This is a genomic window from Mucilaginibacter lappiensis (assembly GCF_050433765.1).
In the GTDB taxonomy this organism is placed as follows: domain Bacteria; phylum Bacteroidota; class Bacteroidia; order Sphingobacteriales; family Sphingobacteriaceae; genus Mucilaginibacter; species Mucilaginibacter lappiensis_A.
Genome location: NZ_JBNPWP010000019.1, coordinates 1 through 42,602, shown reverse-complemented (window position 1 = coordinate 42,602; position 42,602 = coordinate 1). Strand labels below are relative to the sequence as shown.

The window sequence follows — 42,602 nt, the reverse complement described above, 5'->3', positions numbered from 1 at the left end:
TTAGTGATGATGGAGCTTTGACTGCTCTTTTACACCTTACATCACTGGTCCCTTTTGCAGCGGAATGGTGGTCCCTATTCGGCGGAATATTCACAAACTATTGGACGATGTATCTGTCCGGCTGAAAAAGCTTAGCTATTCGGGTGATGGTAAGGTCGAATCCGATAGACATCCAACAAGTACTACCATTCATCCATTGTCCTTCCCTTGTATGACGACTAATTTCGCCCTAATTAATATCACCTAATATATTCTTTATGACAACCGGAAAAACAATTCTAATTGCATCCATCCTGTCGTTCAATTTCGCATTGAATGGTCATGCACAACAAGGAAGAGCTACCCTCGAAAAAATACATGAAGCGATCGTCCAATCAAACCGATTATACAGCCAGGGATTTGAGAAACATCAGGCTGCGCTTGTTGTAGAACGGTACAGTACCGATGGGGCGATCATGGCTCCCAACACCCAAGCCATCACCAGCCGCGAGGGTTTTCTGGCTTTTTTCAATGGTGGCTATGAACATGGAATCCGAAAGGTATATTTTCAAACCATCAAAGTATTTGGCTTTTCAGGCGACTTTGTGAATGAAGAGGGCCTTTACGAGCTGAAGGATGAGAAGGGACAAACTATAGACCGGGGTAAATATATAGTAGTCTGGAAAAAAACGAAACCAGGCTGGAAAATGTACCGGGATATTTTCAATACCGACGTTAAGGCTTCAAAAATAGGCCACGGCTTGAAACATTAAAATCGTCTGCTTACCTTTGGAGATATTACCAAAGGCATTTTAGCTTTTTTGAAATCGTAAGCAAATGAGCATGGCGACCTCAACTTCATAACTCAGTATCTGGCAATTGTTGTTGCTTGCTTAATCGGTATTGCTGTGGAGATAAGCCCTGGGTCTTTGAAAAAATTCTTGAGAAATAAGCTTGATCCGGGTAGCCTAATTCATGTGCAATATCTTTTACGGGGTTTAAAGTAGAAGACAACAATACTCTTGCTTCATTCATAATCATTTTTTGAATCCAATAGCTTACAGTGAACCCTGTTGAAGATTTGATGACCTGATTCAAATAGGGAACAGACAAGCTCAATGCATCTGCGTATTTGCCCGGTTTTCTTATCTTTTTGAAATTGTTTAACAGTAATTCCTTGAACTCGCGGGTTATTTCAGAAAAACGGCTGTGTTCACCTTGCAGCACTGAAGTTGCTATTGCATATTCTTCTGTGATCATACCCGAAATAACATCGGTCAACCCTTTCCTTACTGCGGTTTTGCAAAGTTTATAAATAGGATTCAAAAGCTCTTCGGCAAGAAAAGACATACATTGCGTAAATCGTTCTGCCTTTTTTTTCGATATGGATACCGCTTGATTCCCATAGTAATGTTCATTAAGTTTTAAGCGAAGAGCTTCTTGTAATAAGGAAGCGTTCACTGCCAATACCCAGGTATCTGTTTTCGACTCAACATGATAGCGTAACTGTCCCGGTAAAATAAAGAACACTGATCGGTCTTTCATTTCGATTAGTTTATCATCAACCATCAGGCTGAGATATCCCATTTTTTGAAATAAGAAAACATAGTCTGCATCACGGTGTGGCAAATTTACCGGATCAGCAGCTTCAACGTTCGTAAAATGACTTATATCTATTTCCGGCATTAGCATTTCTTCTAACACATTGCCTGGATTAAAACTTCTAACTTTCATGACTTGATATCTTTTTCGAGCTATTCCGACGGTGGCGGTAGGAGGCCATTAAAATTCCTTTAGTATTGCTGTCAAGAATGTGGACTGCAAAAATCACACTATTACTTTCCAGACAGCGGTTGTCTACGATTACAAGCTTTTCGGTGGTCTCAAAGCCCTCCGATTGTTAAAGACTTGTCCTGCACACACGCGATAGAATCGCCGTTCAGGACAAAATCGAAATCATAACCCCTTTCCTGGAGATTGATAATCAAATATTCAAATGCAGTACCATAAGATAATTAATTGAATATCAGTAAATTGAGTAATAAGTTATCTTTAAAACCTGCGAAATTCCGTTGAAATGATTTCGAAATTATTGATATGTAATCAATTATGTTGCGGATTTGGTGTAAAATTGGCGTAAGATGTAGCGTAGGATCCCGAACCTTTTAGTAAATTTTGATTTATCTTAACCTAATTAAAACATAATTGAAAAAGTTTAAAAATCAAAAAAAATGCTATATTTGGCTTAACAATTAGAGTAAACTTGCTATTTGCGTCATTCGTAGAGTAAGGATCTTTTTAAAATGTAAATTACTGATAATTAATATATTAGAGCGATGGTTCTGAACCCTAGCTCTCCGCTGAAAATACAAAGCCCTGTAAATCAAGTATTTACAGGGCTTTTTTAATTATATGTGTTGATATCGAACCTAGTTTTGAGAAAACGAAAACCCTCTAATTTCGCTAATTAGAGGGTTTTCGTTTTTAAAGTTTGTTAGAAAATAACAAAACTCGTATAAAATCGCAAAACTCATAAGCGTCTTTTGGAGCGTTTTTTAGCCCTAAAAATGACTCACCAAGTTCTGTTTTACAAAGCAAAAACTGATTAATAAAGTGTTCCTCATATCTCAATTAATACCCCTGAATTGAGATCTAAGGAATGTAAAATACCTGTTGTTTTAATTCAATATAACCTTTGACAGCTTTGCCGACATTTAAAAAGAACACATGTTAGAAAAAAGCTTCGGTTTGCTTTACTATTTAAAGCAAACCAAAAATCAAAAAAATGAAAACAGATATATTTATCTACGTATCACGGTAGACGGAGAGCGTCGGGAAATATCAACCAAAAGACAATGGATACCCGAACAGTGGAACACGCAATTAGGCAGGACAACTGGTATCAGCGAAGAAGCGAAAGAATTGAATTCTTATTTAGATTTGATTTCTGTTAAGGTTTATCGGGCGAAAACCAAACTACTGGAAAGTAATCAACCATTAACTGCCGACAACATTAAAGATGTATTGACTGGAAATAATGAAAAAAAGTATTTCATTGTAGAAGCCTTCATGCGCCATAATAAGCAAATGAAAGCTTTGGTAGGCAGAGAGATTGCTCCCGCCACATTAACCCGATACAGAACAGCCTGCGACCATGTACAAAACTTCATCAAATGGAAGTATAAAAAAGAAGACCTGGAGCTTAGGAGCTTAGGAGCTTAGATTACGAGTTTATCTCCCAATTTCTATTCTGGCTTAAAACGGAAAGAAATTGTGTAAATAACACTGCTGTCAAATACCTGGGGAATTTCAAAAAAATAGTCTTAGAGTGTAAACAAAAAGGGTTGCTAACCAAAGACCCGTTTTTGGGTTTTAGAACAAAACGAAATGAGGTGGTACCGATAGTCTTGACCGGGGATGAGCTGACCAGAATAAGGAATAAACAATTCGACACAAAAAGGCTAAACCATGTCCGGGACATATTTCTTTTTAGTTGCTATACCGGCTTAGCATATAGTGATGTTTACAAACTTCGCATTACTGATATAACGATTGGTATAGATGGCGATAAATGGATTATCACGACCAGGCAAAAAACTAATTCAAGCACAAGACTCCCATTGCTTCCAAATGCTCTCGCTATCCTTGATAAATACAAGGACTATCCCAAATGTTTAACCACAGGTACTCTCCTGCCCACCCTGAGTAATCAGAAAATGAATTCCTATTTAAAGGAGATTGCCGATGTGGCTGGTATAAATAAAAAGCTAACTTTTCATACCGCAAGACATACTTTTGCCACTACTATTACGCTTACTAATGGCGTACCAATGGAAACAGTGTCAAAAATGCTGGGACATAAGTCACTTAAACAAACACAGCACTATGCGAAAGTCCTTGACGTGAAAATCAGTAAGGATATGAAATTATTAAGAAGACGTCTGGAGCAGGTGTTAGCAGATTAAAACTTAGTAATGATTCGTTTAGTAAAAAAGGAAAGCGCAATCATGCACTTTCCTTTTTTACTCTCAACTGATCCAAACAGATGATTCAACTGTTACCTGTATCATACACTTGGAATTAATTTATTACCGCCTCTCCGAACCTCTACCCATAAACGCCTTACATATGTATGCAGCATCGTTGATATGGCTTTTGGAAATTATCTATGTTCGTAAACCTGCTTTTTGCGTCAATAGTAGAGTAATGAACACTAACAATTTAACTAACTGATTGTTAAATAAAAATACCGTAGTTTAGAACTCTCCCTCTCCTCTATCAATACACATCTACGATAATTGTATTTCAAAAAGGAAGTTCACCATCCTTAACTACATTGCAATAAATATCTACTAAGCCGCTCGAAATTAGCCGAGATTTGTCATTGAATTTAATATGATATTAAACAAATAACAATGGCAAAAACAATTTTTATAACCGGGGCATCCCGCGGCTTGAAATTAGGGGGTTTTTCATTTTTTAGATCCTTTAAAAACACGAAAAAACGCCCGAAATCGCAAAACTCTACAGCGTCATTCGTAGCGTCTTTTGCCCTGAAAAAAGACTCACCAAGCCCAGTTAGTCAAATTGAAATTACTGTTTGTTATCAGCTCAAGCCCGGAATTGGTGCAAATACCGAAATTGAAATTCTCTAAAATCTGAGACTGAACTTTATAAAGATCAAATTTGACGTTCGGATATAATATTTGGTTAAAAACCAAATCCATTTGGCCTATATATAATTTAGCGATGATTAATGGATCTAATTCAGATCGGATATATCCCTCTGCGATTCCTTTGATCAGAAGGTTTTCCAAACAACTGGTTAAAAATTCCGACTTAAAGCGCTGAACGACCAACCAGGAATCTGTGTAATATCTTTCAAGATCTTGAATCAGTATCGGGTTGATCTTTGCGAATATCTCCAGGGTAAGTCTCTCCATAGCGATCAGTTGATCAATCATATTTTTTGATCGGGAAATATGTAGATCCAATTGCTGTTGCTCGGCTAATATCCTCCCATAAACCCAGGTGTAAATGAGTTTTTCTTTAACGGAATAGTGCTGGTAGATGGTTTTTTTAGAGATTCCAAGATGTTTGGCGATATCGTCCATTGTAACGGCCCTGATACCTGCTTTCAGGAAAAGGTCCTCACAACCATCTATGATGCGTTCTTTAGAGATCATTGATTCATATTGATTTAAGTGGTTACAAACCCTGTCCAAAGCTGCCGAGCATCCTAAAAACAGCTGCTGTTAAAAACACCACTACCCAAAATCCAGACTGAAGGTCAGCTCCCTGTCCAAAAAAACATGAATCTTTCCCCATGATCGTTTCAAATGTTTAAGCATTGCACTATCGAAAGAAACTTTGGTTGACGTGATTAGATTATTTCGTTTTTATGCCGGCAAAATCTCCCCCCTGATCGATAAAGTTATGCCATTGATTGCCTCATAAAGGATTTCATGGTCAATAGCGGAACTTGCTCCTCTATGAATGATATGAAGCGCTATCAACCCATGAATGACAGACCAATAGGTGTAAAACTTCATCCGGACTTCTTCTTCGGGGACCGAAACTTTGGGGTATAAACTTCGGATGACCGGCGTCATCAGCTTTTGAACCAGGTCAGATTCCGGTATATTATCAGTTCCAGGGCAGCAGTTTACATTGATACCATACATGAGCTGATAAATGGACTGATTGGAAAAAGCAAATTCCCAGTAAGCTTTCCACATGGCAGCGATCTGGCTTTGCGCATCTTCCTGTATTAGTCCCGCATGCTCCATCAGCTGTGCCAGTTTTAGATAACCTTTACGGGCAAGTTCCTGAAAAATGGCCTCCTTCTTATTGAAATATTCATATATCATTGGCGGGGTATAATCTATCTGTTCTGCCAGCTTGCGCATGGTCAAAGCATCACAGCCCTCACTCTGTATAATGCACGTCGCCTTATCTAAAATATTGCGCCTGGTATTTTCTTTCAGGCGCAATATCCGTTCTTTACTTCCCATATGAGTTAACATCCGGTTTTGTATTCTGCCGGAAATCCCCATCTAATTTCCTTAAAATATACTTCCGGTTACATGGCACAATTGCGCTGAAATATGTCCAAATTGCTTGGGGCTACCACCTTACTGCTTCCATCCGCCGCCTAATGCCCGATAAAGGTTGACGATGGCCTGCAGTTCCTGCAAGCGGTCATTTACACTGCTTAACTGGGCCGCTAACAAACTTTGTTCAGAGGTTAATACGTCTGTATAGTTGGTGGCTGAGCTATACCGCAATAACTCTTTGGTATATTCGACGGATTTCTCTAAAGCCTGCAACTGTTGCGTGCGGGAACTTTGCTTTTCCACGGCATTTTGGTAGGAATACAAGGCGTTTGACACTTCCTGCCCTGCGGTTAACAGGGATTGCTGTAAGCCATAATAGGCTTCCCGTTGCTGTGCTTGTGCCGTTCTTAACCGGGATTTATTTTGCCCTTTATTGAAGATGGGTTGGGTGATCCCGCCAATGAAATTATAGAAAATGGAATTGTCAAAAAAGTTCTTTAACTGCAGCGTTGATAATCCGCCCTGTGCAGTTATCGTTAATTGAGGGTAAAAGTAGGTACGTGCCAGGTTGGTATTTTCAAAGGCGCTTCTGAAAGCGAATTCTGCCTGTTGTACATCCGGCCGGTTTTTTAATAGCTGTGACGGGACGCCGATCCTAAGGTCGTTTATGGCTTTTTGATCGGTCAACGATGTGCGTTTAATATTTCCCGGTGCCCTGGCCAGTAAAATACTCATGGCGTTCTCCGTTTCCCGTATACTTTGTTTCAGATCTGGTATAGTCACTTCGGCAGCATAACGGTTAGCTTCGCTTTGTACCACTGCCGCGCCATTCACTATTGCGCCTTCTTTTAAGGCTTTTACTGTTTCCACATCCTTGATCCTGATCTCTAAAGTTTGCCTGGTAATGGCTAATTGTTGATCCAGTGCCAACAGGTTATAATAGGTATTGGCAATATTTGCGATAAGCTGTGTTTGTACCGCTCTTTTTGCTGCATCGCTTTGTAACAGGTTGGCTAATGCTGATCGTTTAGCACTACTCAGTTTGCCCCATACATCTGCCTCCCAGCTGGTACTTAATGCTCCCTGGTAAGTAGTGGTTTTTAAGTTAAACGAATTCACAAATTCCGGCGGGAAGTTTAAGCTGGCAGCCGAGGTTTTCGAACGGGTAGCGGTAAGGCTTCCGTCCAGGCTGGGCAAAAATGCCGCTTTGGTTTGGCCAAGGGTTGCCCGCGCTTCGTTAATGCGCTGCACAGCGGTTTTTAGATCCAGGTTTTCCTGAATCCCTTCATTGATAAGATTAACCAGCACTGTGTCAGAAAATAAAGTCTGCACAGGCAGGTTAGCCAGCGATGTGGTGTCCGTTATGGTAGAATCACGGTATAGTTTGTCGGTGCTTAACGCAGGCGGTTGGTACTTTTTAGTCACACAGGCCGCAAATAGCACTGTAGTAACCAGCGCCAGGCAAACTTGCTTTTTATGAGTATGGATCATTTTATGCTGATTTGTCAAATTTTAAATTTTGTGTCGATATGATTAGGCTTGCTGAGACATTACAGGTTCATCTATTGCCGGCTTGCCGGATACCCTTTCTTGTAAGGATTGAAAAATGATGAACAGGATAGGAATTACGAAAACCCCGAATATGGTACCGATGAGCATACCGCCTACAGCGCCTGTACCGATCGATTTATTACCGGATGCGCCTGCGCCGGATGCCAGCATTAGCGGCATCAGTCCAAATATGAAGGCGAAAGAGGTCATTAATATCGGACGCAAACGTGCTACTGATCCGTCAATTGCCGCCTGTAGGATGGTTTCGCCCTGTCGTCTGCGCATTACGGCAAACTCCACGATCAGAATTGCGTTTTTAGCTAATAAGCCGATTAACATGATCAGCGTGATCTGCAGGTAGATGTTGTTTTCTATTCCGAAGATCTTGGCGAAGATGAATGCTCCTGCAAGGCCTATTGGCAAAGATAAAAGTACCGCGAATGGTAGAATATAGCTTTCGTATTGTGCGCTTAGCAAGAAATAAACGAATACCAGACAAAGTATAAAGATGAAAATAGTCTGGCTGCCGCTGGCCAACTCTTCACGCGAGAGGCCGGAGAATTCATATCCGTAACCGGCAGGTAAGGTTTGTGCAGCTACTTCCTTAATCGCTTTCAGCGCATCACCGGAACTGAAACCTGGTTTAGGTGCACCCGTCACAGTAATAGAAGTAAACAAGTTGAAACGACTGATCGATTCAGGCCCGTACACTTTTTTGAGCGTTACGAACTCTGATATTGGCGCCATGGTGTTGTTGGCATTGCGCACATATATATTGTTCAGGCTTTGTGTGGTTCCGCGGTAAGCTGTGTCTGCCTGGATCATTACCCGGTATTGTTTACCAAACTCATTAAAGTTCGAAGCGTATAAACCACCGTAGTATCCCTGGAGGGTACCCAATACCGAATTGACCGTGATACCGGCATCCTTACATTTGGCCACATTTACATCTACCAGGTACTGCGGAAAATTGGTATTGAAAAAGGTGGAAGCATACTGGATTTCCGGGCGCTTACTTAAAGCAGCCAGGAACTTGGTATTCACATCAGAAAATTTGCTGATATCACCGCCGGTGTGGTCCTGTACCTGGAACTCGAAGCCTCCGCTATTACCGAAACCCTGTAAGGTAGGCGGGGCAAAGAACAAGATCGTAGCACCCTTAATAGCCCCGGTACTTCCGAATAATTTACCAATTACCCCGGTCACATCCGATCCTTTGGCGGATCGTTTATCCCATGGTTTTAATTTGATCAGCACCAATCCATATGAGCCGCCGGCACCGCTAAGGATACCTTGTCCTGCTACCCTTACCACCGATTCTACTTCGGGCATTGAACGCACGATGCCGGTTACCTGATCTACAATGGCAGTGGTGCGTTCTAAAGATGATGCGGGTGGCAGCGATATATCTCCAATTATAAAGCCTTGATCCTCATTAGGTACGAAGGCGGATGGGGTGGTTTTGATCAGGAACCAAAATACCAAAGCAAAAATGGCAATGCCTGCTACCGCGATCCATTTCTTGGCGGCTAAGAACCCTACGGACTTTTTATACTTCCCGGTTACGGCGTCAAATCCGGTATTAAAAGCCATATAAAACCGTTGTACAAACCCGGTCTTATGGTGTTCGCCTTCCGGATGTGGCTTTAATAGCAATGCACACAAGGCCGGGCTCAGGGTTAATGCGTTCACTGCGGATATTAAAATTGCGATGGCCAATGTTAAACCGAATTGTTTATAAAACACCCCGGTGGAGCCGGTAATGAAAGATACCGGTATGAAAACAGCTGCCATTACGAGGGTGATCGAGATGATTGCTCCGCTGATATCATTCATGGCGCTGATGGTCGCTTCTTTACCGGATTTAGCTCCCCCATCAAGTTTAGCGTGTACAGCTTCTACGACCACAATGGCATCATCTACCACGATACCGATAGCCAGCACCATTGCAAAGAGCGTTAACAGGTTGATCGTGAACCCAAACAACTGCAAAAAGAAGAAAGTACCGATGATGGCTACGGGAACAGCAATTGCCGGGATTAACGTAGACCGGAAATCCTGTAAGAAAATGAATACCACAATAAATACAAGCACAAAGGCTTCTATTAAGGTATGGATCACCTTGGCGATAGATTCGTCTAAGAAGTCGTTGGCACTAAATATTGTGGTGTTGGTTATGCCTGAGGGATAGGTCTTGGCCGCAGCTGCTAAAGTTTCTTCAACGTTCTTGATCAACTCATGCGCATTAGAGCCGGCAGATTGATAAATAGCGATACCAATAGCCGGTTTGCCGTTCATCAGCGAAGTGCTGGCATAACTTTGGGCACCTAACTCAATACGCGCAATATCTTTTAAACGTAAAAGCTGCCCTTTATCAGCCGAGCGTACCACGATGTTTTCAAACTCTGCCTGGCTTTTTAAGCGTCCTTTGTATTTTAACACATATTGAAAGGATTGCCCGCTGTTTTCGCCTATTTTACCCGGAGCGGCTTCTATGTTTTGTTCGGCAAGCGCATTGTTTACGTCGTCAGGTATCAGGCCGTAAGTAGCCATCACATCCGGCTTTAGCCAGATGCGCATGGAGTAATCGTTCAAACCAAAAGCTGTAGCCTCACCAACACCGTTGATACGCTTGACCTGAGGGATCAGGTTGATGTTGGCATAGTTCTGCAAAAAGGTCTGATCGTAGGCTTTATTATCGCTGGCGAGGGTGAATACCATCACCATACTGCTTTGCTGCTTACTGGTGGTTACTCCTGCCCTGGTCACTTCGGCGGGTAATAAACTATTGGCTTTTGACGCGCGGTTCTGCACATTTACTGCGGCAAGATCCGGGTCTGTTCCTTGTTTAAAATAAACGGTGATGGCTGCTGTACCATCATTACTGGCTTTAGAAGTCATGTAGGTCATGTTCTCTACACCGTTGATCTGCTCTTCCAGGGGCACGATCACACTATTCATCACCACTTCGGCATTAGCGCCCTGATAAGAAGCCGAAACCATCACAGTAGGCGGTGCAATATCAGGGTATTGCGAGATAGGTAAGCTGGTTAACCCCAGTACCCCGAGAATAACGATAATCACCGATATAACAGTAGAGAGTACCGGCTTTTCAATAAATGTACGTAACATAGTTTTTATGTTGAACCCAGCCCAGAAATCAAATTTCCCGGTCGGTGTTTGTTGTGAAAATTATTTAAGGTCCTTGTAAATGGTTTCGCTGCTTTGCGCTTCGGCTTTGATCACTGCGCCATCCCGCAGGCTTGATGCCCCATCCAGTACGATCGTATCACCATTTTTCAGGCCGTCGGTTACGACGTAAAACTGACCGGTAGCCATGTCCATGATCTGGATCTCTGTATTTTTCACCGCCCCTTTCTCACCCACCACATATACAAAATGTTTACCCTGTAATTCATAACTGGCTTTTTGAGGGATCAAAACTGCATCTTTAACGGACTGCGGTATCCGTACAGTCGCGCTTCCACCACTGCGGATCAGCCCTACAGGATTTGGGAATGTGGCCCTATAACTTGCCGAGCCGGTTTCGGTGTTGATGAGACCGCTTATTGTTTCAACTCGACCTTTTTCCAGGTAGGCGCTACCGTCTGACAGGATCAGCGAAACCGGCGGTGTATTTTTTAATTTCTGTTCAAGGGTAGCGCCCTTAACGGTACGGGAGAAATCCAGCAATTGCTTTTCGTTAAGCGCAAAGTAGGCATATACCTGACCGATATTGGATACGGTGGTCAGCGGCTGCGCAGTGGTCGCCGTGATCAGGCTTCCTAATTTATAGGGTATGGTGCCAACAACACCATTCACAGGGCTCGTGATAGTAGTATAACCCAGGTTGGTTTTAGCGTTTGCCAGGCTGGCCCGTGCTTGTGCTAGCACCGCCTTGCGGGCTTTAAGCGTATTTTGAGCAGACTCCAGTTCGTAATGGCTGATGATATCTTTTTCAACCAATGGCCGGGTCTTGTTGACCTGCAATTCCGCGGTACTCACATCTGCTTCTGCGCTGCTGATGGCAGCTGCGGAGTTGTTCACTTCCTGGGCATATTGCGGTGCACTTAACCGAAACAGCAACTGTCCTTTTTTGACCACGCTGCCTTCATCGATATAGATGTGATCGATATATCCATCAATTTTTGGCCGGATCTCGATATTTTGTTGCCCCTGCAAAGTGGCCGGATAGTCACTGTTCAGCGTTGCGCTTTGCGGCGTAATTTTGAAAACCGGATAGCTTTGCGCGGGCGGCGGAGCTCCTGCCGCTGCAGCGGCATCTTTATCTTTTTGACCGCCACAAGCGGATAACAGCACGACGGCCGTAAATGCGGTAAGTTGGAATAGTGTTTTTTTCATAAAAATGGATGGACGATTATTGGAAAGGATATGAAGGATTGGTATCATTACTGGTTCTTTTGTTTGACGTTTTTGTTAAGGGTATTTCAAATTTTTAGCGCAAAATGAGCTTACAGATCATCATTTTTCGCTCCAGTATCAAGGCGTTGAAGCTTTCAATACTGAGATCAAAGATTTTTTTATAAAGGGGGCCCATAACCAATGGGTAGGCCATTAGCGAAAAAAGATTCATCATGAAATGGATCGGATTCATAGGTTCTATCCGTCCGGCATCCATTTCAGCTTTGATCTGCAATAGGAATTTTTCTATTTTTTTTGAATTGTTTTCGAAGCTCAGCTTACAGGTATGACAATTTATTTCTGTAATCAGAAATGTCTCCTGGTAAGGGAAAGCGGTGGTTTCTGTCAGGAACACATCTATAAAATTTTCAATCTTTTTGTTAAAAGGCAGATCGGAATCCATTACAACATCCAGGCGATGGGTTAAACCTTGTATAGCCTCCTGGAATACTTTATCTATCAATATATCTTTTGAGCGGAAATAATAATTCAGGAGCGTACGGCTTACCCCGGCAGCATCGGCGATGTCCTGGGTTCCTGCATGAAGTTTTCCTTCGGCGAAAAATATGTGTTTTGCAGTATCTTTGATCAATTGTTCAGCACCGGTATCCCTGGCAGCCATAAACGAGCTTTTATGATCACGATACCTTATTGTATCATGATGCTGCAAAGTTGCCTTACCAAAGCGTCAAACAACATGTATAAAGGAGGCTGCGATATGTCTAAAAGGAGTATAATTCAGTAATTTGGTAACGGAAAAGTCACTTATTTAAATTATTAGCAACTATTAACCCGAATTAACTTCAATTTCATAACTATCAGTTATTCTTCTGGAAGGTCAAACGCCCCGTCTCTGGGACTTATAGAAGTTAAATAACGGTCTATAGACAAGGGCCCGGATCCGATCACAACAAAAAGCATGAGTAAAGACAGTACCAGCACGGATAGCCAGAGTTCAGAATTAAAGTAAGCGTTGAGGATATTAACGAAGAACACGGCACCAAACACGATCGGGATCTGGATTAAAGCCGCTACGCGTGTAACCAATCCGAGAAAAATAAACAAACCGCCGATCATGTGTGCCAGCGTTACGTAATAGATCAATATCGTGATCATCTCATCCGACAGATTAATGGCACGTGTCCGAACGATGACGTCCCTTAAAAATGGGAAGTGGTATAGAAAAACTATACCCTTGATCAATAAGAATATGCCTAATAACATTCTGATCAGATCGAGAATTTTAGGATGGTGAGCATCACCCCAGCTTTGAAATTTTTGAAAGGTTTTCATAACAATACGATTAAAGAGGCTACCGGAAAGCATGCCCATCCATTGGATAGCTTCCGGTAATGAAATTTAATCAAACGTAAGGCTGATTGTTTCTGGCAGGAATGCCATTAAGGAGACATAATATGTCTATTTTGCCTCTTTGAGTGCTAACTCAGGAAGTTTTCCGGTATTGGCTCGGACTCTTACCGGATTGCATTTTGAAATATTTGCTAAAAAAGAACTGATCGCTGAAATGAAGCTCTTCAGCAATTTGTGCAATGGTCAACTCCAGGTTATCAAGTAATATTTTGGCTTCCAGTATAACCATTTCATGAATAAAATCTCCGGCCGTCTTGCCGCTAACTTCTTTGACTGTCTTTGATAAGTATTTAGGAGAAATGTTAAGCATTGCGGCATAGCTGTGCACGCTCCGGTATACCTTGAAATGCTTCGGCAACAAGCGTAAGAAACGAAAGGTCAGATCTTCTTGCCGGGTTCCTCTAACTTCTTTGATTGATTCCTGCTTTTTATAAAGGGAGCTTATTTCATAAATGAAGCCGGTAAAGATGTGCAGTAACACATCCTCCTGATAAGCCTGTCCGTTAGGTTGGTCTAATTTCAGGTTTAATAAATTTAACAGGTCCAGCAGGATTGCCATTTCATTATTATTCGTATTTAACAGCGGATTGACCATAGAAGACAGGAATTCAAAAGCATCGACGTTCTTATTTTGAATACTGGAACCTAAGAGGTATTCCGAAGTGAACATAATAGATGTTACAGAACAGCCGGGAGGTACCTTAATGAACTGCCGAACTACATGAGGTTGCAGCATGAGCACATTGCCTTGCCTCGCCGTATATTCAATGACATTGAGTTTAACCTTAAATTCCCCTTCGGTTATGATCAGAAATGAAAAATGATCGGACCTGAATGGATATAAAATTGAAAATTCTGCCTGATTCCATACGGTCGAGATCACATGTAAGCCCTGATGCGAATTGACTGCGCCAAGCTGCGCAAGTACTTGTTCAATGGTATGGATTTGGACTGGTGATAGCATCATTTAAATTATATAAATAGATTTTACATTTAGCGATCTTTCATTTAATGATCAATAACCATCAAACGTTTGCTAAATAATCTGTCCAGAAAGGCTGTGAATACACTAAGCATAGTCATAGTTCATTATAAAAATGAATAGCTATTCTCATTTTAGTCATTCATAAAGTACTCTATGCGCTTGTCACAAAGTTACCTACAAAAAACTTTCTTTGGCATAGTGCTTTTCAAAAAGAAAGTGGAATCACTAACTACCTGTTAAATGGTTGCTATAACGAACATAAAGAAATTCTATAGCGGTCAACCAAGTTTGAGCATCCAACAAAATTCAATTAAACCTGACTATTGACTATAATCGTCTATACTTTATTGATCTCCATCATGACTTTGTTTAGATCTTCCCGGATTATCTTCTTTGTTGGATCATGCATTTTCTTGGCGTAGGTCCGCTGTAAATTTTCTAATAAACGACAGTGGATGTTTTTAGTTATTGGTAACAATTAAATCTACTTCTATATTGCCACGGGTTGCATTGGAATATGGACACACCTGATGGGCTTTTTCTACCAGCTCTTTTGCCTGTTCTATGTCCAATCGAGGGATATTCACGGCCAATGTTACTGCCAGGACAAATCCGCCATCATCATTTGGTCCAATACTAACTTTTGCCGTTACGGTTGTTTCTCCCGTTTTAGTTCCGGACTGTTTCACGACAAGGTTCAATGCGCTATCAAAACAGGCAGCATAGCCGGCTGCAAACAATTGTTCGGGATTGGTGTAGTCATCGTTTGCTCCACCCATCGCTTTTGGTAGCCTTACTTCAATATCCAATACGCCGTTATCACTTTTTACGTGTCCGTTACGACCACCTGTTACAGTTACTTCTGTACTATACAATGCTTTCATTTTTTTTAAATTTATTGATTATTTACTTGACTAGAATTTTATTGACTATTTTTTTTAGATGAAGCAATCGCCTTCCGAAAACCCACGGCTTACTACTATTAAGTTTGTTGCAAAATGTGGGTTATAACTAACAGTTTGAATTATAATTTATGGCAAATCGAAACATAAAAAAACTCAACCCATAGCAAAAGCCCAGCTTGTGGCTTATTGTTCAAGCTGGGCTTTTGCCAAAAAAACATTTGAAACGTGTCCTGTATTAACGGGTGATATATCCACCATCTATAACCAACTCTTCTCCGGTTACAAATTTTGACTCATCCGATGCTAGATAAAGTACTCCATATGCTATGTCCTCAGGAGTGCCTATATGTGGAGGAAGAGGTACGCCGCCCCCAAAGGTTGCCAGAGCAGTATTGAAATCAAAGCCTGCCTTTTCCATAATAGGTGTGAAAATCGGACCGGGATGGACGGTGTTTACACGGATGTTGTCAGCTGCAAATTTTTGAGCAGCGTGTTTAGATATTGACCGCACCGCACCTTTGGAGGCACTGTATCCTGCTGCTCCCCCATCAGCCCCATCTCCGCCAAGAAATGCAGCAATGGAAGATATATTTACAATAGAGCCCAGACCATTATTGAGCATATGTGGAATTACTTTCTGCATCCCCAAAAAGACACCGGTTGCATTAACCGTCATAACCTTGTTCCATTGGTCCAGACTTGTGTCAAGGATACCACGTGGTATGTTGATTCCGGCATTGTTTACTAATATATCTATCTTGCCGAATTTTGCTATCGTCTGCTCTACAACACTGTTCCACTCATCTTCTGAACCTACGTTTAGTAATAACGGTAGCAAATTTTCGCTAGCGTTGAATTGCCCCATCTCCTTTTCAAGTAGATCCTTTTGAATATCAGTGGCTACCACCTTGGCACCTTCTACAAGGAACAATTTCACAGTGGAAAGCCCCATACCTCCGGCAGCACCAGTTACAATAGCTACCTTGTCTTTTAATCGTCCCATATAATTTATATTTTTAAAATTAGGGTAAAATTAGCGCAAGCAAATCTATGCTTGCTTATCCGTCACTTGAAACTAATTGTCCATTTATGGAATTTGCACAGATGAAATGGTAATTCTGAAAAGAGAGGGAGATTTTCCCGTTTGTTTTTTAAAATATTTACTAAACGATTGGATACTGCCAAATGCCATCATTTCTGCGATTTCGCCTATGGTATTATCCGAGTAAGATAACAGGGCTTTGCACTCCGACAGGACTTTGTTGTTAATAATTTCAAAAGGGGTTTGGTTGCACAACTTTTTAATTATTTTATGAAGATAATTACGGCTTACGTTCAGTTTTTCAGCATAAAATTCAAGTCCTCTCTGATTAGCATAATTTAAAACCACAAGCTTTTTAAACTCGTTATTGATCTGTACTTCCCTGGCAGTTGATTCATACACAACTGGTTTGTATTTGTCTAAAAGAAAATCGGATTCATTAATTAGCGCCAGAAGAATATTTTTAGCAGAATACATCCAACGATCTGTTTTTGTTTCAGAAGCATCTAAAAATTCGATGGTTTTGCCAAAGAGCGAGCTCATTTTAGCATGGTCAGAATCAGATAAGGTAATGTGAGAGCCAAATTGACTTCTGAGAAAAGAATGTGGCACAATTGATAAAAAACTCTCAGAAAGAGAATCAACAAATTTTCTTGTAAAAAGCACAAACGCTCCTTTTGTTTCAGGGGCTATTTCCAATATTTTCAAGGTCTGATCTGGCCGATAAACAAGCAGGGAACTTGAATTTATATGAAACTTATTGTTGTCAATTTCAATCTGCATACCGCCCGAATCGAGAAGTCCATAAGAATAATAGTCTGGCTTCATTATAAAAGGCTCAAACACTTCTGATATATCCGTAGTATATAAAAAGTCTTCGGAAATATCCCAATCTAGCTTTCTAAACGTTATGATGTTTTTGATGGAATAACTGTTCATAATTTTAATGTTCAAAAAATTAAATATTTTTGCGTAACTCCCAATTTACAGTATAACCTATCCATCCACTATTGCTAATACCTCGAACCTTTATCTGTTGTGGTATTATCCATCTGTTCTTTCATAATCTAATTTTTTCACCATATCTTCTATCAAAAAATCCATCCAATTTATCACATCAAAATGGTAATGTCAGTATCTGCGTTCAATTGAAACTCAAAATGCTAACCACAGCTTCCTTAAATTAATTACACATCGAATCACTCAATTAAAAGACTGTTTAAATTCTAGCGGTGTCATCAATGTTTTCTTTTTGAATAGCTTATTGAAAGACTGCGGATATTCAAAACCCAATTGGTAGGCAATTTCATTTACCGATAAGTTGGTTGCAGTAAGCAGTTCTTTTGCCTGTTCAATAAGATAATTATGCAGGTGTTGCTGTGTGGTCTGCCCAGTAAGATTTTTAAGCATATCGTTCAGATAATTGGCAGATACAAAAAGATGGTCAGCAAAATACTGAACCGTCGGCAGTCCTGCTGTTTCAGTTTTGTCTTCGTTAAAATATTCTTTTAGAATTGCTTCAAATCTTATCAGTAAATCTCCGGATACTTTTTTTCTGGTATTAAATTGACGGGCATAAAACCGGTTACAGTAGCTAAGTAAGAGGTCTATGTGCCCAATTAAAACATCCTGGGTGTGGCTATCTATTCTTTCTACAATTTCCCTTTGTAGATTTTGCATTATACCTGCAATAATTTCGTCTTCGGCTTCTGAAAGATGCAAAGCTTCATTGGTAGCATAGTCGAAAAAACCGTATTCATTTATTTTTTTTGCCAATGGATAACCGTGAAGAAAATCGGGATGAATAACCAACATCCAACCTTCTACTTTTACCGAACTGGTTTCTTCTATCGAAAATTGTTGTTTAGGTGCATAAAAACTCATCGTACCATTATCAAAATCATAATACTGTTGTCCATATTTTACCTTTGCATCAAAATTCTTTTTCAAATTAATCGTGTAGAAATTATAGACAATCGTCATCATTTCTTCGGCGACAAAAGAATTAATATCATCAAGATTTACCACACTTACCAAAGGGTGTGTTGGTTTTTTGATATTCAGGAAGTGATGAAGTTCTGAAACAGAGTTTAGAAAATATGGGTTGCTATTTTTCATTATATATAATTATAAAAAACAGCGGATATTCGATGAACTCATCCGCTGTTTTGAATGTTACAAATTAACGCCTTTCATCATTTGTTCATCATATCGGTTTCCTGTATCTGTTCCTAATGGAATGATTTCTTCCAGACGGCTCATATCTTTTGCCGAAAGTTCAATATCTGTAGCTGCTATGTTTTGCTCCACATATTTTACACGTTTTGTACCTGGGATGGGTAGATGGCCTTTAGCAATAACCCAAGCTAAAGCTAATTGGGAAGGTGTTATTTCCTTTTCTTTAGCTATTTTTTCAATTTCATTAAGTAGTTCCAAATTCTTCTGAAATTGCTCACCTTGAAAACGTGGATAATACCTTCTGTTATCATCCGCTGGCATATCATCGAGGCTTTTAATCTCTCCTGTAATAAATCCTCTGCCTAGTGGTGAGTATGCAACTAAACCAATTCCCAATTCGTTCAAGGTATCCACAATCCCCAATTCTTCAATTTGTCTTTCAAATAACGAGTACTCAGACTGCACAGCCGTAAGTGGGTGAATTTCATGTGCTTTTCTGATGGTTTCAGAACCTACTTCCGAAAGACCTATATATTTTACTTTTCCTTCTTTTACTAATTCGCCCATTGCATCTACGGTCTCTTCAATTGGTGTGTTGATGTCCAATCGATGCAGATAATACAAGTCAATATAATCTGTGCCAAGGTTTTTTAATGAACGTTCTACAGCTTTTTTTACATAATTTTTACTGCCATTAAATGCTCCAGTTGCTTGGTCGTTATCGTCAATTTCAAAACCGAATTTTGTGGCTATTATGTATTTTTCCCTGTTTCCCCGAATGGCTTTTTCAATTAGTTGTTCGTTTAGGAAAGAGCCATAGATGTCTGCCGTGTCTAAAAAATTGCCGCCCAATTCTAATGAACGATGAATGGTAGCAATTGCTTCATTTTCGTCTGCTTTTCCGTAGACATCTCCTCTGAAACCTGTTGTCATACCCATACAACCAAGACCTAATGCAGGAACGATTAATCCCTGACTTCCTAATTTTACTTTTTTGATATTGCTCATAATTTTTTTGTCTTAATTTATAACAAAGTGACATCGAGCTATTTTTACATTTCCTTTTAAAATCTAAAAAGAACTTTACCAATCTTCTTTGCCTCTGTTATTGTTTTAATGGGCTCCTTATTATCCTCAAGTGGATAAGTAGCCGCCACTTCCATTTTAAATTCAGGTGCACCAATAATTCTATAAGTGATCGAATCATTTCCTGCCTTTGCCCCGGCGTTTTTACTGTTTAAATAATCCCTTAATCCAAACCCAGTAATAGTCAAGCTTTTGTAAAGTACATCGCCATTATGAAACTGTACGGGGTCGGCACTTAATTTGCTGTAAATTACAAGCTTTCCCCAATGTTACAGGCACTTTAAACTTCCGTACCTATTTTACCGCCTACGGCATCCAATGCTGCATTTACGTCCTTGCCAACAGTCAATTGCATTACGCTTTCTACTAAATATCTGTAGCCAAATTGATTACTTTGGCACCATAAGTAGTTAAGGTTTCGATGCCTTTTGCATCCCTTACTGTAGCTATTACATTGATGTTGCGTAGCTTTTAAAATTGTATCAATAGTTTTGAAACGATGGAATTTCCCGCTGTAAGTAGCAGCCAATCGCCTGCTTTTACATCTGCACGTTCAAGAAGGCCCCACGCAGTAATAGGGCTTACGGCAACCTGACTTGCCTTGTCAAACGCCCCCCCCCGAGGCAACACAATTACATCTTCCTGAGGTATAGATGCGTATTCAGCCCAGGCATTTTTGCTAAAAAAAGCAACCATAGTACCAATCTCCAAGTCATTAATGTTTCAGTGAAGTGTATAGCATAAACCATATCGTTATTTTTATATTATTGGTCAATGATTTTTAGGTTTACGCCTTTCATACTTTCTGCATCATATCTTGCGCAACTCCACTCTTCGGTTCCGAACCAGAAACGGTCGATGCGCTCGACGTAGACAGTGTCACCGTCCCCTTTTATCCAACCTCGTCATAGCCTTCGGTTATGTCACATGGAGTCCATCGCCATCATGAAGCGTGTGGTGCTTGATGCCAGCCTAAGCGGTAGGGCTTTCTGATAAGTCTCTGATGCCACAAACGCCTCGTAATCTTCTCTCGATTTGAACTTGAACAACATCAGATGGTCGGCGGGCTGTGTGCCTTCGTAGATCTTGGGGTGGCCATCTACCGAGAGGGCCTCAAGCTCGAAGCCCGCGTCCGTGAATTCCTGCATTGCCTTCCCCGCGAGTTCCGCATACTTTCCGTAGCCGACGTGATCGTGAATTTCGACAGCACCGACAATATAAATACCAAGACCGATTGCAGGAACTACTAATCCCTGACTTCCCAATTTTACTTTTTTGATATTGTTCATATATGCATTTATTTTAATTTATAACAAAGTTATGTTGGGTAAACTGATTAAAAGTGTCCAAATCACTTGATGTTGTATCCAAATGAGAGTTGTACTTCTCTATATTGAATTGGCAAAGCATAATCAAGAGGACGGAACGGCAAAATTCATCCACCGCAGCTGCAGATTGTTGTAGAAACCATTTCTATATTCCGATTTCCGTTTGCTCGTTTGAAACATTCATTTTTAGTTATTTTTTAAAAAATAAGGACGTGCCATTTCATCAGCGGTCGCAAGATTTTCTGCACGTTTGCTGATGTCTGCTTTTTGCAATGCGGCTTTTAATGTTTCTTTATCTACATCTTGAGCATAAGATGCTTCGCCCGCTTGTTGTCGCCACGATTCTGAAAGCGAACCACCATCGATGGCATCGAAGCCAATTTCATCAATGAGTTTCATCACAACTTCTTTTTGTTCATCATCATTTCCTGCCACTGATAATGCAATTCTATTTGAATTTCCTGCTGATAAAGCTTTTTCGGCCAAACTCTGTGCACCGATATGATTAAAGGCTTTTATCACAGAATGACCAATCACTTTCGTAGTCCATTCACTGTCCGTCAATCCGTTTTCTATCTCTGTAATTTTTCCGTCACGGGAAGGATAATAATTTCCTGTATCCAAAATAATGGCTTTCGAAATAGACAAAATATCTCTCGGTAATTTTGCCAATGCGTTTTGTGGAATTGAAATGACGACAAGGTCTTTTGCACTTGCAGCAGCTTCAACAGATACTGGATTCGCACCGGTTTTTGTCGCAATTTCGATTAATGTATCTGGTCCTCGTGAGTTTGCGATGGCAACTTGATGACTTAATTTTGTTAAATATCCGGCAAGCGTGCTTCCAATATTTCCGGTTCCAATTATTCCTATTTCCATAATGTAATTTTTTAAAAAAATTTTGAAAAGAATTAGACTGGCCAAGCATATTAAAAGTGTACAGATGTTGTATCCATTATTAAAGCGTAGCCATATCTATAACAAAGCGGTAAAGAACGTCACCTTTTTCCATACGAACGAAGGCTTCGTTAATGTCTTTAATGTCTATCAATTCTATTTCCGCAACAATATTATTTTCGGCACAGAAATCAAGCATTTCTTGTATCTCTGCAGGCCCACCTGTACCAGAACCGGTTATGGATTTATTCCCTACCACCACAGCGAAAGAGGATATTACCCAAGGTTTTGGTGGCAAGCCAACATTGATATAAGTACCATTTGTTCTTAGTGCTGCCAGATAAGGGTTGATGTCATGATCCTGGGCAACGGTGTCCAAAATAAAATCGAACGTGTGGAATATGGATTTCATCTGGTCTTCATCTTTTGACACCACAAAATGGTGCGCACCTAATTTTTTTGCAGCTTCTTCCTTGTTCGGGGACGTGCTGATTACGGTAACTTCCGCACCTAGCGCGACAGCAAATTTCACACCCATATGGCCTAAACCGCCCAATCCTACAACTGCCAGCTTGTGTCCTTTGCCTACTTTCCATTTACGCAGTGGCGACCACGTGGTAATACCGGCACACAGTAATGGTGCTACACCGGGTAAGTCCAGTTTTTCGGAAACGTGGAAAGTGAAATCTTCATTTACAACAATCGTATCAGAATAGCCTCCATAAGTCGGTTTGCCATCTTTGCCCACGCTGTTATAAGTGTAAACCGGCTCTACCTGACAAAACTGTTCATGTCCGGTTTTGCAATCTTCGCAGGTTCTGCAACAATCAACCATAGTGCCTACTGCTGCCAAATCGCCAACTTTGAATTTTTTGACGTGGCTTCCCACGCCAATTATTTTACCGGCAATTTCGTGTCCGGGTACAAGTGGGAAAATCGCATCGCCCCAATGACCGGTAATCTGGTGCAGGTCGGAATGGCAAACGCCAGTGTACAATATCTGAACCTGCACATCATGAGTTCCTAATTCCCGTCTTTCAAATTCCCAAGGTGCTAATTTTTCATTCGCACGTTGTGCGGCATATCCTTTTGCTGGTATCATATTTTATTTGTCGAAGATTTATACGTTTACGCCTTTCATACTTTGCGCATCATATCTTGCGCCTGTCTCTGTTCCCAAAGGGATAATACGTTCTAAGCGGCTCAGGTCTTCTTGTGTTAGAGAAATGCCTGCCGCTGCTATATTCTCTTGCACATATTTCACGCGTTTTGTCCCCGGAATTGGCGTGTGTCCTTTGGCAATAACCCAGGCAATAGCCAATTGTGCAGAAGTGATATTTTTTTCGACTGCTACTTTTTTAATTTCATTTACCAACTCTACATTCTTGTAAAATTGCTCACCTTGATATTTGGGTATAAATTTTCGGAAATCATTTTCGTTAAAATCTTCAGGCTTTTGTATTTCGCCATTCAAAAACCCTCTCCCTACTGGTGAATAGGCAATTAGACTGATGCCTAACTCTTTCAGCGTATCCAAAATGCCCAATTCTTCAATTTCCCTCTCAAACAAGGAGTATTCGGATTGTACTGCCGTAAGCGGGTGAACTTGGTGTGCTTTTCTGATGGTTTCAGAACCTACTTCCGAAAGACCTATATATTTTATTTTTCCTTCTTTTACCAATTCGCCCATCGCTTCTACGGTCTCTTCAATTGGCGTATTGGTGTCCAATCGATGCAGGTAATACAAGTCAATATAATCCGTGCCAAGGTTTTTCAATGAACGCTCTACGGCTTTTTTTACATAATTTTTACTGCCATTGAATGCGCCAGTTGCTTGTCCATTATCGTCAATTTCAAACCCGAATTTTGTGGCTATAATGTATTTCTCTCTATTGCCTTTGATGGCTTTTGCAATTAGTCGTTCGTTTAGAAAAGGACCATATATATCTGCCGTGTCCAAAAAACTACCGCCCAATTCCAATGAGCGATGAATGGTAGCAATCGCTTCTTGTTCATCTGCTTTTCCATATATATCTCCACCGAACCCCGTGGTCATACCCATACAGCCCAGACCAATCGTTGGTACAGTAAGTCCCTGACTGCCCAAATTCACTTCTTTAATGTTGCTCATAGATTCGTTATTTTTATTTATAACAAAGCTATGTCATGCACCCTGATTAAAAGTATCCAAATCACATAAGGTTGTATCCAAAAAATCTTTTTCTTTCGGTGGGTTAATCGTCCTTTTTAAGCCATTAACGAACGATATCCAAGTTGTGCATACCTCTGTTTACCCGTACGGAATTCCTCGTTTCTACGAGAAAAAAATAGCTGGGTAGGCAATAAGGTTTTGAACTCCGGTTCTAACGCCTGGTTTCCGATGATTTTTTTTGGACTGGCGTTTTCATCGTGAAGGGCTTTGAGTTCCGGATCTACCTTGTGATACTGGGGCTTCGAAGATCAATTCCTCTCTGATTGATTGCCGCTGTGCAAGGCTATTTTTACAAAGCGTCGGCATGACAACAGTCTGTTCAGCTTCCTGGATGATTCGAAGTTTCTGTTCAACTGAAAAACTCCTTCTTGATTTTGCCATGACTTAAATTTCCATGACTAAATTGAATTTATAATTTAGTCCAGATCTTTAGGGGGCTATATCACTACCACCAACTGAAAACAACAGGTGAATAGCATTCAACCTATTGATGTGGTGAAATGAATTGATTTATCGATGTAAGTTGTGTTGATGTAATTAGCCATTCATTATTTTTCCGCACAAAAACATATGTTATAAGTTATAGTTTCTGTCACCCTTCTTGTATTGTCGCCCCGCATTTGTGTAATCTTCCTCCACAGTAAATTGTTCCTGTATATTTGCTATAGCTACATCGTTTGTGATAAACCTTAATTCTTTTATTTCATTCTTGATAGAAGTATGTTTAAAGACATCTGCATTAATTCTGCTAAGATTTTGAATTATTTCCGCTTTGCTTTTCCAAAACATTCCCGAAAAATTAATAAGAGTGGCATCCTCTGCGAAATACGCAATACCTATTTCAACAAGCTTACTTTGATTCCATGCGTCTTCCTGTTTTTGTACAATGGTTTTGATAGCTCTTGCATCAGCAGTATTCTGTTGTGCGGACAAGCTATAAACACTAAGCAAAAAGTAGATTATTAATAAAAGATTTTTCATTTTTCAGTTTTATTGATTATAAATATTTAAGAAAGGAGAGGATGCAGATATTTTACAAAATGACAAGTGCTTTTTGCAGGCAGGACATTGCTAATTGTCCAACCCGGAACTGAAGCCTCATAAAGAAATAAAAGTACAAGGTAACAGCAACAGTATATAAAATAACCTTGAACGTGTGGAATACAGATTTCATCTGTTGTTCCTCTCTGGACACTACAAAATGGTGCGCACCCAATTCTTTTGTAGCTTTTCTTGTTCAGCGAAGTGCTGATAACAGTTACTTCCGTAGCTAGCACCACAGCAAATTTTACACCCATATGCCCTGCCGACTTTTCAGATTAGATATTAATCAGTTTCTCAAAAATATCTGTAGAATCGCCTTTTAAATTTAACTGATCAAAGTAATTAAACCATCCTTCACTTACCATCAGCTTTTGAACTGCATCTGCAAGATCGTCAGTTGGAATTGTCCAGATGACAAAGAAATTATAACCGGCACGATGAAGGGTGTCCTGGTCATTTTCGCTCATGCTAACTATAACTACACCTTGATCCATCAGTCCCTTCGAAGAGTCGTTTACGTGAGTAAGGTAAGCGGCTCTTTCTTCTTTGCTTAGATCGAGCCAGGCTTGTGTGGGTGTAAAAAGTTCGATAAAATACTTCATAATGCTATTGTTTAATAATTTTGTTAAATGATACTGATCTAAGTAATTTCAATCTTAATAGTTGGATACTTGATTAGCTGCTGACAAAGGTATAGGCAGTCAAAATAGTATGAGCTAGACAAATCGTGCCATTAATGTCACTATTGGTGCTTTTGTATTGATCGATCAAGATGTTTGATACCGGTCAAATATCCTGGGTGCTGCTCACTGTCATAAATTATGAGTGAGAATTGCTAAAAAATCTGTTTATCTTAATCGTTATGAAATCAATAGTTCAGTATAATTTTGTCAATGAAAAATATGGTAAAACTTTACTGATAGATATTGTTCCGATTTCTGAAATCAATAGGTACATAGAAAAAGAGCCCATCCACAGGCTTACTTATTATGATATGACTTTTATAACCAGTGGAAATGAGAAAGTTTTTATTAATCAAACTGAATTGCATGTCAGATCAGGGGATGTGATCTGTTCTATTCCTGGTGAGATCTGGAGTTGGCCGAACCATACCGCAATGCAAGGCTATGTGTTGCTATTTGAAGAAGAATTTCTGTTTTCATTCTTCAACGACAAACAGTTTATCAACAAATTCAGGTATCTGAAACATGGTCGTACTTCTCCGTTGTTGCGGCTTAACAAAAAACTCTTTAAAACCGTTGTAGCTCATTTGAAGCAAATAAACAATGAAATCCAACTGGGCGTTAGCAGCAGTGAGCATGTTCTCAGGGCATTGGTCTATCTGATCCTGGCGCTGCTTGAACGGGCAGAGCCTGTACCTGTTAAGACGATCGATACAGTCACGAAAGAAGAACAGGCCAACAGGCATATCCAGGCCTTCGTAAAGCTGGTAGATGAGCACTATTTACAATCACATGATGTTCGGTTCTTTGCTGATAAGCTTTTCATAACGGCTAATTACTTAAACAGGATGACGAAAGAGTATTTAGGGTCTACGTCCAAATCGTTTATACTTAGCAGGGTTATTCAAGAAGCGAAAAACTTACTCAGCTATACCAGTTTATCAGTTGCGGAGATCAGCAATCAATTAAAATTTGAAACGCCGAACTACTTTGTACGTCTATTCAGAAAGTATGTGGGGATGACACCAAAGCAATACCGTGATAAACAATCTTGATAACATTGCCTCAGGGACTTCGTTCAACGGCGAAACCCTGGTGTCGAGGAAACTCCAGCACCCGAAAGGATTTCCAATAAAGTTCTAAGAAACCCGAGATAGCTTTCGATGAACACTAACGCTTTTGTAAGAAACTCAGGTGAAAGCTGGCTTTATTCTCGATGGACTGGAACTGACTGGTTTTGCAAAGATGATAGATTGGTAATCAGTGTAAAAATCGTACTTAACACCCATATTATTAAGGCATCCAGCGATTACTGGGTTCGGGAATATGATTAAAAAATCCATTAGGCAGTTAATCCAACTGTGTAGCCTGTTTTATAAGTGTCCAAATAACCTTTAATCGATTGTGCGGTTCGAAATTTTCAGTAATTTGCGGTAATTCTCTATTCAATTTTCAAATGACATTTGAAGTGCTTTTTAGAATTTCGTCGGTTCTTTCGCTCAAAACTAACAATCAGATTATAAGATTGTATTTACAGATCCTAAAACAAGATCTTTTATATTAAAGAATATGACCAGAATTATCATTATAGCGATAATTGTTTTACTGCCACGTCTGTTAGCTGCGCAAGCTCAAACTGATGTCAATGTTAAGAGCAATGGATATTATTTGAATCCGATTTTTGCAGGCGATTATCCTGACCCGAGTATATTGCGTGATGGTAAAGACTATTATATAGTGCATTCATCGTTCGAATCCTATCCGGGATTATTAATTTGGCATTCAAGTGATTTGATTAACTGGACGCCGGTAACGCACGCCTTAAAAAAATATGTAGGGTCTGTTTGGGCACCAGACCTGATTAAATACAAGAACAAATATTATATCTATTTCCCTGCGAATAATACAAATTACGTGGTAACGGCCAACTCAATTGCAGGACCATGGAGCGACCCTGTAGAACTCAAAATAAATTATATCGATCCAGGTCATTTCATTGATGCCCGGGGCAAACGTTATTTGTATTTTAACAATGGCGGGTATGTTCCCTTGTCGGATGATGGACTTTCTGTTGCCGGCGAGATCAAGCATGTGTATGATGGATGGAAAATACCCACTGAATGGTCAATCGAATGTTTCTGTATGGAAGGTCCGAAAATGGCTAAACGCGGTGATTATTATTATTTAACGGTGGCTGAAGGGGGAACAGCCGGACCTGCCACGAGCCATATGGTGGTTTCGGCACGTTCTAAGTCGCCTTTTGGACCATGGGAGAATTCTCCTTATAATCCTATCATCAGGACAAAGGGAAGTTCGGAAAAGTGGTGGTCAAAAGGGCACGGCACTTTGTTTGAAGATGCCAATAGGAAATGGTGGATGGTTTTTCATGCCTACGAAAAGGGGTTTTATAATATGGGTAGGCAAACATTGTTGGAACCAGTTGAATGGACCGCCGATGGCTGGTATAAAATACCTGATGATGTCAAAACTGACCGGCCAATTAAAAACCCTTTAAAAGCTAATTCAACCAGCTCTTTGTCATTAAATGATAATTTTGACGGCAATACTTTGAAACCACAGTGGGGTTTTTTTGGCGGCTACGACACCAGTCGGTTTAGTGTGGCAGATAAACGTCTAAGCGTCAACGCGAAAGGCAATTCGGTTGCCGATTGTTCGCCGTTACTGCTCGTCCCTTCCAGCCATTCTTATGTCGCACAAGTAGAACTGCAAATGGAAGGCGAGGCAATAGGTGGCCTTGTATTGTTTTATAACGGCAACACCTATTCGGGTATATTGGCAGATAAGGAAAATATACTAGCTAATCTTAAGGGCTGGCAGTTCCCAACCGTACGGTCAGTCATAAAAAGACATGTATTTCTTCGCCTTAAAAACATCAATAGCACCGTGGATATGTTTTACAGCGTTGATGGAAAAAAATGGGTTAAGATAGAGAATTCGGTCGAAGTGTCTAGCTATAACCATAATGTCCTCGGTGGTTTTGTGAGCTTAAAACTTGGGCTCTGTTCTATAGGTAACGGAGCAGTTACATTTAAGAATTTTATTTACAAACCCATTAAATAGGAATAGCATCTATTTCAATAACAATTCAACAATAAATTAGATTGTCATCAAAACATATAATGTGTCGCAAAAGGATCACAAATTATCCCAGCGGGATCACGCTTGTTTTCCTTCAATAGTTACCCTCTCTCCTACCATTGTTGGAATATGTTTTCTATTTGAAAAAAATAAGGTTTGTGACCATAGCGCTATTCGTAGAGTTTAAAATTAGATCTTTCATTGACACACTGATAATTAATCTCAAAAGGAAGCCCTGGAAAAATGGCAGCGCTTGAAAAAAAACAGGTAAACGGGAAATGGTGTTAACTAAAAAGCTGACACCATTTTTCATGCCAACACCTTCATATTTGCAGTTATCGGTTCTTCCCAATTTCGTTTATTCTGATGTCATTGAGTGAATGCGGAATCTTCAGACAAATGTCTACTTACTAAGATAAAGAGTCAAAGGGGGTATTATTTTTGCAGGAGCTGACGTTTAACGCGGCTTAGGGTATCCTTTGTGATACCAAGGTAAGACGCGATGATATGCTGAGGAAAACGTTCTAACAGTTCGGGATAACAGGCGATAAAATCAGTATAGCGTTTTTCTGCAGTGGAGCTTATAGATGAAGTCAGCCTTCTTTGATTTGCAATATTATTTCTCTCATCAAGCTGGTGTATCATTTCACAAAATGCAGGAACTTTCTTTATTAGTTGGAGGGTATTATCCCTGTTGATCAAAAGCATTTCGGTATGCTCCAGGGCATCGATATTATAAAGGCTCGGAGAAAGCATCGCCCAGCTTTCACGGTCACCCATCCACCAGCCTTCCACACCCAACCTCACGATATGTTCATTACCTTTATCATCCACCGTATATTGTCGCATGGCTCCTTTTACGATAAACGCAAAATATTTGGACTGATCACCCGCCTGCAGCAAATATTGCCTTTTTCTTAATTTGGATGGAATGAAGGCTTGTTTGAGCAGCACCTTTTCATCTTCTGAAAGGGGTTCAGAATCATATTTTTTAAGGTAGTCAAAAAAAGCCTCGTACATAATAACCTCGCGGATCTTTATAATATTAAATATGTTTTTAATATTCAGTGTTTGTTTAAACAAATATATGATTTATTACGCATTTCGCCCGGTACAACCCTCTATACGACACCGCAACTGAATGGATGACATTAAAAATATACGTCAACAATTTCCGGTTGATGTCCCACAATGATCGGTTGTGGTACGCCTCATCAACTATTGAAGATAGAAAAACAGCTCCCTTTTCCGGAACTCAGGACCTGCAAATTGCGGGTGCATAAAATAAACAAATGCTGGTATTCACGATCCGCCTCCGCGTCCGGAAGCAGCCTTTACCGATCACAACATTGGACGACCCGGTAATGGGAGCATCCACAGGATCAATAAGATACCCGAAATCTGAAATACGCCTCCCCCGAAACCCATAGACATTTGTCTACTTTTTTTTTCGTCATATATCATCTTTCTCTTTTTCACTTTGGCGGAACTTTGCTTTTGTCTATCTAAAAACAAAGTATCATGCAAAGAGGATCGGGGAAATTTTCGAATACATCTTTTATAAATCACCTAACTGCTTTTCAAAACTTCAGGAAGACCGCCCGCCTAACGGACGGCCAGGAGCGGAATTTTGATCGCGGATCGGCCTCCTTTGATACCCGCCCATTTCATTTCAATAAATAATCATATAAAATCAACAACATGTCAAAAATTGCAAAAACAGGCCTTGAAGCCCTGTTGACTCCGGAAAACAGTATCTTAGTATTGATCGATCACCAGCCTTTCCAGTTCACAAACCTGAACAGCCACGAGCCCACGATGGTCATCAACGCTGTGACAGGTCTTTCCAAAGCAGCGAAAATTTTTAATGTACCGACCATTCTGACCACAGTTATAGAAGAACGCGGTGGTTTGATCATTAAACAGATCCAGGAAGTCTTCCCTGAACAGAAACCCATCAACCGTACTTTCATTAATACCTGGCAGGACCCTGCTGTTACCGACATTGTAGCAGCAAGCGGCCGCAAACAACTGATCATAGCAGGTCTGTGGACAGAAGTTTGTGTGGCTATGCCAGCGATCCAGGCAGCAGGTGAAGGATACGATGTATTCGTGGTAACAGATGCCTCCGGGTCGGTCTCAAAAGAAGCTCACGATATGGCCGTACGCCGTATGGAAGCGCATGGCATAACGCCGATCAATTGGCTGGCTGTTGCCTCTGAATGGCAACGCGACTGGGCCCGTACCGAGACCGCAGGCCAAGCGGCTGGTCTCATGATGGAGCATGCCGGCGCAAGCGGGGTAGCATATGCCTGGGAACTGCAGCTATTGGCTACACCTGTACCAGCAGCGCAATAACAAATGGAAAAGCAACATCCTGAACTATCCGGGGTGTTGCTTTTTTTATCCGATCACACAATCACAGCTACTATTAAAATATGACCGACGAAGCAGCCATCATGATGGAAGATAACCTTAACCAGGTTTGGAATGAAAGAGATCCTGCCTCAGGTTGAAGGCCATCGAAAGAATTTACAGCACGACCGCAAATCTTTACCACGTAGGAGATCAGGTTACAGGTTTTGATGCGATCAATATCAGCGTATCGGCCACACAAAAGATCCTGCCCTCAAATTTTGTATTCACCAAACTCAAACCGGTGATCATCAATAACAGTATCGGCAGGCTGATCTGGGGAGCGGGTCCTGAAGGTCAGTCCCCCGTTGCAACGGGAATGGACATCGCCCATTTTGAGAATGGCAAGATCAAGTCGCTTTATGTCTTTCTTGATAATTAAGAAAACAATTGCATCACTAGATCAAAGAGAATAATATTAAATATAAAGAGCACAAAATATATAACCTATAAAAATGACGAATAAAGAAATTGTATTAAAGGCAATGAAAGAATTTTTCGTTGACCGGGATATCAATGCGATTGGACGTTACTGGCACGAATCATATGTACAGCACAATCCAGCGATGATCAACGGTCATCAGGGATTAAAGGATATTCTTCTGCACATTGAACCGGGCTTCGAGTGGGTTCCAGGCATCTTCATAGAATCAAATGACCTTGTATTAGCGCACAGCCAAGTGCATGGTTGGGGCCCGGTGCCATTGATCGTAGTAGATATCTTCAGGTTCGAAAACGGGAAAATAGCAGAGCACTGGGACGTCGTTCAGGAAGAAGTGCCTGCCGAAAAAACGGCGAGCGGTAACCCGATGACATCATTCAATTTGATCAACTCCGGAAAATGAAAAATAATTTAACAGGCAACAGGTTTCTGGCTGATCTGGGAGCGTTCAAGGCTGAGCTATTTTTCGAGTCGGATGATTCATTAACCTTCAAAATTGTGGAAGGTGGCGGGCCAGGAGAACCAGGGCATACCGAGAAAGTACAAATCGCGATTGCTGAGATACGTCCGCAGGTCTATATGGTAGCCTGGAATGAGGCTACAGGTGCGACCGTAACACATATTGAAGACCATGAAAATGGGATCCTTTATAGCAATGCAACATTGCCGGACGGTAGCTTTTATACGATGAAGGGAACGATAAGCCCTATATAAGATCAAAAGTCATAACACAGATCTTAAAATTGTTCGGTCGCAGATCTTACAGTTGTTATAAATAAAAAATTTAAAGCAAAAAAGATTGGAATTAATAGAAGCATTGCAATGGCGGTATGCCACAAATTAATACGGCGACAAAAAGGTATCTGATTGGATATTCTGAGTAGCTATACCATCCGATTCCGTGCGCCTCAGAGCATTGAGTTGTGTTTGTAATATGGAATTTCGCAATTAACAGTCAATGAATTAATTTGATCTAAGTGTTACGGTACTACCTGTTTGCAGTTTTCGGAATAAGGTGGTCAAGCCTCCCGGAATGTCCAATTTCTCTATTAAAATGGGATAATTATTAGAGATTTTGCTCATTACGTCAATCGTAGAGTAAGGCGCTTTTTAAAACCTAAGTTTTTGATAACAAATACTTTAGAATGATGGTTCTGAATTCTCCCTCTCCTAACAACAAACTTCAGCGATAACTTCTTCTCGAGAAATGCCCCAAAAACGGTCATGCCCATACAACCCAACCCAATGATGGGGACAACCAAACCTTGGCTGCCCCATGCAATTTGTTTTATTTCCATAACTCAAAGGTCGCTCAACCCTTTTTGGCGGATGTATGCAACCCCCTGAAGATTGTAAGCAAATCAGGGACGATGGCATACCGGATGTAATAATATATTTCGTAGGTGAACTTTCCAAACGAAGGTATATTTCTCCTAAAGCGTTTAAAATCACTAAATCTCATAGTATCGCTCCAGTATCTCTAATTCGTTTATTTTTCTCAATTGGTCAATCAAGCAGTTCGAATTCTACCCAGTCTGGGAATCCTCCATCCTCAGGGTTTTAAAACTGCTTTCCCGCCATTTTCCGATACGTAGCTGATCGCTTCATTGATCTCTTCTAACTTGAATCGTTCCCCGATTTTGGTTTTAAAATGAGGTTGATGAATCAGTTGGCCAATTTCTTTCAACGCCTCCGCTAATTTATTTGAGTTTTTAACGGTCTCAGTACTGGTATTGGCAAAAGGCCGAATACTGACATTTTTTACAGCTAATAAGCTGGTGTGAAAACTAAAGGGCACGCTATCGCAGATAAATCCGTAAGAATAGATCACCGAACCTCTTGGAATTAAAGGTAGTAACTTGTTTAAGATCTGCCCGCCCACACCATCAAAAATGGCCGTCGTCGAAAGTTCAGCTGCAAGGGCTGTAAGCTGCTGATCGAAATCAGCATCACTTTGAACCACGATATTTTTAGCACCAAGGGCCAGTAATTCATTCTTTCCGTTTTCATTTCTTACAACAGAAATGAGTGGAAAATCATAAGCCAGGCAAAAGCCTAATAGTGCGATACCTGTTGCCGAATTGCCCGCAGTGCTGATAATACCTTTATGCCCCTCAGCTGTAACCTGCTTTAAAAAGGCGTAAGGAGTTATTACGTTCACTACAGAACCTGAATAGGCTTCGGTTACGGCATTTTCAGGCAAAATCACACAGTCCAGATAATGTACCTGTGCAAATTCCGACCATGCGCCCACTATGTTTTCGCTGTATTTCAACTGCCGGTAAAATGCTACATTCTTCCCCTGAAATTCCCCAGGTACGTCATCCCCGGCATTTAACACTGCACCCGCGCCGGATACGCCCCTGATATCATAAAGACTTTTGACAGTTCCTGCAGGTGTAGGATATTTCAGAAAAAACTTATCGCCCGAATTGATTGTGGATGCTTCTATCTTAACGATCACGTGACCTGGTTCGGCCTTTTGGGGTTTGGGTACTTCCTGTACTTCTAAATTTCCGTTTAAAAGTACCAACGCCTTCATTGTTGTTTTCATAAAACAAATGTCAGGTGAATGCGCTTAGGCAGCCAATGAACAAGCTTAAGAAATACCCTTAATCTAGTTTAAGGGTTCAACGTTTATGCGCGAGTTCGCTCCTGACCTTGCTCAGGAACTCCGGCGTAATTCCCAGGTAAGAAGCAACCTGTGTATTGGGTAAACGTGTCGCCAGCAAAGGTGACCTGTTTACAAAACCGATGTAGCGATCTTCGGCGGTTGCGCTGATATTTTGAAGAACACGGTTTTGCAGATCAATATATTTACGCTCAATAATTATCCGGAAAGTACTGTTTAATTTAGGGTAATTGGCATACAAATAAATCAAATCAGACCGGCTAATCTGCAAAATAACTGATGGTTCTACCGCTTCAACAAATACGTTGCCGGGCTTTTCTGCATAAAAGCTTGACAGATCGCTGATCCACTCACTTTCGATAGCGAAATCCAGGTTATGTTCCTTCCCCGCGCGGTCAATGGCATACATTTTTACACAGCCAGATACCACAAAGGTAAAGTGCTTACATACATCGCCCTGGTGCAGAATAAAGCCCCGCCGTTTAATCCTGCGTTCGGCAAATAAAGCACATAGTTCGCCGATTTCCTTATCATTCAAAGGAAATGCGGAACTCATAAATGCTAAAAGCGATTCCCTGCTATTCATCTAAGCGCTAAATAAAAGTTATTCTTTGATATAAACTAAAATGTCTTATTCAGCTACTACATTCTTTTTACCCCATTCTGCTAATAGCTGCATCACGTCGTTGAGGGACATCCCCTTTTCAGTGAGTGTATACTCCACCTTCGGCGGCACTTCCGCATATACCTTTCGATTAATGATACCGTCAGCCTCCAGTTCTTTTAAATGTCGGGATAATACTTTTAGTGCTATACCATGAATTCCTTTATGGAGTTCACCAAATCGCCTGGGGCCTGATAGTAACATCCAGATAATAACGGGTTTCCACTTGCCGCTTATGATATTGATTGATCCTATTATTGAGCAATCACAATCCAGCTCTACTTTTTTTTCAATTATTTTTTCTGCTAACATGCTAATAGTGTGTATTAGTGTCTTTAATGTCAATACTTGACAAATGTGCCATTACTTGACAAAGGTAAAGTTTTGGATCAATTTTGTTAAAAAAATGAAAATGAAAATTTTAATTATAGGTGCCACCGGTACCATTGGAAAACACGTAACCGCCGCATTACAAAACGACCATGAAGTAATTAAGGCAGGTTCAAAAAATTCTGATATTCAGGTAGACATATCATCAATCGAGTCCATAGAAAACTTTTACAAACAGGTCGGTAAATTCGACGCCTTAATTTGCGCTGCCGGGGACGCGCAGTTCGGGCCTTTAGCAAGTATGAAGGATACTGATTTCAGGATTGGCATTAACAGTAAATTGATGGGCCAGGTTAACCTGGTCTTAATTGGCCAGCATTATATTAATCCGAAAGGGTCGTTTACTTTAACATCAGGTGCTTTAGCCGATGACCCGATTGTAATGGGGGCAAACATCAGTACGATGAATGGAGCAATCAATGGCTTTGTAAAGGGCACAGCAATAGAGTTGGAGAATGGGGTGCGTATCAATGCGGTCGGTCCTGATATTGTTGAAGAATCTACAGCCTATTTTTCATATTTCCCTGGACACGTTCCGGTTACCATGAGCCGGGTTACCCAGGCTTATGTCAAAAGCGCTTTGGGCGGACAAACCGGTCAGATCTATAAAGTGTTGTAACATGCACTCAAAAATTAAAGAATTTAAAAAATGGTTTGTATTCAATAATTGAATTACAAACAAGTAAAATAAAAATTATGAAAATACTCATTTTAGGGGCTACCGGTAGAACCGGTCGCCTTATTGTTGAAGAGGCACTAAAGCAAGGTTATGATTTAAATGTTTTAGTACGAGATAAAAGCAAAATATCCTTTAATTCAAAATCTATTAACGTATTTCAGGGAACACCTACCCGGAGCCCAGATTTGGCGGCTGCAATGCAAGGCTGTGATCTGATCATAAGTGCTTTGGGTATCGTCAGAGCCTCAGATGCTCCCTGGTCTAAATTAATAACCGCCAAAAATTTCATATCTGAAAGCATAAAAAATGCGATTGCCGAAGCGGGTCAACAAAACGTAAAACGATTAATTACTATCTCTGCGTGGGGTGTTGGGGACACCAAAAAACAAATCCCTTTTTGGCTCAGATGGTTAATTAAATATACCAACATGGGCCCTGTTTACGCGGAACACGAAGTAGAGGAAAAACTATTAGCCAATTCAGACTTAAACTGGACGGCTGTACGGCCTGTTGCCTTAAATGATTCCAATAAGGTAAAAACTTTAAAGGTGAGTTTTAATAACTTCCCTAAGCCAAGTTTATATATCAGCAGGCAAAGTGTAGCTAAATTCATTGTTGATATCGTGAAATCCGATAAGTACGATAGGAAAAGCCCAACTATTTCTGAAAATTAATAAGGTGGGAAGATGCAATCACAAAATTAGCATGGTATGAAAGCAATAAAAGTAATTGGATTTATTCTACTCGGTTTGTTGGTAATCGTGGCTGTCGCCGGCACTTATGTAAAGGTAGCACTACCAGACACAGGCGCGGCACCTCAGCTTAAAATAGAACGCACAGCAGAACGGATAAAACGCGGCGATTATTTAGCCAACCACGTTACTGTTTGTATGGACTGCCACAGCACCAGGGACCAGCGTTTGTACGGAGGCCCGGTGGTGGGCGGCTTTGGAGCCGGAGGCGAAAAGTTTGATCAGCAGATGGGTCTTCCCGGCAAGTTTTACGCATCTAACATAACTCCCTATAAATTACTCTGTTGGACAGATGGCGAAATATTCAGGGCGCTAACTACCGGGGAGAACAAATTTGGCAAAGCAATCTTTCCACTAATGCCCTGGGATCATATAGGGCAGATGGATAAAGAAGACGTATATAGCATCATTGCTTATTTGCGTTCAATTCCTGCAATTAAAAAAGACATACCGGCGTCAGAAATTGACTTCCCGGTCAATTTTATCATTAATACCATGCCGCATAAGGCCAATTTGGGTAAGTTACCATCGGAGAAGGATACTATCAAGTATGGCGCTTACCTTGTTAACGCCGCCGGTTGTGTAGATTGTCATAGTAAAAGATATCACGGGGATATCATCCCTGGGACAGAGTTTGGCGGTGGAATGGAATTTAAGCAGCAAGGCCGTGTTGTACGTTCTGCAAATATCTCACCGGATAAGCTAACCGGTATTGGATCATGGAGTAAAGATATATTCATCCAACGATTTAAAAGCTTTGAAGGCAAAGAAAAGCAAGCTGCTAAACTCAGCCCCGGCGATCCGCAAATACCAATGCCATGGTATTTGTATGCTGGAATGAAGGCCAATGATCTTGCGGCAATCTATGCTTATCTAAGAACAGTTAAACCGATCAAGAATCAGGTTGTTGCGTTTCAAAAGTTTTGAAAGCTGCGGAGCAAAATTCGTAGTTTTGGATCAGGATCATAAGATCAGCAAGTTACCCACCTGTTATTATTTGCCGATGGCAAATTGGCGGCTTACAGCAAATTGGTACCAGCTGAATTACTACAGAAACCTTTAGTAACCGCTAACTAAATACGTTTATTGTTTCCAAAGTTAAATTAAACATATTTAAATAAGTCGGTATTACCAGCCCAATCTTAACTTAACAATATTTTTAAAAGTATTGCCAACCGGCAAAGGCTGTCCGGCTATCACGATCTTAGCTTTTTCAAAATAGTCAATTTTACTAATGTTTACGATGTATGATTTATGTATGCGTGCAAAGCACTCCCCGGGTAATGCCTGTTCAATATTCTTCATTCTTTCAAGTGTCAGCAATTTTCCTGTGGTTAGGTAAAAGATCAGATAATCGCCCAAACCTTCGATATAAAGAATGGTAGAAAAATCCGTCTTTTGAATTTTGTATTCCGTTCGCAGTAGCAAATAGCCGGAGCATTGCTGTGGCAGTAGTGCTCCAATGCGTTGTTTGGCCTTGGCAATGGCAACCAAAAAACGCTCGAAGGTAACGGGTTTCAACAGATAGTCGATCACATCATACTTATAGCCTTCCAACGCATACTCTGCATAGGCTGTGGTGAGTATCACTTTAGCTTCGTTATCTTTCAGCGACTCCATGATCTCGATACCTGTGATCTCTGGCATTTGTATATCCAGCAATATCAAATCCGCCGATTTTTTCCTGATGGCCTCAAGCGCTTCAGCCGCGCTTGTTGTTTGTAGTATAAGTTCCAGCCCCGGCGCTCTTTTAATGTATCCAGATAACAACCGGATTGCAGGATGCTCATCATCCACCACAATACATCGTATCAGTCTGTTATTTTCCATAGTGTAATTGCAGTTTTACAATGAACAGGTTATCAACTTCGGTAATTTCCAGCCGGTGAAGGCTTGGATATAGCAGGTTGAGCCGCTGTTTTACATTATTAAGGCCAATACCGCCGGTAATATCTTTTTTGTGGATGCCGATTACATTAGCACAACTGAAGTTCAACTGATGTGGATCGCTGTTAATCTCAATTTTAAGCCAGTTTTCTTTTACGTTCACCTGCCCATGTTTAAAGGCGTTCTCTATAAACGGGATCAATATTAGAGGCGGAATATGAGCGGTTTCATCAGTGCAATCTTCTGTTATCGCTATCATAGTTGGATGCTCGAACCGGAGCTGTTGTAAAGCGATATATTTTTCAATATAGCTGATCTCGGTGCTTAAGAGAACAGTTTCACCACTGTTATATAGCATATATCGCAGCAAGTCCGATAACCCGGATATGGCAGGTAAGGCCTGCGCATTTTGCTCATACACCAGCGCGTAAATGTTGTTGAGGTGGTTAAACAGGAAATGCGGGTTGATCTGCGAGCGCAGGAAAGACAATTCAGTCTGCCGGTTTTGCAGCTGCAATTCTACCTGCTGCAATTCTCTATACTGCGCATACCTGACCAGGTAAAAAATAGCAGCAAAGAGTGCCTGCGCACTGATAGGAATGATGACCTGCTGAAAATAACGGCTCATGCGCACGGGCGCATCCTCAAAAGCCCTGGTCCAAAACAGGCAAGAAAAATAAGCCGCCACACACATAATCGGCACGCCAAAAATCAATTGCAGGTATTGCCTGCCCGGATGAAACCGGCATAGCAGTAAGTATAGGCCCAGCGCCAGTAAATAATAGATCAGGATATCGCCTGCAAACTGTAACCATTCGGCCGGGCTGTGGCTACCTTCGCCAAAAGAAAAGCGGCCATGTAGCAATCCCGGTAATTGCCTGGCGACAATAACCAGCGCGTAAAAAACAAAAAGCCCAAAAGAGAACAAGGGTACCCTTTTCTTCATAAAATCAAAGTTATCACAATTTGTGTTCGCCTGTACAAGAAGTACTTGCCTGTTTGTCGAGGAGTTTGGGCAGTTGAACGATGTCTCCGGTTTCGCATTTACTTACAACTTACTTTAGCTACAACTTAAAATAAACGATTATGAAATTACAATCTTTCTTTGTGTTCCTGCTGTGGCTATGCCCGGCATTACTGCAGGCGCAGCCAAAAACAATGAATGCTTATTTTGAAGAACTGGGGCAACGCAGGCAGCATAACGGTAATATTTTAGTGGCCGATGAGGGACGGGCGATTATCAACTTTTCTTCGGGCTATGCCAACTTTCGCACACGAACGCCAAACACGCCTGCATCCCGTTTTAACCTGGCCTCTATATCAAAGGTTATAACGGCAACGGCTGTTTTGCAATTGAGGGACAAAGGTAAATTTAACCTTGATGATGCTGTGGCTCGGTATCTGCCCGGTTTCCCCTACAAGGAGGTAAAGATCCGCCACTTACTAACCCATACCTCGGGCCTTCCGGACCTCGAACTCTTCGAAGATCTTGTAAAACAGTTCCCGGATACGGTTATTACCAACCGCAATGTATTACCCGAATTGGCCAAATGGCAACGCGGATTGTATTTTAAACCCGGTAATGAATTTCGTTATTGTAATACCGAATATAATTTACTCGCCTTACTAATTGAAAAGCTAAGCAACATGTCTTTCCCGTCTTATCTCAAAAAACACATTTTCGCACCGGCAGGGATGAAAGATACTTACGTAATCTCTCTCTATCAAAAAGACGACGGTTTGATTGCTCAACCGCAAATGAAACCACACCCGGGATATGATTCTACTTTTATAACGGTTGATTCTATTGCACGTTTCAAATACCTAACTTATAATAACAGCGGCACCAACGGACAGGCGAACGTAATGAGCACCACAGCCAATATACTGAAGTTTGACCTGGCTTATTTTAAAGGAAAACTACTGAAAACAAGCACTATGCAGGAAGCGATGACACCCGTTAAGCTAAATAACGGAACTGTGTATTACGACCACCGAATGGACACCATGGATGGCGAAGGAAAGATGACGTATGGTTTAGGCTGGGAAATTTTTGACCAGCCTTCTTTCGGCAAATCTGTCGGGCATGGTGGATTTAAGTTCGGGCTGGCCACCTTTTATCTGCATAACCTCACCAAAAATCAAACCATTATCGGCTTTGACAACACAGCGGGGAGCGAATTTGGAAGGTTCATTACCTCCGCATTATCATTATTGAACAACAAACCGCCGATGGAGTTCAGAACCAGCAGGTCGTTAGTAACGCTTTACGGCACCGCGCTGGTAAAACAAGGGGCCGACCATGCCGCTGCTGTTTTTAATGCAAATAAGGCCGATAAAGCGGGCTACTATTTAAACGAAGGCGAAATGAACGATCTGGGTTATAACCTTTTCTACATGTCATCATTCCCGGGCCACCGCGAAATGGCGCTGGAAGTATTTAAACTGGCCACTTTCATTTTTCCCGATAGTTTTAATACGTATGACAGTTATGGGCAATTACTAAAAGACAGCAATAAAAAGGTAGAAGCTATATTGATGTATAAAAAATCAATAGCATTAAATCCTGGCAATGAGGATGGTAAAAAAATGCTAAGCCAATTGTTAAATGCACATGGTGTTAAATAAGTAGCTTTTCAACAAGTAGAACAGGCAATTCTAACGCTCGCAAGGCTAATTAAACCCTGAATTAGATACTGCTAACTATTAAGTTGGCAAAATTCCTTTAAATTGTTTTGGCCACATCAGAGTTCCACCACCAATATATTCGGATAGCTTTTGCCATCATACGTAAATGCCGTAAAGGGATGGTCAATGATCATGATGTTACTAATAGGATAAGCGGTTGGCTTACACAAATTATTGGTTGCAACTTTTGAAACGGTGTAGGCAAGTGTTGCCCTTCCGAACCCCGCCAGTTTGATCTGATAAGGATATTGGCCGGCGGTTTCATGGAAAACAGAAAATTGCAGCATCCCGTTAAAGGGTGACGTAGCTCCCTGACTGACTATTCGCCAATTGGCAAATTCTTTGCCGGTGTTGTTATTGATGACGGTAATGTCGCTGGACTTAATATTATCGCTAACAATCAGGTTTTGTCCGGTAGCTTTATCTACAAACTTGACCATGATTATGCTGGGCGGCGTTTCATTCAACAAACCGTCACAAGGGTCAGCGGCTGATTCTTTCTTTTTACAGCCACCGGCGAGTATGGCAAATGTTAAGAGCATGAGCATTACAGATCGTAGGGTCATGTTTTTTTGATATAGGTTCATAAAAATTTAAAAATCAGTGATGTATAGCAGTATATACGCATGGCTAAATAAAAACGCTACATATACAGGCCAACTGGCCCGGCTATTCTCCGGCTGCGCTTGCCGTTACTGTCGAACCGCCCCTTCTGTACCGCCAAACCGGTAGGTGCTAGTAAACTTGAAATAATCGTTGCCATAACACCGGTTAACAGGACAGCTCTCGGCGATCCGAATCAGCCCTTGTGTAGATATAGATCCGGCAAGTTCTCCATTTGATCCTGCGTTCAATGTGCATGACGGTCTCGTTATTCTCTATCTTATGGAACATATTGGTCTCGACCACTATGGCTGATCACTAAGCCTTTATGTTCGATGTATATCTTGAGTCTCGCCAGTGTACAGAAAATCAGTGATGACAGCAGCAACGCATAGGGATCGGGCCCAGGCTCTTCCGCCCCGTTTTTGGTTCGTCTCTGATCAGCATGGAAAAACCAATTTGGTCGACTACTCTTCGCCAGTTTTCTTTCTTTTCCTAAAAGGTTGAACTTAAGCACAGGTGCTCATTTTAAAATTCGTTAAAGGGATCGATCAGGAGTGGCTAATCCACTCTGGTCAATTGAGTATGCATGTAGTATATAAAATTGGAATT

Annotated in this window: 41 protein-coding genes and 1 pseudogene; 14 read left to right on the top strand and 28 right to left on the bottom strand. The window is 40.9% G+C overall.

The annotated features are described in order from the left end of the window. The first annotated feature begins 257 nt into the window (after positions 1-257). Positions 258-752, top strand: coding sequence for a hypothetical protein (locus M2273_RS30675; RefSeq protein ID WP_429402214.1), 495 nt, complete (start codon positions 258-260; stop codon positions 750-752). Between the two features lie 85 nt (positions 753-837). Here the strand turns inward: M2273_RS30675 and M2273_RS30670 are convergent, their stop codons facing one another. Further along, complete coding sequence (locus tag M2273_RS30670; RefSeq protein WP_429402212.1) at positions 838-1,713, bottom strand: helix-turn-helix domain-containing protein; 876 nt, start codon at positions 1,711-1,713, stop codon at positions 838-840. Between the two features lie 993 nt (positions 1,714-2,706). Between M2273_RS30670 and M2273_RS30665 the strand changes: the two genes are divergently transcribed. The 3 genes and pseudogenes from M2273_RS30665 (at position 2,707) to M2273_RS30655 (ending at position 3,944) form a co-directional block, all read left to right on the top strand. Further along, on the top strand, positions 2,707-3,201 hold the full coding sequence (locus M2273_RS30665) for an Arm DNA-binding domain-containing protein (RefSeq protein WP_429402211.1): 495 nt from the start codon (positions 2,707-2,709) through the stop codon (positions 3,199-3,201). Between the two features lie 11 nt (positions 3,202-3,212). After that, positions 3,213-3,287 (top strand): annotated as a pseudogene (locus M2273_RS30660) (hypothetical protein); the annotation flags it as partial. Between the two features lie 36 nt (positions 3,288-3,323). Continuing rightward, complete coding sequence (locus M2273_RS30655; protein ID WP_429402209.1) at positions 3,324-3,944, top strand: site-specific integrase; 621 nt, start codon at positions 3,324-3,326, stop codon at positions 3,942-3,944. A gap of 600 nt (positions 3,945-4,544) precedes the next feature. Here M2273_RS30655 and M2273_RS30650 read toward each other — a convergent pair. The 20 genes from M2273_RS30650 to M2273_RS30555 all read right to left on the bottom strand — a co-directional run bounded on the left by M2273_RS30650 (position 4,545) and on the right by M2273_RS30555 (position 25,658). After that, on the bottom strand, positions 4,545-5,165 hold the full coding sequence (locus tag M2273_RS30650) for a TetR/AcrR family transcriptional regulator (protein ID WP_429402207.1): 621 nt from the start codon (positions 5,163-5,165) through the stop codon (positions 4,545-4,547). Between the two features lie 213 nt (positions 5,166-5,378). Next, complete coding sequence (locus M2273_RS30645) at positions 5,379-5,993, bottom strand: TetR/AcrR family transcriptional regulator (protein WP_429402205.1); 615 nt, start codon at positions 5,991-5,993, stop codon at positions 5,379-5,381. Between the two features lie 120 nt (positions 5,994-6,113). Continuing rightward, positions 6,114-7,526: an efflux transporter outer membrane subunit gene (locus M2273_RS30640; protein WP_429402203.1), complete on the bottom strand. Its 1,413-nt coding sequence runs from the start codon at positions 7,524-7,526 to the stop codon at positions 6,114-6,116. Positions 7,527-7,568: 42 nt separating this feature from the next. Further along, complete coding sequence (locus tag M2273_RS30635; protein ID WP_429402201.1) at positions 7,569-10,718, bottom strand: efflux RND transporter permease subunit; 3,150 nt, start codon at positions 10,716-10,718, stop codon at positions 7,569-7,571. 60 nt (positions 10,719-10,778) lie between these two features. Further along, positions 10,779-11,948: an efflux RND transporter periplasmic adaptor subunit gene (locus M2273_RS30630; protein ID WP_429402199.1), complete on the bottom strand. Its 1,170-nt coding sequence runs from the start codon at positions 11,946-11,948 to the stop codon at positions 10,779-10,781. 94 nt (positions 11,949-12,042) lie between these two features. Beyond that, positions 12,043-12,630 (bottom strand): TetR/AcrR family transcriptional regulator, encoded by a 588-nt coding sequence (locus M2273_RS30625; protein ID WP_429402197.1) that lies wholly within the window; start codon positions 12,628-12,630, stop codon positions 12,043-12,045. 200 nt (positions 12,631-12,830) lie between these two features. After that, positions 12,831-13,301 (bottom strand): DoxX family protein, encoded by a 471-nt coding sequence (locus M2273_RS30620; protein ID WP_429402195.1) that lies wholly within the window; start codon positions 13,299-13,301, stop codon positions 12,831-12,833. A 151-nt stretch (positions 13,302-13,452) separates the two neighbouring features. Then, positions 13,453-14,346: a helix-turn-helix domain-containing protein gene (locus M2273_RS30615; RefSeq protein ID WP_429402193.1), complete on the bottom strand. Its 894-nt coding sequence runs from the start codon at positions 14,344-14,346 to the stop codon at positions 13,453-13,455. Between the two features lie 479 nt (positions 14,347-14,825). After that, positions 14,826-15,248, bottom strand: a complete 423-nt coding sequence (locus M2273_RS30610) for an organic hydroperoxide resistance protein (protein WP_429402192.1) — start codon at positions 15,246-15,248, stop codon at positions 14,826-14,828. 256 nt (positions 15,249-15,504) lie between these two features. Continuing rightward, positions 15,505-16,272 (bottom strand): SDR family NAD(P)-dependent oxidoreductase, encoded by a 768-nt coding sequence (locus M2273_RS30605; RefSeq protein ID WP_429402190.1) that lies wholly within the window; start codon positions 16,270-16,272, stop codon positions 15,505-15,507. A gap of 84 nt (positions 16,273-16,356) precedes the next feature. Next, complete coding sequence (locus M2273_RS30600) at positions 16,357-17,250, bottom strand: helix-turn-helix domain-containing protein (protein ID WP_429402188.1); 894 nt, start codon at positions 17,248-17,250, stop codon at positions 16,357-16,359. 264 nt (positions 17,251-17,514) lie between these two features. Then, complete coding sequence (locus M2273_RS30595) at positions 17,515-18,429, bottom strand: helix-turn-helix domain-containing protein (protein WP_429402186.1); 915 nt, start codon at positions 18,427-18,429, stop codon at positions 17,515-17,517. Between the two features lie 57 nt (positions 18,430-18,486). Next, positions 18,487-19,497 (bottom strand): aldo/keto reductase, encoded by a 1,011-nt coding sequence (locus M2273_RS30590; RefSeq protein ID WP_429402184.1) that lies wholly within the window; start codon positions 19,495-19,497, stop codon positions 18,487-18,489. A gap of 549 nt (positions 19,498-20,046) precedes the next feature. Continuing rightward, positions 20,047-20,286: a hypothetical protein gene (locus M2273_RS30585; protein ID WP_429402183.1), complete on the bottom strand. Its 240-nt coding sequence runs from the start codon at positions 20,284-20,286 to the stop codon at positions 20,047-20,049. Between the two features lie 212 nt (positions 20,287-20,498). Further along, entirely contained in the window at positions 20,499-20,864 is a 366-nt protein-coding gene (locus M2273_RS30580) for a DUF1330 domain-containing protein (protein WP_429402181.1), read from the bottom strand. Positions 20,865-21,089: 225 nt separating this feature from the next. Next, on the bottom strand, positions 21,090-21,782 hold the full coding sequence (locus tag M2273_RS30575) for an NADPH-dependent F420 reductase (protein ID WP_429402179.1): 693 nt from the start codon (positions 21,780-21,782) through the stop codon (positions 21,090-21,092). A 79-nt stretch (positions 21,783-21,861) separates the two neighbouring features. After that, a complete protein-coding gene (locus tag M2273_RS30570; RefSeq protein ID WP_429402177.1) occupies positions 21,862-22,902 on the bottom strand; it encodes an NAD(P)-dependent alcohol dehydrogenase in 1,041 nt (346 codons plus the stop codon). Positions 22,903-22,920: 18 nt separating this feature from the next. Next, positions 22,921-23,931, bottom strand: a complete 1,011-nt coding sequence (locus tag M2273_RS30565) for an aldo/keto reductase (RefSeq protein WP_429402175.1) — start codon at positions 23,929-23,931, stop codon at positions 22,921-22,923. A 654-nt stretch (positions 23,932-24,585) separates the two neighbouring features. After that, complete coding sequence (locus M2273_RS30560; protein ID WP_429402173.1) at positions 24,586-24,993, bottom strand: SgcJ/EcaC family oxidoreductase; 408 nt, start codon at positions 24,991-24,993, stop codon at positions 24,586-24,588. A gap of 338 nt (positions 24,994-25,331) precedes the next feature. Then, positions 25,332-25,658, bottom strand: a complete 327-nt coding sequence (locus M2273_RS30555; protein WP_429402171.1) for a DUF6616 family protein — start codon at positions 25,656-25,658, stop codon at positions 25,332-25,334. 260 nt (positions 25,659-25,918) lie between these two features. On the opposite strand from M2273_RS30555, the gene M2273_RS30550 reads away from it, so the two are divergent. Together M2273_RS30550 and M2273_RS30545 are read left to right on the top strand one after the other, a co-directional pair. After that, complete coding sequence (locus tag M2273_RS30550; RefSeq protein WP_429402170.1) at positions 25,919-26,794, top strand: helix-turn-helix domain-containing protein; 876 nt, start codon at positions 25,919-25,921, stop codon at positions 26,792-26,794. 514 nt (positions 26,795-27,308) lie between these two features. Then, positions 27,309-28,820: a family 43 glycosylhydrolase gene (locus tag M2273_RS30545; protein WP_429402168.1), complete on the top strand. Its 1,512-nt coding sequence runs from the start codon at positions 27,309-27,311 to the stop codon at positions 28,818-28,820. A gap of 453 nt (positions 28,821-29,273) precedes the next feature. Here M2273_RS30545 and M2273_RS30540 read toward each other — a convergent pair whose 3' ends face one another. Next, positions 29,274-29,921 (bottom strand): Crp/Fnr family transcriptional regulator, encoded by a 648-nt coding sequence (locus tag M2273_RS30540; protein WP_429402166.1) that lies wholly within the window; start codon positions 29,919-29,921, stop codon positions 29,274-29,276. 654 nt (positions 29,922-30,575) lie between these two features. Here M2273_RS30540 and M2273_RS30535 point away from each other — a divergent pair. From M2273_RS30535 to M2273_RS30520, 4 genes are all read left to right on the top strand, one after another. Beyond that, on the top strand, positions 30,576-31,196 hold the full coding sequence (locus M2273_RS30535; protein WP_429402164.1) for a hydrolase: 621 nt from the start codon (positions 30,576-30,578) through the stop codon (positions 31,194-31,196). 154 nt (positions 31,197-31,350) lie between these two features. Further along, positions 31,351-31,635: a hypothetical protein gene (locus tag M2273_RS30530; RefSeq protein ID WP_429402162.1), complete on the top strand. Its 285-nt coding sequence runs from the start codon at positions 31,351-31,353 to the stop codon at positions 31,633-31,635. A gap of 73 nt (positions 31,636-31,708) precedes the next feature. Then, positions 31,709-32,098 carry a nuclear transport factor 2 family protein gene (locus tag M2273_RS30525; RefSeq protein ID WP_429402160.1) on the top strand — a complete coding sequence of 130 codons (390 nt, stop codon included), beginning with the start codon at positions 31,709-31,711 and terminating at the stop codon, positions 32,096-32,098. Further along, positions 32,095-32,409 carry a MoaF-related domain-containing protein gene (locus M2273_RS30520; RefSeq protein WP_429402159.1) on the top strand — a complete coding sequence of 105 codons (315 nt, stop codon included), beginning with the start codon at positions 32,095-32,097 and terminating at the stop codon, positions 32,407-32,409. The genes M2273_RS30525 and M2273_RS30520 overlap by 4 nt, the downstream gene beginning before the upstream one ends. Positions 32,410-33,247: 838 nt before the next feature. Here M2273_RS30520 and M2273_RS30515 read toward each other — a convergent pair. From M2273_RS30515 to M2273_RS30505, 3 genes are all read right to left on the bottom strand, one after another. Beyond that, the gene (locus tag M2273_RS30515; RefSeq protein ID WP_429402157.1) at positions 33,248-34,249 is read right to left on the bottom strand and encodes a zinc-binding dehydrogenase; all 1,002 of its coding nucleotides are present in this window, start codon (positions 34,247-34,249) and stop codon (positions 33,248-33,250) included. Between the two features lie 76 nt (positions 34,250-34,325). Beyond that, complete coding sequence (locus tag M2273_RS30510) at positions 34,326-34,883, bottom strand: Crp/Fnr family transcriptional regulator (RefSeq protein ID WP_429402155.1); 558 nt, start codon at positions 34,881-34,883, stop codon at positions 34,326-34,328. A gap of 75 nt (positions 34,884-34,958) precedes the next feature. Continuing rightward, positions 34,959-35,303, bottom strand: a complete 345-nt coding sequence (locus tag M2273_RS30505) for a winged helix-turn-helix transcriptional regulator (RefSeq protein ID WP_429402154.1) — start codon at positions 35,301-35,303, stop codon at positions 34,959-34,961. A 100-nt stretch (positions 35,304-35,403) separates the two neighbouring features. Between M2273_RS30505 and M2273_RS30500 the strand changes: the two genes are divergently transcribed. The 3 genes from M2273_RS30500 to M2273_RS30490 all read left to right on the top strand — a co-directional run bounded on the left by M2273_RS30500 (position 35,404) and on the right by M2273_RS30490 (position 37,739). Further along, positions 35,404-36,000: a short chain dehydrogenase gene (locus tag M2273_RS30500; protein WP_429402152.1), complete on the top strand. Its 597-nt coding sequence runs from the start codon at positions 35,404-35,406 to the stop codon at positions 35,998-36,000. Positions 36,001-36,077: 77 nt separating this feature from the next. Next, a complete protein-coding gene (locus tag M2273_RS30495; RefSeq protein ID WP_429402150.1) occupies positions 36,078-36,734 on the top strand; it encodes an NAD(P)-dependent oxidoreductase in 657 nt (218 codons plus the stop codon). 36 nt (positions 36,735-36,770) lie between these two features. Continuing rightward, positions 36,771-37,739, top strand: a complete 969-nt coding sequence (locus M2273_RS30490; protein WP_429402148.1) for a c-type cytochrome — start codon at positions 36,771-36,773, stop codon at positions 37,737-37,739. 201 nt (positions 37,740-37,940) lie between these two features. Here M2273_RS30490 and M2273_RS30485 read toward each other — a convergent pair whose 3' ends face one another. Together M2273_RS30485 and M2273_RS30480 are read right to left on the bottom strand one after the other, a co-directional pair. After that, a complete protein-coding gene (locus M2273_RS30485) occupies positions 37,941-38,642 on the bottom strand; it encodes a LytR/AlgR family response regulator transcription factor (RefSeq protein ID WP_429402147.1) in 702 nt (233 codons plus the stop codon). Further along, positions 38,632-39,645: a sensor histidine kinase gene (locus M2273_RS30480; protein WP_429402145.1), complete on the bottom strand. Its 1,014-nt coding sequence runs from the start codon at positions 39,643-39,645 to the stop codon at positions 38,632-38,634. The genes M2273_RS30485 and M2273_RS30480 overlap by 11 nt, the downstream gene beginning before the upstream one ends. Before the next feature lie 140 nt (positions 39,646-39,785). On the opposite strand from M2273_RS30480, the gene M2273_RS30475 reads away from it, so the two are divergent. Then, positions 39,786-41,327: a serine hydrolase gene (locus M2273_RS30475; RefSeq protein ID WP_429402143.1), complete on the top strand. Its 1,542-nt coding sequence runs from the start codon at positions 39,786-39,788 to the stop codon at positions 41,325-41,327. 116 nt (positions 41,328-41,443) lie between these two features. Here M2273_RS30475 and M2273_RS30470 read toward each other — a convergent pair whose 3' ends face one another. Then, a complete protein-coding gene (locus tag M2273_RS30470) occupies positions 41,444-41,974 on the bottom strand; it encodes a hypothetical protein (RefSeq protein WP_429402141.1) in 531 nt (176 codons plus the stop codon). Positions 41,975-42,602 lie beyond the last annotated feature (628 nt).

What these genes read in the sequence shown, in the direction of transcription:
- M2273_RS30555 (WP_429402171.1), bottom strand. Translation starts at nt 25,658, where the DNA reads ATGAAGTATTTTATCGAACTTTTTACACCCACACAAGCCTGGCTCGAT.
- M2273_RS30550 (WP_429402170.1), top strand. Translation starts at nt 25,919, where the DNA reads ATGAAATCAATAGTTCAGTATAATTTTGTCAATGAAAAATATGGTAAA.
- M2273_RS30580 (WP_429402181.1), bottom strand. Translation starts at nt 20,864, where the DNA reads ATGAACAATATCAAAAAAGTAAAATTGGGAAGTCAGGGATTAGTAGTT.
- M2273_RS30615 (WP_429402193.1), bottom strand. Translation starts at nt 14,346, where the DNA reads ATGATGCTATCACCAGTCCAAATCCATACCATTGAACAAGTACTTGCG.
- M2273_RS30520 (WP_429402159.1), top strand. Translation starts at nt 32,095, where the DNA reads ATGAAAAATAATTTAACAGGCAACAGGTTTCTGGCTGATCTGGGAGCG.
- M2273_RS30665 (WP_429402211.1), top strand. Translation starts at nt 2,707, where the DNA reads ATGTTAGAAAAAAGCTTCGGTTTGCTTTACTATTTAAAGCAAACCAAA.
- M2273_RS30560 (WP_429402173.1), bottom strand. Translation starts at nt 24,993, where the DNA reads ATGAAAAATCTTTTATTAATAATCTACTTTTTGCTTAGTGTTTATAGC.
- M2273_RS30570 (WP_429402177.1), bottom strand. Translation starts at nt 22,902, where the DNA reads ATGATACCAGCAAAAGGATATGCCGCACAACGTGCGAATGAAAAATTA.
- M2273_RS30480 (WP_429402145.1), bottom strand. Translation starts at nt 39,645, where the DNA reads ATGAAGAAAAGGGTACCCTTGTTCTCTTTTGGGCTTTTTGTTTTTTAC.
- M2273_RS30595 (WP_429402186.1), bottom strand. Translation starts at nt 18,429, where the DNA reads ATGAAAAATAGCAACCCATATTTTCTAAACTCTGTTTCAGAACTTCAT.
- M2273_RS30490 (WP_429402148.1), top strand. Translation starts at nt 36,771, where the DNA reads ATGAAAGCAATAAAAGTAATTGGATTTATTCTACTCGGTTTGTTGGTA.
- M2273_RS30670 (WP_429402212.1), bottom strand. Translation starts at nt 1,713, where the DNA reads ATGAAAGTTAGAAGTTTTAATCCAGGCAATGTGTTAGAAGAAATGCTA.
- M2273_RS30635 (WP_429402201.1), bottom strand. Translation starts at nt 10,718, where the DNA reads ATGTTACGTACATTTATTGAAAAGCCGGTACTCTCTACTGTTATATCG.
- M2273_RS30600 (WP_429402188.1), bottom strand. Translation starts at nt 17,250, where the DNA reads ATGAACAGTTATTCCATCAAAAACATCATAACGTTTAGAAAGCTAGAT.
- M2273_RS30565 (WP_429402175.1), bottom strand. Translation starts at nt 23,931, where the DNA reads ATGAGCAACATTAAAGAAGTGAATTTGGGCAGTCAGGGACTTACTGTA.
- M2273_RS30515 (WP_429402157.1), bottom strand. Translation starts at nt 34,249, where the DNA reads ATGAAAACAACAATGAAGGCGTTGGTACTTTTAAACGGAAATTTAGAA.
- M2273_RS30505 (WP_429402154.1), bottom strand. Translation starts at nt 35,303, where the DNA reads ATGTTAGCAGAAAAAATAATTGAAAAAAAAGTAGAGCTGGATTGTGAT.
- M2273_RS30495 (WP_429402150.1), top strand. Translation starts at nt 36,078, where the DNA reads ATGAAAATACTCATTTTAGGGGCTACCGGTAGAACCGGTCGCCTTATT.
- M2273_RS30650 (WP_429402207.1), bottom strand. Translation starts at nt 5,165, where the DNA reads ATGATCTCTAAAGAACGCATCATAGATGGTTGTGAGGACCTTTTCCTG.
- M2273_RS30645 (WP_429402205.1), bottom strand. Translation starts at nt 5,993, where the DNA reads ATGGGAAGTAAAGAACGGATATTGCGCCTGAAAGAAAATACCAGGCGC.
- M2273_RS30630 (WP_429402199.1), bottom strand. Translation starts at nt 11,948, where the DNA reads ATGAAAAAAACACTATTCCAACTTACCGCATTTACGGCCGTCGTGCTG.
- M2273_RS30500 (WP_429402152.1), top strand. Translation starts at nt 35,404, where the DNA reads ATGAAAATTTTAATTATAGGTGCCACCGGTACCATTGGAAAACACGTA.
- M2273_RS30475 (WP_429402143.1), top strand. Translation starts at nt 39,786, where the DNA reads ATGAAATTACAATCTTTCTTTGTGTTCCTGCTGTGGCTATGCCCGGCA.
- M2273_RS30590 (WP_429402184.1), bottom strand. Translation starts at nt 19,497, where the DNA reads ATGAGCAATATCAAAAAAGTAAAATTAGGAAGTCAGGGATTAATCGTT.
- M2273_RS30610 (WP_429402192.1), bottom strand. Translation starts at nt 15,248, where the DNA reads ATGAAAGCATTGTATAGTACAGAAGTAACTGTAACAGGTGGTCGTAAC.
- M2273_RS30605 (WP_429402190.1), bottom strand. Translation starts at nt 16,272, where the DNA reads ATGGGACGATTAAAAGACAAGGTAGCTATTGTAACTGGTGCTGCCGGA.
- M2273_RS30525 (WP_429402160.1), top strand. Translation starts at nt 31,709, where the DNA reads ATGACGAATAAAGAAATTGTATTAAAGGCAATGAAAGAATTTTTCGTT.
- M2273_RS30470 (WP_429402141.1), bottom strand. Translation starts at nt 41,974, where the DNA reads ATGAACCTATATCAAAAAAACATGACCCTACGATCTGTAATGCTCATG.
- M2273_RS30625 (WP_429402197.1), bottom strand. Translation starts at nt 12,630, where the DNA reads ATGGCTGCCAGGGATACCGGTGCTGAACAATTGATCAAAGATACTGCA.
- M2273_RS30620 (WP_429402195.1), bottom strand. Translation starts at nt 13,301, where the DNA reads ATGAAAACCTTTCAAAAATTTCAAAGCTGGGGTGATGCTCACCATCCT.
- M2273_RS30545 (WP_429402168.1), top strand. Translation starts at nt 27,309, where the DNA reads ATGACCAGAATTATCATTATAGCGATAATTGTTTTACTGCCACGTCTG.
- M2273_RS30485 (WP_429402147.1), bottom strand. Translation starts at nt 38,642, where the DNA reads ATGGAAAATAACAGACTGATACGATGTATTGTGGTGGATGATGAGCAT.
- M2273_RS30575 (WP_429402179.1), bottom strand. Translation starts at nt 21,782, where the DNA reads ATGGAAATAGGAATAATTGGAACCGGAAATATTGGAAGCACGCTTGCC.
- M2273_RS30510 (WP_429402155.1), bottom strand. Translation starts at nt 34,883, where the DNA reads ATGAGTTCCGCATTTCCTTTGAATGATAAGGAAATCGGCGAACTATGT.
- M2273_RS30675 (WP_429402214.1), top strand. Translation starts at nt 258, where the DNA reads ATGACAACCGGAAAAACAATTCTAATTGCATCCATCCTGTCGTTCAAT.
- M2273_RS30640 (WP_429402203.1), bottom strand. Translation starts at nt 7,526, where the DNA reads ATGATCCATACTCATAAAAAGCAAGTTTGCCTGGCGCTGGTTACTACA.